Here is a 57,671-nt window from a genome sequence, read left to right on the forward strand (position 1 = left end):
CTACTGATGTTGCTTCAATTTTAACGCCTTCTTTAATGGTTAATTTAGCACCTGAATTCACGATTAATTTTCCAGTCAATTTGTAGGTTCCAGATTCTAAAACCACTTCTCCGCTGTTGATTTCTCCTTTTAGATCTTCACGGTTTAATACGAATGAGCTTCCACCATCGTCAATTGTAGCGTCATCATCACTTGAACATGACGTTGTAAATAGTAAGGAAAATAAAAATACTGTTCCTAAAACTTTTGAAATTGTTTTTTTCATAATGTTTACTTGTTAATTGTTTTTAATTACAAATTTTTAATTGATTGAGTTGATATATGTTGGGTCGTTGTTTTGGGATTTATAATTTGTAGCGCAATCCTAATTTGAAAAATGCACCTCGTTTGAATGATAATACAGTGATGTCCTCTGAAGCATTTTCTTGAATTCTTTCAATCGCAGGATTCAATATGTTTTTCACTGTCAAATCAATTCCGAAATGCTTGTTGATTTTAGTTTTAAGGATAAAATCTAAAGTGCCAACACCCTTGTCAACCAAGTTTCCTTTAGTTTCTACACCTAATGCATAAATTTTGTCAGAGGTGTACGAGTAAGCAAGAGTGGCCATCAAATTGCCATCATTATTGAAAGCTTTGATGTAAGACAGATCAGCATTTAATAACATATCTGAAGCGCCTGTAAATCCTGAGGTGTCATTTGTAAGATTGGTGTTGTAATTGGTTTCCTGTCTTACTTTTTCAGAATCCAATTCCTGGTGCGTTTGCATGAAAGATGCATTAAGTCCTGCAGAAAGCTTGTTAGATTCTTCTTCATCAAAGTTGAATAGGTTTTTTCTGATTTCTATTTCAGCACCATAAACATAACCTGAATCTCCTGTGTTTATAAAGGAAATGTCATTGGTAGAAGACGCTAAAGTGATTTCATTTATAGGATCTAGAATGTATTTTCCAAAAGCAGTTACAGAGAATAATTCTGAGTTTTTAGGAAACACCTCCCACTTTAAATCTACATTGTAGTTTTGGGAAGGATACAAATCTGGGTTACCAACTTTTACTTCGGTTACGTCTTCATAAATAAAGAGTGCACGTTCTTTAAATTGTGGTAAAGTGTAAGTTTTGCTGGCACCGAAACGTAAATTTTGTTTTTCGTTCAGTTCATATTTTAAAATGACACTTGGCAAAAACTCATTTCTGTTAAACGTGTTGCTTCTTCCTGAGGCATCCAATTGTGTTCTCCAAGAAACGGTTTGTTCTACTCTTTCAAAACGTAAACCTGCAACAGCGCTTAGTTTCTCTGATAGATTGTATTCTAAACTCGCAAATCCTGCGTGAATGAGTTGTTCGCCATCATAAGTTTGAGGTGTTAATCCAGCGAAAGATTCGATGCCAAATAAGCCATTGTTATAGTTTTGCTTATTTAAAAATGCATCTAAGTTATCAGGATTTACTGCCGAATTTAATTCTGATCCTGAAATTCTGAAGTTAAATTGAATGGCCTCAAAATCACGGTTTTTAAATCGGCCGTTATAGCCCAAAGTAGCTTTTCCTTTTGATACGCCATCTTCATCTTCATTCAGCCTGTAGCTTACTGAAAGATTTGCTGCCAATTCATCTTCCACCAAGTTTTGATAGTATCTGTGGTTGTCTGTAATCGTATTTTGAGCAAAAACATACCCGTTAGCATCCTCTGAATATTTTAAGGTATTTTGCGTTCTGTCTGGCATATCACCTTCTACTTTATTATACGACGTTGCCCAATCGAAGTCCAATCTGTCAGATAGTTTATGGTTTCCTAATAATTGGTGAATCATTAATGTGTTTTGCACGTAAGTACTACGCTGAATAAGTCCGTTATTGTCCTCCGCAATGTCACGAATAAACCCTTTGTATCCATCTTTAGTTTGGTTGGAAGAGTTAACCGTTAAAAAGTTATAGGCAATTTTATGGTTGGAATTAAGGCGGTAGTTCGCATTAAACATTCCTGTGGTATTCGTGTTGTACGAAAAGCGTTCCTGATTGAAAGATTTCAATTTGGCACCTTGAGCACTTACACTTTGGTTGATGCCATCTCTATATTCAAAGCCGTTGTCAAAACTAGCCGTAGCGAATAAATTAAGGCTGCCTTCTTCGCCAATGCTGAAAGATTTACCTGCCTTTAAACCTAATGCGCTGCCTATTGGTTTCTCTTTTACAGGTGCTAATTTGTTTTCAAAATTGTAACCGTTAAGCGGGTTATTTGGAACACCATAATTAGAGAATCCAAATCTATTTGGACCATCTTGAAGTTGGAAATCATTGTATTTGTCAAGGGCATTGGTTCCCATTGTAGAGCCCAAATTAACCTCTAACATGCCTTTTCCTTTATAGTTTATAGAGGTAATATCTACGTTTCCACCTGCGAAGTCACCAGAAATTTTAGGGCCATAAACCTTATCAATAGAAATGAATTCAACAATATCTGTTGAAAAAAGGTCCAGGGAGATGTTTTTCTTTTCAGGATCATTCGAAGTTATTGGAAGTCCGTTTAACGATGTGGAATTGTAACGATCTCCAAGTCCGCGTACATAAATAGTGTTGGAGCCTTCCTGCTTGGAAACGCCCGTTGTTTTAACCACAGCACTAGCAACATCGCTGATGCCTTTGCGTGATAATTCTTCTGAACCAATACTTTGCTTGATTTCAATTGCATTTTTTTGGTCTAACAAAAGTGCAGTTTCACTTTCTTTTCGTGTAGTGGTTGTAATAACCACTTCGTCTAAGGAAGCTGAACTTGCAAACATTTCTACATCCACGTTAACTACTTTTCCAGCTTCAAGGACTACTTCTAATTCTTTGGTTTCATAACCAACAAAACTGTAAACTAAGGTGTAGCGACCTTCATCCAAGTTGTCAAAATGATAAACCCCATCCATGTCAGATGTGGTTCCAATAGTTGTTCCCTTAATAAGGACATTTCCGAATGCCAAGGGTTCGTTGTTATATTCTTTATCAATCAATTTTCCAGCAATTGTCGCTGTCGATTGTGCACTCAAAATTGAGGTGAATACAAGGGTTAATAGTGTAAATAAATGCTTCATCAGTCGTTCTAAATTGTTTGCTGCAAAGAAACTGATGATGTGTAAAAAGAAGGTTAACTAAGGATTAAGGCTAAGTCATATAAAAGTTACGTTTGTGTTAGTTTTACGTGAATTATTGCCAATAGGTGATATAAATTTAACATTGAAAAATGTATCTTGCGTGCGCTTAAAGCATTACTATGAACTGGGAACAATTATTATCATTAAAACGATTTGGAGATACGCACAAACGTATCAGAAAAGAACAGGATGAAACTCGTTTAGGCTTTGAAGTAGATTATGATCGTGTCATTTTCTCTTCAGAATTCAGAAGCTTACAAGATAAAACCCAGGTCATTCCGATGTCTCAAACCGACTTTGTACACACCCGATTGACGCATAGTTTGGAAGTAAGTGTTGTAGGAAGAAGTTTAGGAAGACGCGTTGGTCAAAAAGTATTGGCCAAGTATCCGCACCTTCAAAATATACATGGGTATCAGGCTAACGACTTTGGAGCGATTGTCGCTGCAGCAGCTTTGGCTCATGATATCGGGAATCCGCCGTTTGGGCATTCTGGTGAGAAAGCAATTGGCGAATTTTTTAAAAACGGTAAAGGCAAAAAGTTTAAATCGCAGTTAACGGATAAGGAATATCAAGATTTATGCGATTTTGAAGGAAACGCCAACGGATTTAAAATTTTGACTGAAAGTCGTGTCGGACGATTGGGCGGCTTACGTTTGAGCTATGCTACACTTGGTGCGTTTACAAAATACCCTAAAGAATCGTTGCCTAAAAAGCCAACTTCGCATATTGCGGATAAGAAATACGGATTTTTCCAAAGTGAGAAAGAGGCCTTTGATGATATTGCTCAGGAACTTGGATTGATTAGCCGTGGAAATGACGAAGATTTAAGTTATTCCCGTCACCCTTTAGCATTTTTGGTGGAAGCTGCCGATGATATTTGTTATACCATTATCGACTTTGAAGATGGTATTAATTTAGGATTGATTAATGAGGAATATGCTCTGGAATATCTTATCAAATTGGTAAGAGACACCATTAATACAAACAATTACCATGCGTTGTCCAATACTGAAGATCGCATTAGTTATTTGCGTGCGTTAGCAATTAGTACATTAATAAATGAAGCGGTTGAGCTGTTTATGACCCATGAAGAAGAAATTCTTAACGGCACATTTGATAAAGCCTTGATGGATGTTTCTAAATATCAAGCGCAGATAAAGGATATCATTAAAGTGAGTGTTGAAAAAGTCTATCAATCTGCGGAAGTGGTAGATAAGGAAATTGCTGGATTCAAGATTATTGATGGTATTTTGGACGTGTTTACGGATACGATCTTAAATCATCACCAAGGAACTTTGGGCAGTTATAACAAATCGATTCTTAAGATTTTTCCAAAAACACTCGATTTGAATCAGGAAAATATCTATCACAGCTTGTTAGGCATTTGTAATTATGTGGCTAAATTTTCAGATAGTAAAGCCATTATGACGCATAAAAAGCTTCAAGGCACACATTTTTAATCGATTTTTTAAAACGTACTTTTCTAGCTGTTTTTGATGTGAAGTAAGGCCGTTTCTAAAGTCTTAGAAATAGAATTTGCATCTACGTGCGACAATTCCTGTAATTGTTTTACGGTGCCTTGTTCTATAAAGGCATCAGGAATACCGAGTACTTTTATTGGTAAATGGTAATTGTGCTCTGCTGCAAATTCTAGAACTGCAGATCCAAATCCACCTTTTACCGTGCCATCTTCAATAGTGATAATGTATTTGAAAGTTTTGAAAATGTCATGTAACAACGCTTCATCCAATGGTTTTATAAAACGCATGTCATAGTGTGCAATTTCTTGTGAGTTGCTCACTTTTTGTATGGCTTCTTTGGCATTTTCTGCAATGAAACCTACCGTTAAAATTGCAATGTCTTTTCCTTCTTTAAGGACTTCTCCTTTGCCGATTGTTAACTTTTGAAAAGGCTGTTTCCAATCTGCAACTGATCCATAACCACGCGGATATCTGATTGCGATGGGATGTTCAAGTCCTAATTGTGCGGTGTACATGATGTTGCGTAATTCGCATTCATTCCGCGGAGCCATGATGATGAGGTTTGGAATGCATCGGAGATAAGCTAAGTCAAAAACCCCATGGTGTGTGGCGCCATCTTCTCCTACCAAGCCTGCACGATCCAAGCAAAAAATTACTGGTAAATTCTGTAAAGCCACATCATGTATAACCTGATCGTAGGCGCGCTGTAAAAATGTTGAATAAATATTACAAAACACCATCATGCCTTGTGTCGCCATTCCAGCGGAAAGCGTTACTGCATGTTGTTCAGCAATGCCCACATCAAAAGCACGATCGGGCATTTGATCCATCATGTATTTAAGCGAGCTTCCGGTGGGCATTGCAGGCGTAATGCCTACAATCTTCGGATTTTGCTCTGCCAATTCCACTAAAGTCAATCCGAAAACATCCTGAAACTTTGTAAGCGACGATGCTGATTTTGCTATCAATTCCCCGGTAAGCGAATCGAATTTTCCTGGTGCATGATACGTCACTTGGTTTTCTTCCGCTTGTTTTAAGCCTTTCCCTTTGGTGGTAATCACATGGAGAAACTTAGGGCCTTTAACCGATTTTAATCGGTTTAATTCTGAAATTATCGCATCCAAATCATGACCATCAATAGGTCCGGTATAATCAAAATTGAGCGCTTCAAATATATTGTCTTGCTTTTCTGTACCTTTTTTGACGTTGGTCAGATATTGTTTCAAAGCGCCCACACTTGGGTCAATTCCAATCGCATTATCATTTAGGATGACCAACAAATTAGCATCGGTAACACCGGCGTGATTTAAGCCTTCAAAAGCCATCCCGCTGGCAATGGAGGCGTCACCAATAATGGCCACATGATGCTTGTCTTCACCTTTTAATTGGGAAGCAATCGCCATTCCTAACGCTGCAGATATGGAAGTAGAAGAGTGGCCAACACCAAACGTATCATAATCGCTTTCATCACGTTTTGGGAATCCGCTGATGCCTCCAAGTTGTCTGTTGGTATGGAAATTTGAGCGTCTTCCGGTTAAAATTTTATGTCCGTAAGCTTGATGTCCCACATCCCAAACCAATAAATCGTCCGGCGTATTAAATACATAATGCAAAGCAATGGTCAGTTCCACAACACCAAGACTCGCGCCTAAATGTCCTTCCTTTGTTGCTACAATATCAATAATGAAAGATCGTAGGGCTTTGGCAAGTTGAGGTAGGTCTTCCTGTTTTAAAGCTCTTAAATCTGACGGCGAATGGATATGGTCCAATATATTTTTCATCTGGATACAAATGTAGCATTTGAAATTGTATTTTTGATTTTTAACCTTTGAAGATTGCCTTGTGGAAAATCCTTTTGACGATGTCTATTTTATGAGAAAAGCTTTGCAGGAAGCTGAAATTGCCTTTGATAAGGGCGAAATCCCTGTGGGTGCCTTAATTGTGATTGACAATAGGATTATTGCAAGAGCGCATAACCTTACGGAGTTGCTTAATGATGTCACGGCCCATGCCGAAATGCAGGCTATAACAGCTGCGGCCAATTTTTTAGGTGGAAAATACCTGCTTAACTGTACCCTTTACGTGACTTTAGAGCCTTGTCAGATGTGTGCGGGAGCTTTGTATTGGAGTCAGATTAGCAGAATTGTATACGGCGCTAGAGATTTTGAGCGCGGTTGCCTTTCTTTAAATACGAAGTTACATCCTAAAACGGTAATGATTGGTGGTGTTTTAGAGGAAGAATCGGCAGAATTGCTAAAACGATTCTTTATTGAAAAGCGAAATTTAAATTAAAATTTGCGTTTTTCTTTTTCACGCATCTTATCTAAATTCTCCTTAGTTAGCATATAATCTTTGAAGTTTCTATCCTTCCAACGGTGGTAAGTGAATAATGGAAACACTACCAAAAACAGTCCAACGGTGCCAAAACCGATCATCTTTTGGGAATATTCGGTCTCAAAGATAAATCCGGCAGCAATACTGCCTAACGTTAAGATTACCAATACGATTATTAAATATTTCATTATTGTGTGATGTTTATTAGTTTGCGACGGTACATGGTGAGCAGTTTGGATTTGGATATAAATCCAACATAAATTCCGTTATCTACCACAGGCAAATTCCAAGCATTGCTATCTTGGAATTTTTTCATGATTTCAGTCATCTTGTCTTTATTAATGTCGATGGTGTCCGGTGGCGCTTGCATCACATCGCGAGCAAATACTTCAGAATACAGTGTTGGGTCAAACATAATTGGGCGAATGTCGTCCAATAAGATAATCCCTTTCAAAGTATTGGTTTTAGCATCGACCACGGGAAATATATTCCGATTTGATTTTATTACTGCCTCGTGTACAATATCGCCCAAAGTCATCGTGGTAGTAATCTTAATAAAATTTGTTTCAATAACTTTATTAATGTCCATCAAGGTTAACACCGCATGATCTTTGTCGTGGGTAATGAGTTCTCCTTTACGCCCCAATTCCATAGTATAAACGGAATGTGGGTGAAAATATTTCGTAATCCCGAATGATATGGCGGCCGTAAGCATAAGCGGTATAAATAACTCATAGCCACCGGTGACTTCGGCAATTAAGAAAATTGCAGTTAGAGGTGCATGAAGTACCCCGGCCATTAAACCCGCCATGCCAACTAGCGTAAAATTACTTTCAGAGACAGGATAATTTGTGAATCCACTGTGATTGATAAGTTTGGCAACACAATTGCCCATAATGCTGCCCATAAATAACGTTGGGGCAAAAATACCACCAACACCACCAGCTCCAAAAGTGAGCGCACTGGCAATAATTTTAAAAAACACCAAGCCTGCTAAAAGCAAAATGACCACCCAAATGTTTTCTACATTGAGATTTAAAAAATTATTCTGAATGGCTTTTTGATGATTCCCAGCAATTAAATTATTAATCACTTCAAAGCCTTCACCGTATAAGGGAGGAATAAAATAAATTAAGACGCCCAAAAGCGAACCTCCAATCAGCAGCCTTTTTATGGGTGAGTTCACCCGATCAAAGAGCCGTTGTATGCGATCATACACTTCAGTGAAATAAATAGACGTAAATGCGGCAACAACTCCTAAGATCAGGTAAAATGGTGCGTCCGATAATTTAAATCCGTCCTCCAAACTGAAGGGTAGAAGCACATCATTGCCAAGAAAAAAATAAGAGGTCAAAATTGCCGATAATGATGCCGTTAGTAGCGGTAACATGGAGGCAATGGTCAAATCTAAACTGAATACTTCTATAGCAAAAATAATGGCAGCAACAGGTGCTTTAAAAATGGAGGACATGGCTCCCGCTGCGGCACAACCTATCAATAAATTGCGCGTGGATTGATTGACGTGAAATAGCCGTGCAATGTTTGAACTTATGGCCGCTCCCGTAGCTACTGTAGGGCCTTCCAATCCCACAGAGCCACCAAACCCGACCGTGAGCGGTGCAGTAATAACAGAGCCGAACATTTGATAGCGTTTCATGAGGCCTTTACGCTTTGAGATTGAATAAAGCGTTGAAGGGATCCCGTGACTTACCTTATGCCTGATGACATATTTCATAAGGAAGTACACTAAGGTCAGACCAACAATGGGAAACAGGAAATAGAACGCCTCTTGGTAATACTTCACCAATTGCCCTTCCATGATACTCTGGATAAAATGCGTGAGGTTTTTTAGAACAACCGCACCCAAGCCAGAAGTAAAACCAACCAAAATACTTAGAATAATCACAAACTGATTGTGAGAAATGTATTTAGCTCTCCAGATGAGGAGTTGCTTAAAAAGTGGTCGTTTAGGCATTTTTAAATCTACTAAAAAATATGTCCCGATGGTTATCGGGACACGGTTTAAATTTTATTAAGATTTGAGATTCAGTTTTAAACTGAGTTCCTCTAGTTGTTTGTCATCAATTGGAGCAGGAGCGTCAATCATTACATCACGACCGTTGTTGTTTTTTGGGAATGCAATAAAATCGCGAATGGTTTCTTGTCCACCTAAAATGGCAACCAATCTGTCCAATCCAAATGCTAATCCACCATGTGGCGGTGCACCATATTGGAACGCATCCATTAAGAACCCAAATTGAGCTTTTGCTTCTTCAGGAGTGAATCCTAAATAATCAAACATTAGAGATTGGGTCTTTTTATCGTGAATTCTGATCGATCCACCACCAATTTCATTACCATTTAATACCAAATCATAGGCGTTGGCTTTCACTGCTCCCGGATCAGTATCTAACAATTCCAATTGTCCTGGTTTTGGAGATGTAAACGGATGGTGCATCGCGTGGTAACGGTTGGTTTCTTCATCCCATTCCAATAATGGAAAATCTACAACCCATAACGGTGCAAATTCTTTAGGATTACGTAAACCTAAACGCGTTGCCAATTCCATACGTAAGGCGCTTAACTGCGTTCTTACTTTATGTGTAGGTCCTGAAAGCACACAAATCAGGTCTCCAGGTTTTGCGCCTGTTATTTCGGCCCATTTTGCTAAATCTTCTTGATCATAGAATTTATCAACAGACGATTTGAAAGTCCCATCCTCATTGTAACGTGCGTAAACCATGCCTAACGCACCAATTTGCGGACGTTTTACCCAATCAATCAATTGGTCAATTTCCTTACGGGTATAAGCGTTTCCGCCAGGTACAGCGATTCCAACTACCAATTCAGCAGTGTTGAAAACACCAAAATCTTTATGTTGTGTCACTTCGTTTAACTCGCCAAATTCCATTCCGAATCGGATGTCTGGCTTGTCATTACCATACTTTTGCATCGCTTCATCATACGTCATGCGTGGGAATTTTTCAATTTCCACTCCATTCACTTCTTTAAGTAAATGACGGGTTAAGCCTTCAAAAGCATTTAAGATATCTTCTTGTTCAACAAAGGCCATTTCGCAGTCAATTTGCGTAAATTCTGGCTGTCTGTCAGCACGTAAATCTTCATCCCTAAAACATTTCACAATTTGGAAATACTTATCCATGCCACCAACCATCAACAATTGTTTAAAGGTTTGCGGACTCTGCGGAAGCGCATAAAACTGCCCTTCATTCATGCGGCTAGGTACCACAAAATCGCGTGCACCTTCTGGTGTAGACTTGATTAAGTATGGCGTTTCAACCTCTATAAAACCTTCGTTTGATAAGTAGTTGCGAACTTCTTGCGCTACTTTCGCTCTAAAGATTAAACTGTTTTTAACAGGATTTCTACGGATGTCCAAGTAACGGTATTTCATACGTAACTCTTCACCCCCGTCAGTGTCATCTTCAATAGTAAATGGAGGAAGAAGTGCTGAATTCAATACTGTTAATTCTGAAACCAAAATCTCGATATCTCCCGTAACCATGTTCGGGTTTTTTGAGGTACGCTCAATGACGGTTCCTTTTACTTGAATAACAAACTCACGACCTAAGTTTTGCGCTTGTTCCATCAATGCTTTTGGCGTGCGTTCCGCATCAAAAACAAGTTGCGTAATGCCGTAACGATCGCGTAAATCTACCCAAAGAACAAACCCTTTGTCGCGACTCTTTTGAACCCATCCTGATAAAGTAACTTCGTTATTGATATGTGATGCTCTTAACTCACCACAGTTGTGACTTCTGTACATAGTATGAAAAATTGAAATGCAAATTTAATGAAGTTCTATGAGTATCAAATAAAAAGGTTTAACAATTATGGGCTTTTATATTTTGATGATTTAAGCGGGTTGAAATGAAAAAAACACCCCTTCCAAGTGTAGGAAGAGATGCTTTTAATTAACACTTATCTTAATGATTATGAGCCGCACATCAAGCAGTCATCACCTTCAGCTGCTTTGGCTTGGGCGATTAATGCTTTCATTTCTTCTGCGGACATTGGTTCTACTTCTGTAGTTTCTTGAGCAAAGGTTACCGCTGCTTTTGCGGCCTGTTGTTTTTGTTGCGCGATTAAGTTGTTGTCAATGGCGCTAACATCAGCAATTGCTGCTACAGGCTCTTGTTTTTTTGCATTATCTAAAGTGAATTTAATCGCATCTACAGCGCTCTTCGTTCTTAAATAATACATTCCTGTTTTTAAGCCGCTTTTCCAAGCATAGAAGTGCATAGACGTTAATTTGGCCATTGTTGCACCTTCCATAAACAAGTTTAAAGATTGCGATTGGTCAATGAAATAACCTCTATGACGAGACATGTCGATAATGTCTTTCATGCTCATTTCCCAGACTGTTTTGTAAAGTTCTTTAATGTCTTGAGGAATGTTTTCAATATGTTGGATGGAACCGTTGGCTCTCATGATTTCCTGTTTCAAACCTTCGTTCCAAAGACCTAATTCCACTAAATCTTCCAACAAATGTTTGTTAACGATGATGAATTCGCCAGAAAGCACACGACGTGTATAAATATTAGACGTGTAAGGTTCAAAACACTCGTTGTTGCCTAAAATTTGAGAGGTACTTGCGGTTGGCATTGGTGCCACTAATAAGGAGTTGCGAACACCGTGCTTTTTAACTTCAGTGCGAAGTTTTTCCCAATCCCAGTTGCCACTCAATTCGTCATCATTGATGCCCCAAAGGTTGTGTTGAAACTCGCCATTGCTTATTGGAGACCCTTCGTAAGTAGAATATGGACCTTCCACTTGCGCCAATTCCATACTAGCTGTAACTGCAGCATAGTACAAAGTTTCAAAAATATCTTGGTTCAGTTTTTTAGCTTCATCACTCGTAAATGGCATACGCAACAAAATGAAGGTGTCCGCCAATCCTTGAACGCCCAAACCTACTGGACGGTGACGTAAATTGGAGTTTTCAGCTTCTTTAACTGGATAGTAATTACGGTCAATAACCTTATTTAAGTTTTTTGTGACGCGTTTCGTGATTCTAAACAGTTCTTTGTGATCAAAAGTTCCGTTTTTCACAAACATTGGTAACGCGATAGACGCCAAGTTACATACTGCAATTTCATCTGGAGAAGTGTACTCCATAATTTCAGTACATAAGTTTGAAGAGCGAATTGTACCTAGATTTTTCTGGTTAGATTTTCTATTGGCCGCATCTTTATAAAGCATGTATGGTGTGCCCGTTTCAATTTGCGATTCTAATATTTTCTCCCAAAGCTCACGTGCTTTTACTGTTTTTCTGCCTTTTCCTTCAGATTCATATTTGGTGTAAAGAGCTTCAAATTCTTCACTGTGTACATCACATAAACCTGGACATTCATTAGGACACATTAACGTCCATGGACCGTCTTCTTGTACACGTTTCATGAATAAATCAGAAATCCACATCGCATAGAACAAGTCTCTAGCACGCATTTCCTCTTTTCCGTGGTTCTTTTTTAAGTCTAAGAAATCGAAGATGTCTGCATGCCAAGTTTCCATGTAAATTGCGAAACTTCCTTTGCGTTTTCCACCACCTTGATCCACATAACGTGCCGTGTCGTTAAACACTTGAAGCATTGGGACAATACCATTGCTCGTGCCGTTTGTGCCTGCAATATAACTACCTGTTGCTCTCACATTATGGATAGACAATCCAATACCACCGGCAGATTGCGAGATTTTTGCTGTTTGTTTTAAGGTGTCATAAATACCATCAATACTATCATCCTTCATGGTTAAAAGGAAGCAAGACGACATTTGTGGTTTTGGTGTGCCTGAATTAAAAAGAGTTGGGGTAGCGTGTGTAAAGTATTTTTTAGACATGAGCTCGTAAGTCTCAATAGCCGATTCAATATCATTGCCATGAATACCTACAGCCACACGCATCAACATGTGTTGTGGACGTTCCGCAATCTTACCGTTTAATTTAAGTAAGTACGAACGTTCTAAAGTTTTAAAACCAAAATAATCATAACCAAAATCGCGATTATAAATAATTGTGGAATCTAATTTCTCTTTGTTTTCCATGATGACTTCATACACATCATCGGCTAGTAAAGGCGCTTTTTTACCAGTTCTTGGGTTGATGTAAACATACAAGTCATGCATGACCTCACTAAAGGTCTTTTTTGTGTTTTTATGAAGGTTGGAAACTGAAATACGTGCTGCCAATCGTGCGTAATCAGGATGGGCGGTGGTCATTGTAGCTGCTACTTCAGCTGCAAGATTGTCCAACTCACTAGTAGTTACGCCATCATAAAGACCTTCAATAACTCTCATTGCAACCTTAATCGGGTCCACAAGCTCATTAAGTCCATAACATAATTTTCGAACTCTAGCAGTGATTTTATCGAACATCATTGGTTCTTTCCTGCCATCTCTTTTTACTACATACATACAATTACACGTTTTAGTTTTTCAGTAGCACCTATACTGAAAAGTTAATAATAGTTGGTTAATATATTAAGATACTCATTTAATTTGACATCAAACGGTCTTGATTTTAAAAGTAAAACAGCCCTATTCTGAAAAGCTTCAGAATCTTAAGTAGCACTTAGGATGAAATTGGGTTGTGGTTAGAAATCAGCGTCAAAGTTGAATTTATCTTTCTCCTCTTCTTTATTCATGACACCAGCTTTTTGATATTCAGACACGCGTTTTTCAAAGAAATTTGTTTTTCCTTGAAGCGATATCATATCCATAAAATCAAAAGGATTTGAGGTGTTATATTCTTTTTCACAATCTAATTCAGATAGCAATCTGTCAGTAACAAATTCAAGATATTGTGTCATCAAATTAGAATTCATACCAATCAAACTCGCTGGTAATGATTCTGTGATGAATTCACGTTCAATATCTAAAGCCTCCACAAGAATTTCTCTAATACGTTCTTTAGACACTTTATTGACAAGGTGATGGTTGTGTAAGTGCACTGCAAAGTCACAGTGTACGCCTTCATCACGGGAGATTAATTCGTTTGAAAAAGTCAGTCCTGGCATTAATCCGCGTTTTTTCAACCAGAAGATTGAACAGAACGCACCTGAGAAGAAAATGCCTTCTACCGCTGCAAACGCAATAAGGCGCTCAGCAAAACTAGGAGATTCAATCCATTTTAATGCCCAATCTGCTTTTTTCTTAATAGCAGGGAAATTATCAATAGCATTGAATAACTGTCCTTTTTCTTTTTCGTCTTTAACGTACGTGTCAATCAATAGCGAATAGGTTTCACTATGGATGTTTTCCATCATAATTTGGAACCCATAGAAAAACTTGGCTTCACTATACTGCACTTCATTGACGAAGTTTTCAGCTAAATTTTCATTAACAATACCATCACTAGCAGCAAAGAATGCTAAAATGTGTTTGATGAAATAACGCTCGTCGTCATTTAATTTATTGTTCCAATCTGTAAGGTCTTGGTGAAGATCAATTTCTTCGGCCGTCCAAAAACTTGCTTCAGATTTTTTATACCAATCCCAAATATCATGATGTTGAATAGGAAATATTACAAATCGATCTTTATTTTCTTGCAGAATTGGTTCAATAGCTTGAGACATTTTTGTTGAGTGTTTTTTTTTGTAAAAATTAGACGAAATTTTTCGCGTGATTTGGAATCAATCAAAGATTCAAAATTACGGTTGAAAATGAAAGGTATATTTATAAACATTGTCAACAAGTTTTTAACAAAGCCTGTTTTTTAGTTTTCCACAATGCAATTTTATGAAGAATTTGCTTTACTGATAATCAGTTATTTGCGATGTAAAAATGCTTGTAAGCCTTGTAAACACAAGGAAAAGAAATTGGATTTTTGAGAATTTTATAAGCAAGTGATCCGTTGGTTTCTGCCTATAAAAAAAGGAGCTCAAAAAGTGCTCCTTCAGTCCCTTAAAAATTAATTAGACAACTCCTACTGTTACAAGATAAAAATTGCAGTAAAAAGTGTTTTTTTTAAAAAAGTCAGGGGTTTTCTCTCTGACTTTTCAATGATTAATAGCATTTAATCTGAAAGTGAATCCCCACGATCACTTTTGTTTAGGTAAAATAAATTCCTATATCAAATATCATAAATTTATAGTTCTATTTGGAGGACGTTTGTATGGTTGGTATAAAATAATGTATAGTTGGCGGTTCATAGTGGCGTTAATTTATGGTCATTAAGCGTTTTTATATTAAATTGAGGCTAGAGTATGCGCATTATACATTAAACGGAACTAATCATACATATTTGTATCAATCACATTCATAATAGTATTATATTTAATTTATGGTTAAAGCTGTAATTGTTGATGACGAACCTAAAGCGATCCAGAGCCTCTCGTGGGAGCTTTCTAATTTTAGTGATGATATTGAGGTAATCAGGACATTCACTAATCCGGAAGATGCTATTGACTATATTGACAATAGTGTGCTGGACTGTCTGTTTTTGGATATTCAGATGCCTACGATGGACGGTTTTCAGTTTTTAGGCAAACTCACTAATAAAGATTTCGCGGTGGTAATTACGACGGCTTATAATGATTTTGCTATCAAAGCCTTAAAACACGAAGCTATCGATTATCTACTAAAACCGATAGATTCTGATGACCTTGAGGAAACTATCAAAAAGATTAAAAAGTACACTTACAAATTGGCGAATTCCACCAAAATTGAGGAAGTACTTCTTAATTTTAACGCAAAGTTTGATCAAAAGAAGATTACAATCAATACCGATGGCAAGCTTATTTTTTTAGATGCTGAAGAAATCCTGTTTGTAGAATCTGACGGTAATTATTGTACCATTATCATGGAAAATTCCCATAAAATTGTAATTACGAAGAAGTTGAAGGAAATGAACAGCATTTTGCCGGAGAACCAATTCTTCAGAATACATAATTCCTTTATCATCAACTTAAAGAAAATCAAAGAATACATTAAGAGCGAAGGCTACGTAGTTATGGAGTCAAACCATAGAATTCCAGTGGCGCGCCAACGAAAATCTGATTTTTTAGAGAAGTTATAATCCAATGCAATCTAATCTCCTTAAACAAATAACTCGTTTTCAGTGGCCCTTAAGGGCTTTGGTAATTGCACTCTTATTTTGCATGTGCCACACCTTGCATGCGCAGAAAGACCCGTCCTTAACTTTTGAAAACACTTTAAAAGATTTAAAAGGTTCTTGGCCAAATAATTATGAAGCCATACATGCTATGTTCTCACGATTTCAGAATGACAGTGTGGTCTTGCGGACTTTGGCTTTAAAGGCCGAAGAGAAGAACTCGTTGGAAGTTGAGAGTTATGCGCTCAATAAATTAGGGGAAATTTATAGAAATATCTCTTCTTATGATGCGGCTTTGGAAATGCATTTTAAAGCTCGGAAACTTGCAATGCAAGCCAATAACATCCAATTGGAAGTCATCAGTCTCAATATGATTGGTGTTGTTTATAGGCGGATGGATTTCATAAAACCGGCACTCGATTATCATAAGAAAGCCCTCGATATTGCAAATGGGGTTAAAAATCCGTCGAAAGAATTGCGAGCTAGTATTGCTGTTTCCCAAAACAGTATGGGTAATATTTATTTGACTTTAAAACAGTATGATTTGGCTATCACTCAGTTTGAGAAATCCCTGGTTATCGAGAAGCAATTGGGCAATAAGCTCGGATTGGCTATTAATTATCATAATTTGGGGTATGCTGATGAGGCTAAAGGACTTTTAGATGTTGCACTGGAAAACTATGAACGGAGTCTAGAGTATAACGAGCAAATAGATTCTGAAGTTGGCCGGGTTATTTGCTATAACAGTATTGGTCAGATTTATATCAAACAAGAAAAATATCAGGAGGCTAAGCTTATTATTGAAGACGGTCTGAAAAAAGCGGTCCAATTGGGAGATCAGTTTTACATTTCCTATGCTTATATTAATCTGGGATGGGTGCAAAGTGAATTATATCAGGACGAAGAGGCAGAGGCGAATCTTAAAAAAGGTTTAGAAATTGCTGAAACCTACGGATTAAAAACTTCCAACGTTGATGCGAATATGCAACTTGCAGATTTTTATAAGAGGAAAAACGATTTTAAAACGGCGCTCAGCCATTATGAAAAAGCGGTAGAACTTGAAAAAACGATTTTCACTGACCGTAATATGCAGTATGTGAGTGATATTATTATCCAATACGAAAATGAAGCAAAAAACGACCAAATTATTCAGCTTGCGAATGAAAATGAGTTGGTAAAATCGAGAATGCAACGTAATCAGACCATATTTTGGTTTGCAATTTTAGTCTTGGCGATCACGGCAGGAGCTATGATTGCGGTTAATAGAACCCGACAGTTAAAGCACGAAAAGCAAATTGTGACTTTAGAGCAAGACATGTTGAGAAGTCAGATGAATCCTCATTTTATCTTCAATTCATTAAATTCTATTAAGCTTTATATCATCAATAACGAGAAGGAAAATGCAGTGTATTATCTGAATAAATTTTCAAAGTTTATCAGAAAAATATTGATTGCTTCAACGGAGAAAGAAATTCTACTGGAAGATGAATTGGATACCATGCAATTGTATATGAACATTGAAAACATTCGTTTTTCAAATGAAATTAACTTTACGATTGATGTGGCTCCGGGAATCAATACTGCAGGCATACGTGTACCATCGCTAATTTTACAACCTTTTCTGGAAAATGCACTGTGGCACGGTCTTTCTTCCAAAAATGATGATAAGCGAATTGAAATGAGAGTTTATAAGGACACTGAAGAGTATATCACTATTGCCATTACAGATAATGGAATTGGACGGAAGGCATCTCAAATCATCAATCATAATAGGGTTCTTAAGGGAAAATCGGTGGGATTGGCCATTACCAAAGCGCGATTGACCAATTTCTCCAAAAGGTTTACGTCGGATTATAAAATGGATATTCAAGACTTGTATGACGACCAACGCCAACCGGCAGGAACACGAGTTGTGGTCAAAATACCAATCCGTAAAAACACTTAATTGATTGTTTTATTTTAGGTCGTCACTATAAAATTATTGCTTTAGTCCAAAAGGTTGTGCCGGAAGTTTCTTTTCCCAATCCTTCCCAAACAATGACGTGAGATATGCAGCTATTTTAGTATTGTTGTCTTGAGATGTTTTATAAGTTATTGGGTCTACAATGCAATTTTTGCTTATAAATCCAATGCCGTATTCATTTTTAAAAGCTTCAAAAGTTTCAGGACTAATTGCCGCCAATCCATGCACGATAAAGTTGACAGTTCCCTTAGAAATCTCCGATTTCAAGTCTTCCGTTGAAAGATTGCTAATGTCCTTAGTTGTTACCGTAATAGGAGCGATAGTTCCTTTGTTGAGCTGAGCTTTCTTTTCTAATCTGATGGTTATGGTGTTGTTGCGTTCTGTAATTCTTACTGGATAAGAGGTGAGAGCGGTAGCGTCTTCTGTGTGAAACCTAAACTCATATTTCCCTTTTTCTGGAAGTTCAACAGTAAAACTTGACAATGTATTGATCTCGAATTTTTCATTGGTTTCAGTAATGAAAAACACCCCATTAACCGTGGTTTGTTCTGTTAGATTTTCAAAAACTACAGTGGCGGTAATAGGCGTTGCATAACTCGTATAAACCGATAATAGTGCAATCAGTAGGGTGGAGAATAGTTTCATAATCTATCGTGTTAGGTGGCTCTAAAATAAGTAAAATATCTTGATCAATCAATTTGATACAACTCAAAAAAGGCATAACGGTCAATGTTATGCCTTTTCTGAGTTGTGTAAATTATTGACCAGTTCTAATTTCCTAAAGCGCCTAACATAGAACCATATTCCGAGGTTTTGATTGTTAAATTAGTTTCTTCAACACCTATACATTGCATGGTCATACTGTTTTTGTCTTTCTTTTTGTCGACAAACTGCATCTCCATCATTAGTGCATTTTTGCTGTATTTTTCCATCCATGCAGGATTGAATCCTTTTGGTGACTTTGTTTTTCCATTCTCCCACATTTTGTTGAAACTAATAGGAGCTTCATTGGTAACGTAAAAGATGATTTTGCTATCTGCATTTTCGCCCTCAAATCCGTCGCAATTGTAGCCTAAAATGGTTTTGGACCCTATTTTTTTGAAGGTGTAATCGGAATCATTCTCGTCAGAAGTAAAATCGCTCAGTTTTATTTTAGATGTTTTCACGATTTTTTTGCCCATCATCTCCATAAACATTCCGGTAACAGCGTTTGCGTTATCCATCACAGTAAACATTTTCATGCCTTCTTGGCCTTGCGACATGGCAGCGATGTCAAATCCGAAATAGTCAGCGTCTTTTTTTAGATAATAATCAAATTGGATATCATCTTTCTTGTTGGTCATTTTGAGTTTGTAGATGTAATCAAAATCGTAAGTGCTTCTAAGTCCTTGTGAATCGTTTTGTGCAACCATCATCATTGAAGAAAGTAGAAAACTGATGCCTACAGCTAATCTGAAAATTATTGAATATCTCATTTGTTTTTGAAATTAAAGAAGTTAACATATTGCTAATCTGTAATTTACAAAAATAAATGCTAAGGTGATAAAAGAATGTATGCTATGTATGAAATGGTGTGTACTTGGAACTGTAAGTAGATTGTTATCGGTTTTCGGCAACTTTTTCAAGTTCCATATACCAGTCTTCTCCAAATTTTCGGATGAGTGCTTGCTTCACAAATTTATAAACCGGCACTTGAAGTTCCTTACCTAAGGTGCAGGCATCATCGCAAATTTCCCACTTATGGTAATTAACGGCAGAAAACTCAGAATAATCCTTTACACGAACAGGGTATAAGTGACAGGAAACAGGTTTTTTCCAATCAATTTCACCTTGATTGTGAGCTTCCTCAATAGCGCAAAGGGCGGTACCTTTATTGTCGAACATTACATAAGCACAGTCAGCACCGTCTATAAGAGGTGTTTCAAATTCGCCATCTTCAGTAGTGATAAAAGTGCCTTGAGCTTCCACTGCGTCAATTCCTGCCTGACGCATAAACGGTTTTACCTTCGGATAAATATCCTGCATAATTTTTGTTTCCTCCAAATCTAAGGGTGCGCCCGCGTCTCCATCAATGCAACAAGCGCCTTTACATGCCGATAAATTGCATACAAAATCCTTCTCGATGATGTCTTCTGAAACGATGGTTTTTCCTAATTGAAACATAATGTATTAGCTTAAAAATGAGGTGTGTTTTGATCAAAAATTGCGGGACAAAAGTAACCAAAATTTAGAGTTATTTAGTATAATAAATCGATATTAAACTTCTACTTTTGCAAAAAATTAAAGCTTAAGCATATGCAACTTGATTTTAAAGAGATTTTTACAGCATTTATGATTCTTTTCGCGGTGATTGATATTATTGGAAATATTCCGATTGTCATTGATTTGCGTAAGAAATTTGGACATATTGAAAGTGGTAAGGCCTCTATAATTGCTGGTATCATTTTGATTATCTTTCTTTTTATAGGTCAGAATATTTTGTCATTAATTGGGATTGATATCAACTCGTTCGCGGTAGCTGGTGCATTTATCCTGTTTTTTATCGCCATAGAAATGACATTGGGCATTACCCTGTATAAAAATGATGAAAGTAGTAGTATGACCGCAACGGTCTTTCCACTGGCATTTCCGTTAATTGCCGGTCCTGGTAGTTTGACCACATTATTATCTTTACGAGCCGAATATGCGGTAGAAAACATCATTGTTGCGGTTTTAATGAATGTTGTTGTTATCTTTATCGTGTTAAAAACATCATCAAGAATTGAACGATTTCTTGGTCCGAGTGGTATCAATATTATCCGAAAAATCTTTGGAGTTATTTTATTGGCCATTGCCGTAAAATTATTTGCCGCCAATATTAAGACTTTGTTTGAACTTGTATAATACCTAAATTATGAAAATAGCAACCATTATCTTATCTATAATTGCATTGGGACTTATTGTTTTCAATGTGACCAAACTTAATTTTGACAACCTTTTTCAGGGAGAAAGTGCAGTTGCACTGATCACAATATTAACTGCGCTGTGTGCAATTGTATTGCTACAAATCCTTAGAGTTTCAAAACGAATTGACAAGCTTTCTAAGGAAAAGCGTAATGTTTGATGTATTGATAGTTGGAGCTGGAGCCGCTGGCATGTCTTGTGCCTTGGTTTTAGGATCAGCTAAATCGAAGCCCTTTGCTGAGGATAAACGCATAGGATTAATTGCGCACCAAAGAACTTCGCATTTACAAAATGCCCTATTCAATAATGTTTTAGGATTGCCGGCAGGGACTTTAGGTTCCGATATTCTAACGGCCGGTAAAGCGCAGCTTGCCTCGCTTTATCCACATGTGGAGCAGATTGAAAAGGAAAAAGTAAAATCTGTTGTTAAATCTTCTGAAGGATTTACTGTTATAACCAATAAGGGAACTTATGCTGCTAAGTTGGTAGTGATTGCTGTGGGCTATACTAATTTGATAACTATAAAAGGTTTAGAATCATATATAGAAGCGCATCCAAAAGCGGCACCTGCAAAGGAACGTATTTGGTTGAAAAATGAAAATCATGTCGTAGAGCCTGGTTTGTTTGTTGCGGGAACTTTGGCCGGATTAAGAAGTCAATATGCTATTGCTTGTGGAACTGGAGCTCAAGTAGCTACTGATATTTTGACGCTTTGGAATGATGGAAAAGACACTCACGTGCATGATAAAATTTGAATACGTGGCGTAAAACAATTTTAAATTATTGTTTTTTAGGCTTAGCCTTCACCAGTTTCAAAACCTCCTCAATCATAGCATCACTAGCATTTAAAATTTCTTCTGCAGCGTTAGAGCCATATAATTGATCAGCCAAAGCAGCTTTAATCAGCGTTTTCATTTCTTGATGATACGCTACAAACGTAACGTTGCCCTGTTGTTTGTTGTTCAAATATTTTTGAAAACGAAGTACAATATCATCACTTACTTCAAAATTGTTGATGAAATCCTTCTTAGAAATTTCTAAATAGCTTTTGCGATCTTTATCCAATTCTTCAAACACAAAATAATTGATGAGACCACTGTATTTGATATAATTTAGGGTTTCATTTTGCAAACTTGGATCCAAAGGCACAAAAATATCAGGAATTATACCACCGCCACCGTAAACGACTTTGCCTTTAGGCGTTGTGAATTTCAGTGAATCGTCTATTTTGATGTTAATTTCATCATTGAACTCACCATTGCTACGACGCTTGTAATAATCGTTATAATATTCTTGATTATGGCCATTGTCATAAGGACGTTGGATGGAACGACCGGTTGGAGTGTAATAACGCGATACGGTTAAGCGTACGGCGCTACCATCGCCTAAAGACATTTCACGCTGTACCAACCCTTTGCCATAACTACGACGGCCAATAATGGTGCCTTTATCATTATCTTGTAAAGCGCCTGCAACAATTTCGCTGGCAGATGCTGAGTTTTCATTGATTAAAATAAAGACTTCACCTTCTTCAAAATCGCCTTTTTTTGTGGCGAAACTTTTATCGATACGTCCAGATTTGTTTTTGGTAAACAGGATGAGTTTATCGTCTTCCAAAAATTCGTCTGCAATCTGTTCTGCTATGGCCAAGAAACCACCTGGATTGTCTCGTAAATCCAATACCAATTTTGTGGCGCCTTCATCTTGCAATTGGTCTAAAGCTCTTTTGAATTCTTTATAGGTAGATTCAGCAAATCGGTTGATTTTAATGTAAGCCAATTCCGGAGTCAGCATATAAGCGGCGTCCACACTGGTAATAGGAATGCTTGAGCGTTTCACACTGAAATTGATGAATCGGTTTTCGCTTTTGCGATAAATTTTCAGTTCGATTTTGCTGTTCTTGTCGCCTTTTAGCTTCTGAATAATTTGATCATTCGTCCACTGACGACCAAAAATCGAATCGCCATCAGCCATAATTATCCGATCCCCGCTTTTGATGCCTGCTTTTTCACTAGGTCCTCCTGCAATGGGTCTGATGACGGTAATTGTGTCTTTATAAGTGTAAAAACTGACGCCAATACCCACAAAATCACCTTTCATATTCTCGGTAACACGTTGTAAATCGGCTTTAGGGATGTAAGTAGAATGTGGGTCGAGCTTGTCTAAAATACCATTAACGGTAACGTCTACAATACTATCGGTGTTGACATTATCAACATATTCATAATCGATATAATCAATAAGACGGTTGAGTTTGTCTTTCTTACTGTTGGAGGTGAATAAACGGTCAGAATTGTCTGTGAAATTGAGTTTTCCACCAATAAAGACGCCGGCTGCAACTGCAACGCCAATAATCAATGGAATATATTTCTTTTTAAAAGACATTATGAGTTTAAATCTTCAATATGTTGTAGTTCTATGCCCGCTTTGGACAAAAATTGGAGGCCAGAATCATCTTTATAGCCTTCATGATATACAACACGAATGATGCCAGCCTGGTGAATTAATTTACTACATTCTTTGCAAGGTGATAAGGTGATGTATAAGGTGGCGCCTTTACAGGATTGTGTGGAGGACGCTACCTTTAGTATGGCGTTGGCTTCAGCATGGAGGACGTACCATTTTGTGTAGCCTTCATCATCTTCGCAATAATTTTCAAAACCTGTTGGAGTGCCATTATAACCGTCAGAAATGATCATTCGGTCTTTAACGATGAGCGCGCCAACTTGTTTGCGTTGGCAATGTGATAATTTGCCCCATTCTTTTGCTATCCTTAAATACGCCTTATCATAGCGCAACTGTTTTTTATTTGGCATTGATGTAATTTACGATTTTGAAAGTACGGTTTTTTAATAGGTGTTATTTGAATTATCTAAAACCTTGTACGAATATAAAATCTTCGTGTTTTAATTTATCTAATTTAGAGTTAAACTTTGGCGAATCTGTCAGATTTATGCAAATAACTCACTGTTTATCAACATAGGGATAACTAATCCTACAACTATAGCAGAAAGAATCATGATCCAATCGCGTTTTGAAATTCTGAAAATAGTTTGGCATAAAAACCCTAAAAACAGGACTGCAAATACGATAATGAGCTGTGCTAATTCGATGCCCAGAGCAAACTCTACCAAAGGCAATAATTTGTTTTCCTCCCTGCCTACAAACATTCTAAATTCGCCAGCAAAACCGAGTCCGTGTATCAATCCGAAAAACAAGGTCGAAAAAAACAGGATCCCAATTTTTTCACTTGGAGCTTTCTTACCCGCTGTAAAAACGTTGTATAAGGCAACAACCAAGATGGTAATAGGAATTAAAAATTCTACCAACTTAGAGCTGACACTAATAACACCGTAAACAGCCAGTACCAAACTGACCGTATGGCCTAGCGTAAACATGGTAACCAATAACAATACGCGTTTCCAATCCTTGAACATATAGGGCACCGTAAGTACCAACAAAAACAGGACATGGTCATAGGCATTGATGTCCAATACATGGTTCATGCCGTATTGCACGTTAAACCAAAAGTTGTCTAGCATAATTGTGTTGTTTGGGTAGCTTCAAAGGTACGAGGAATGCTATGAGTTGCAAAATATATTTTGTTAAACGGGGAGAGGGGAAGTAGGTGGAAATGTGGAGGTTTTGGATTGGAGAGAAGAGAATAGAGAATAGAGAATTAAGAATAAAGAATTTAAGAATAGAGAATAAAGAATAGAGAATAGAGAATAGAGAGAGACTTGTTATTATTTGTGATTCCAGTAATGTAAAAATACCTAATGCTGTGACGAAAGAGCGTCAAATTTAAAATGAACCAACCTCCAGTCTAACAGCGTAGCGGTCTCTATTCTCTATTCTAACAGCGAAGCGGTCTACTCCAAAGCAGCGCAGCGGTTTTAATTTTCCCGGAACACTAAGTGAATCGCAGACAGGAATAAGATGAGAAGAGAAAAGAGAATAGAGAGAAGAGACTTGTAAGGAGTTATGCTCGAGGTTTGGTATTTATAAATGATTCCATTAATGTAAAAATCCTTAATGCTCACATGAAAGAGCGTCAATTCTCAAAAAGAACCAGCTCAAGTCTAACAGCGAAGCGGTCTCTATTCTCTATTCTAATAGCGAAGCGGTCTACTCCAAAGTAGCGCAGCGGTCTTAATTTTCCCGGAACACTAAGTGAATCGCAGACAGTAATAAGATGAGAAGAGAGAAGAGAATATAGAGAAGAGACTTGTAAGGAGTTATGCTCGAGGTTTGGTATTTATAAATGATTCCAGTAATGTAATAATCCTTAATGCTCACATGAAAGATAGTCAAAATCTCAAAAAGAACCAGCATCAAGTCTAACAGCGCAGCGGTCTCTATTCTCTATTCTAACAGCGCAGCGGTCTATCTTAGAAGTGACGTGACTATGCTTTTCGATGGGGCAATAGCGGTGGCGGTTCTCCATTAAACGGATTCCATCTGCCAATGGTTCGTGCTTCCATACCTGCCGCACTAATGACGGCCCTGTCGCCATAACGTTCACGCATTTTGTCAATGGCTTCGCTTAAGTGTAGGAATTTGGTATCGTCATCAAACAAATTGACTTGATGTCCGCCTTCTACCAAATGGCTGAATTTTACCCCAATCAACCGCACTAAGAGCCGTCGGTTATAAAGCTTTGCAAATAAATCCAACACTATGGGAATGATGTTGTGGTCCATCGCGCTATATGGAATGCGTTGTTGTTGGGTATAAGTTTGAAAATCAGAATAGCGGATTTTAAAAGTGATACACGCAGTTAATTTATTGCCACGGCGTAATTGATAGGCCAAATTCTCGGCCATGGCAATAATAATACCTTTCAATTTGGTGACATCTGTAGTGTCTTTGTTGAAGGTGCGTTCCGTAGAAATAGATTTACGCTCATGGTATTGAATCACCGGCGAATTGTCAATACCATTGGCTTTGTTCCAAATGCTCAAGCCGTTTTTGCCGAGCACTTTGTACATGAGTTCCATAGGCATTTCCTGTACGGTCCTGATTTGTTTGATGCCCAAATCGCAGAGTGATTTATAGGTGACTTCACCCACCATAGGGATTTTTTTAACGGATAAGGGTGCGAGAAATGGTTTTTCAGTCCCGGAAACAATTCTTATCTCATTATTGGGTTTTGCCTCGCCGGTTGCAATTTTGGAAACGGTTTTGTTGAGCGACAATCCGAAGGAAATGGGCAATCCTGTTTCGCGGATGATGCGCTGGCGTAATTCTGAGGCCAGTTTATGGCAGCCAAAAAACTTGTCCATTCCGGTCAAATCAATATAAAATTCGTCGATTGAAGATTTTTCGTATAAGGGCACAGAGTCTTTAATAACGTCAGTCACGTTTTGGGAGAATTTGGTGTACGTGCCTGCATCGCCACGAAGAATGATGGCTTCGGGACACAATTGTTTGGCCATCCGCATGGGCATGGCAGAATGCACGCCAAATTTCCGCGCTTCATAACTGCAGGATGCCACCACACCTCTATCGCTAGTACCACCAATAAGCACGGGTTTTCCGTTGAGGCGACTGTCGAGCAGGCGTTCACAGGACACGAAAAAAGTGTCCAAATCCATGTGTACTATAGAGCGTTGGTAGGTCATTTTTAATAAGATGAATTAAGAGTTGAGAACGTTAATTGGTTTTCAAAGCCTTAAAAAATAAAGTGATTATGGGGTTTGTGTGATTTGACTTTCGTTAACTAACCGTCGGAACAGGTCTGACTTCTGGTTTTGGTTTTCCTTTTGCTAACATTTGACTGTAAATATTTCTTGCTGTAGAAGCTTGAGGTGGCGGATTGGTACTATACCTCGGGTCTTCAATCACGGCCAAGCGTTCCATATGGGTGACTTCAATAGAAACGCAATCAAATTCAATCATCACTTTGCCTGTAATGCTATAAATGCCTTTGCCTCTAAAAGGAAATTTTGCTGCCACAGGAGGAAAGTGGACCGTGTCTATAAAATCGCCATCCCGATCTAAAAAATTTCCAAAATGCATGATTTTACCACTAGTCGTTTTAGTGTTTTTTGTGGTGATGAGGTAACCTTCAATCGTAACGGTTTGCTCTTTCATGGTTTCCAAATGCTTCGCACGTAACGGGTTTATAGAAGGGTTTTCTAGCAGATGAAACGGATTGCAGAGCGGAAAGCCTAACAATTCAATCTCATCAAAAGCATTTTCCAATGCGGTACTTGGCAATTCTGGGGTTTTATAGTGGACGCGTTCGGTTTTAAATAAGGTGACTGCAGGTTCTTGCGCTACGTGTTTGCTGATTTTTAAATGGGCTTCCCATAGCAATTCGCGTTTATTGTTTCCCGTGAATCGGAATGCATTGATTTTTATCAAAATAGACACTTGTTCTATAGAAATGGGAACACGTTCAATAAAGTCGTCCAAACTTAAAAAAGCCCCGTTTTCATTACGTTCTTTAACGATGCGTTTGATGGTTTTTGATTCAAACGATTGTAAAAACATAAAACCGAGATAAATGGTTTTTCCATGAATAACTGTTTGCGTAAAACTATGATTGATGCAGGGTGCTTCAATAATCCCGCCGTTCATTCGGGCTTCATGAACATAGAGTTCCGTGCTGTAAAATCCGCCAAAATTATTAATGGTAGCCACCATATATTCCAATGGGAAATAGGCTTTCATAAACAAACTTTGGTAGCTTTCTACGGCATAGGAAGCGGAATGTCCTTTTGCAAAAGCATAGCCCGCAAAACTTTCAATTTGTCGCCAAATATCTTCTACGAGTTCATCCGGTTTTCCCGAGTTTTTGCAATTGTCAAAAAACTGTTGTTTCACTTTCATAAACTCTTCACGCGATCGGAATTTACCCGACATACCGCGCCGCAGCATATCTGCCTCTCCCAATGTGAGTCCGCCAAAATAATGCGCCACTTTTATCACATCTTCCTGATATACCATCACGCCATAAGTTTCGGGCATAATATCGAGTAAAATTTTTGGTGCATCTTTACGACGCTCCGGGTCGCGGTAGCGTAGAATATATTCGCGCATCATGCCACTTTTGGCCACACCGGGGCGAATGACGGAACTTGCGGCTACCAAACCTAAATAATTATCGACGCGTAATTTCCGCATCAGCATGCGCATGGCGGGTGATTCTACGTAAAAGCAACCAATAGCTTTGGCGTTTTTAAGCAAGTATTTGATGCGGGCATCTTGTTTAAAACGTTTGATGTCGTGAATGTCAATCGGTGGTTTTTCAGGATGGTTATAGGCCACAATTTCTGTAGCTTCCTTTATTTTGCCGAGTCCACGTTGGCTTAAAATATCAAATTTATACAACCCGATATCCTCTGCAACCACCATGTCAAATTGCGTGGTGGCGTAACCTTTGGGCGGTAAAAAAGTAGCGCCGTAATAATGGATTGGTTTTTCTGAAATCAGAATACCACCAGCATGAATGCCCAAATAATTAGGAAATCCTTGAATGTATTTGCTATATTTAATGACCAGTTGCGACAATTGATCCAGTTGTTTAAGATCGTATTTGCCTCGGGTCAGCATATCCATTTCTGATTTTGGTAAACCAAAGACTTTACCCAATTCGCGCACGGAGGCTTTAAATTTAAAGGTGTTATAAACCGCGATAAGCGCGGTATTCTTAAATCTTTTAAAAATAAAATCGGTAATATCATCGCGATCCCGCCAGGAGAAATCGAGGTCAAAATCGGGTGGATTTTGTCTAAAAACGTTAATGAATCGCTCAAAATACAAATCGAGTTCCACAGGATCGACATCCGTAATGCGTAGCAAATAGGCCACAATGCTATTGGCGCCACTACCGCGGCCTATATAGAAATAATTTTTACTGCGCGCGTATTTTAAAATCTTCCAATTGATCAGGAAATAAGAAACAAAGCCTTTTTGCTCAATAATAGTGAGTTCTTTTTCAATCCGCGTAAAAATCCGCTCTCCCGGTTTTTTATAGCGGTAATGCAAACCGTCATAGGTCAGTTTTCTCAGTAACCTAAAATCTAAAGCCTCATTGCGGGTGTAAGAGCGTTGGTTGTTTGGGTTTTCTTGAGAAAAGTCAAAATCCACACGGCATTTTTCGAGAATGGACGCTGTATTTTCAAGAAGTTCAGGAAACTCATTATAGGTGTCGCACAATTCCTGATACGGCAACATGGTGTCTGTTTCTTGGGCTTGTTCGCTTTTTGGAAGCTTGCTCAACAAAGTGTTATTATCGATGGCACGTAATAAACGGTGGGTATTAAAATCTTTTTTATTCTGAAATGATACGGTTTGTAAAACGACCAACTTGTTCCGCAATGCATTCCATTTTGAGAATTTAAGATGATTTAAATCCTGTGGCTTGATGCCTAAAAACTCATGGTCTTTAAGCTGATAGTTTTTTTTATGGATGTACGGATAAATCACAAAGACATCTTCTAATTCTGGAGCGATTTCAGGGATTTTTAATTCTGAATTGTGTAAAAACCCAGAGAGGTAGGTGTTGATATTTTGGAACCCTGTATTGTTTTTTGCAATCAGAATAAATTGCTGCTGAACGCCATTTCTGAAATCAATGCCCAACACGGGTTTAATCTTGTATTTTGAAGATAATCGCGCAAAATCCAAACAGGCCGAAGTACTATTAATGTCTGTCAACGCTAACGTCTGTAGTCCATTTTCTGAAGCAATGGCAAGCAGTTGTTCCGGCTTGATGGTGCCGTAGCGAAGGCTGTAGTAAGTGTGACAATTGAGGTACATTTTTTTTCGGTTTGCTTATTTTTCAAAATTAACTATTATTTGTAGTGAGTCTTGCTTATATTTGTAGCAAGTTTTAAAATGCAGAATTAAGGTTTGAGAATCAAGTACTAAGAATCAAGATTCAGGACTTTGTCTCAATAGTGTATTTGTAGTAGAAAGAAGAAAATGAAAAACATTCAAGCAAACATAAAACACCTTCGCTCCTTAAAACAGTTGTCTCAAGAGCGTTTTGCCGATGAGTTGGGTTGGTCACGATCGGTAGTGGGATCATATGAGGAAGGGCGTTCAGAGCCACCCATTGACCGATTGATTGATTTGTCAAATTACTTTAAAATTCCCATTGACATTTTGGTCAAAAATGATTTGCGAAAAGCCAAAGACACCTCGTTTATTGATATTGGAAGTAAGCGCGTGCTGTTCCCGATAACCGTTAATGAAGACAATGAAGATCTTATTGAAATTGTGCCTGCAAAAGCCTCTGCGGGGTATTTGGCAGGTTATGATGATCCAGAATATATTGAACAGCTGCAAAAAATTAAGCTGCCTTTTCTTCCTACAGGAACCCACCGTGCCTTTCCAATTAAAGGCGATTCCATGCTGCCCGTAAAAGACGGGTCTTTTGTGGTGGCAAAATATGTTGAGGATATTCAGGATGTAAAAAATGGACGCACCTATATTGTGTTGACTAAAGATGATGGACTGGTTTATAAGCGCGTGTATAATTTAATTGAAGAGAAACAGACCTTGATGTTAAGCAGCGATAATAAAGCCTATCAACCTTATGAAGTTCCTATTGAAAATGTGTTGGAACTGTGGGAATTTACCTGCTGTATCAACACTCAGGAATACGATGAAAAGGAATTGAAAATGAGCAGTATTATGGCAATGTTCCAAGAATTAAAAGTAGAGCTGGAAGCGGTTCAAAAAATGGCCTAATGGGAAAAACCAAAGCAACATATACCATTATTGACGTCGAAACCACCGGACGTGGTAACAAAATCACTGAAATTTCCATTTTTAAATATGATGGTGACAAGGTGGTTGATGAATTCACGTCGCTGGTCAATCCGGAGTCTTTAATTCCTGACTATATTACCGCATTAACTGGTATTGATAATGCGATGGTAGCGGATGCGCCAACCTTTGCAGAAATTTCAGAAGCGATTCTTGCCATTACTGAAGACACTATTTTTGTGGCCCATAATGTCAATTTTGATTATAACGTGATTCGTAATGAATTCAAAGCTATTGGCGGCGATTTCAGACGACGTAAACTGTGTACGGTGCGGTTGTCGCGTACGCTGTTCCCTGGGTTCCGATCGTATAGTTTGGGAAAATTGTGTGCTACTATGGAGATTGATTTGGTAGACAGGCACCGCGCACGCGGTGATGCAGAAGCCACCGTGACCTTGTTTCAAAAACTATTGGCCCATAAACATTCGGAAACCGTTTTTGCTGATTTTTTGAAAAAAGGTTCGAAAGAAGCCACCTTGCCGTCGCACTTGCCAAGCGCCATTTTTGAAAGCATTCCTAATGGTCCGGGTATTTATTATTTCAAAAACAAGAAAGGAAAAATCATTTATGTTGGGAAGGCTATCAATTTAAAAAAGCGTGTTTTAGGGCATTTCTATGATAAGAAAGAAAAGGAACTGAACCTTTGTAGAGAAACGGCCCATATTGATTATGAACTGTCGGGCAGTGATTTGGTGGCGCGATTGATGGAAGATGCGGCCATTAAGCATCATTTTCCGCTCTATAATCAAGCTGCCAAACGTGTGCCAAAGCCCTATGCGGTTTTTAGTTATGAAGACCGTCGCGGTATCCAACATCTGGCATTTAATACGCTTAAAGCGACACCATTTCCGCTACAAATCTTTCATAGTATTCGCGATTGCCGATTGTATTTAGAGCAGGTATGCGAGAAATTTGAATTGTGCCCTAAATACTGCCATTTGCAAGAGAGTGTTTGGACCTGTTCGCATTACAAATTGACCACTTGTAAAGGTGTTTGTAAGGATGAAGAATCGGTGGTCGATTATAACGAACGGGCGAATTTGGCCATTGAATATATGGCAACGTCCAATCAGAACATCGTCTTAAAGGAAAAGGGACGGCATCAGGAAGAGGAAGCTTTTATATTGATAAAAAACGGACTCTATCTCGGCTATGGATTTGTAGAAAAATCGGAGCAGATTGTACATATGGACGATTTGGAAGCCTTCCTTATTCCGCAAAAGGAAACGATGGAAGTTCAGGGTATTTTGAGAAAACTAGTGTTGCAGTCTTCAACTATTGAAACTCTAGAATTGCACTAATTTTAAAATTTTTCATAAAAAAAGCACTTAAGAAATTAAGTGCTTTATGTTTTTTAGATTGAAATGTTTAGTCTGTCACACGATACCATTTTTGGGTTCTGTAGAAAAAGGCCACATAACCACGAACGTTTAAGGTGTTTGGACTGTCTTTATCAATCCACATTTTGCATTTGTATTCTTTGCCTTTCTGCGGATCGAAAATCGTACCGCCTTCATACTCATTATCACCATTTTTAGTCAAACCTTTCACTATAACCAAGCCTTCAATGGGCTGATTATAATCTTTTCCTTCACATTTAATGCAAGGTTTGCCTTGATCTTCAGGTAGCAATAATTTTGAAACCTTTCCGTAAATTTTTCCGTTAGCACTATAAAGTTCAACGATGGATTTGGTCTTGCCTGTTTCATCATCAACCGTTTTCCATTTGCCCGTAATTTGCTGTGCTTGGGATGATGGAATGCTCAAGAGTAATCCGAGGCATACTAAATAGGTTTTTATCGATTTCATAACTGAATATTAAAGAATAAATCGAATTCCCACATTAATTCCTGTGCCACTTGCATTCACGTATTGCGTCGGGATGAGACGTGGTTTGGTTTGGTCAGGTTGAGTGGTGGTACTTTGATTATAATCATCAGAGAATTCAAATTCTTTTTCATAAACAGGTAAATCTGCTAATTGTTGTCCCGGTACCAATTGCGATTGTCCGCCAGAAATAGCGGTTGTAGAATATTCCGTGATTTTTGCCGATTTACTTTTGATGCTTAAGTTTTTGATCTCTACTTCACCAAAAATACTCAAGTTGTCGCTGATTGGGTAAGTGATTCCTAATGCTCCAAAATAGCCCACGCTAAATTTAGCTTGCACTTCACTCAATGCCTCTACCAAAATATCCGTGCCTTCGCCACCGCCATTTTTTTGTCTTGCAACAGTTTCAATCGTCAGGTCGCCTGCTACAGGAACAATCAATCCGATACGTGCGTAAGGGTTAACCGCCTTAAAATTTGGAGTGATGAAGATTCCTGGAGCCACATCAAAACCTCTTAAATAGGTGTTGGCTTCAGAATTGACCTGCGGACTTCTCAAACGCCCAATCATTGTTTTATCACCATGGAAATACGTGATGCCGAATTCAGCACCAAAATAAGGATTGAACATATAGCCACCAGTAACATTAAATTTCATTCCAGCACCAGCCGTCCCATTTAAGGATTTTACATTAATTGAAGACCCGTCTGCATTCACGGTAATATCAGTAGATTGCTTGATGCCGGTAAGTTCATTTGGGTCGGAATTATTAAATTCTGTTTTTCCAGATTGAAAACTGTAACCGCCAGTAACACGGATGTAATAGTTTGAATCCTCAATAGGAGTCATGTCATTTTGAGCTTGCGAAACATAAGTTGTCGCCATTAGTATACAAGCTAACAAAGCGTTGCGTGTCATTTTCATAATTGTAATTTTTTAGTTGTATAATTTTTTGATGTGGATATGGTTGAGGTACTATTTTTCAAAACCATAATGGGAGGTAAAGTTACGAAGAATAAAATGCTTCAATGCATTAAATCCTAACCCATATAGGCGTTTGTGGGCACTTGGGTTACCATCATACGACTTATTTTTGACGATTTAAACGGTATAAAGAGTGGTTTTTAATCACATTATAATTGGATTTTCAGACTGAAATTGAATCGATTACAACACATTTAATATCAAAATTATCTACTAGTACCTACCAGTTTGTATATGTGGAAAAATATTCTACATTTGTTACATGGGCATTGTCAATATTAAAGAGAAATCCAGCATTCCTAAGTACAAACAAATTGTGGCTTCCATTGAAGCTGCCATTGTTGCCGGTACTTTAAAAAAAGGGGATAAGTTGCCCTCCTTAAATTCAATTAAAAATCAGCATTCCTTATCCCGAGATACCGTTCTTACTGCGTTTAATGAGTTGAAAACCCGAGGAATTATTCAATCTATCGTTGGAAAAGGCTATTATGTAAATAGTGTTGATGTTGAGGTCAACCATAAAATATTCTTACTTTTTGACGAATTTAATTCGTTTAAGGAAGATTTATACAATTCGTTTCTATTCAGTTTAGGCGATAATATTCAAGTGGATATTTTCTTTCATCACTTTAATCAGGATATGTTCGCCAAGTTGATTAATGATAATGCTGGAGATTATAGCGCGTATGTCATCATGCCTGCAAATCTGAAGAATACCGGACAAGTTATAGAACGATTGCCACAGGATAAGGTTTATATTTTAGATCAAACACATGCCGATCTCAAGCAATACCCTTCAGTTTTTCAAAATTTCAAGAAAGATATATATCAGGGACTTGAAGTAGCTTTAGATAAAATTAAATCGTATCAAAAACTCGTTTTATTATATCCTGCATCGCGACAACCTCAAGGGATTAAAGATGGCTTTCAGGCATTTTGCGAACATCACAATCTGACTAATGAAATCATTGATAGTTTTTCAAATAGGACAATAACTGCCGGTGAACTTTATATTGTATTGGACGATAAAAACCTAATTCGAATTATAAAGCATATTAAAGAACAAGAGTTGCTACTGGCAAAAGACGTCGGTATTATCTCTTATAATGACACTTTATTAAAAGAAATTGTTGAAGGCGGCATTACGACCATTTCAACCGATTTTAATCTAATGGGGCAACGATTGGCAGAGATGATTCTGAATAAGGAATTTGCCCAAGTTGAAAACCTGAACCGTTTAATAATTAGAAAATCTATATAAACCTTGTATACACTTACAAAAAAAGAAGCGCATGGGTTGCAGTTTGTTGAACTGACTAATGCTGACCAAACCACTAAAGCTACATTATGTCTTAACCAAGGTGGCCGATTGAGTGACCTTGTGTTTAATGGTATTGCGGTGCTTGCCGACTATGCTCCGTCAACGTATAAAGACAATTACGCCTCTTCTATTTTGTTTCCTTTTGCGAACAGAATTAAGGATGGCACCTATTCTTTTGAAAATCGTAAATACACGTTAGATTGTAATGAAGTGGATAAAAACAATGCACTTCATGGGTTGGTTTATGATAAAACCTTCGAATGTAGTGGTGAAGATCTTCAAGCAAATTATGGAGCTATCACGCTAAATTATAATTACGATGGTTCTTGCAAAGGATTTCCATTTAAGTTTGAAATGAGATTGACCTATAAATTATCTGGTGATGATTTAAGTCTGTCGGTTGAAATAAAAAATAACGATACGAAGGCACTTCCATTCACCTTAGGCTGGCACCCGTATTTCGTGAGTAAAAACATAGATGAAAGCAGTCTGCATTTTGATAGTGAAACTCAATTTTTATGCGACACTCAGCAAATTGTTTCCGGCACATGTCCTTTTGATATTGAAATGCCGTACCATCTTAAAGGTGTCACTTTAGATGATGGATATGAGCTACAATCTAATACCGTCCAATTTCATACGCCAGAATATCTTTTAAAAATTGGCAGTACTTCTGAAAAAAAATATTTACAATTGTACACACCTAAAACTCCAAATGTTATTGCGATTGAGCCAATGACGGGTGCGGCAGACAGTTTTAATAATGCTATAGGCTTGCAAACATTACAGCCAAATGCAGAGTATGACGTTACATGGACTATCGCATTTAAAGATCTTAGAGACTAATGAACACTAACAAACTAATCAGATAATTATGCAATTTTTAACTTTTATTGGGTTTACGGTACTCGTGGCGGTAATCTCCTATTTAAAAACCAGAAGAACAGATGAAGGCACTTCAGATGGGTATTTCTTAGGCGGACGTAGTTTAACTGCCGGCGTCGTTGCAGGATCATTATTACTTACCAATTTATCTACGGAGCAATTGGTGGGACTTAATGGATCAGCTTATCAGAGCGGGTTGTCCGTAATGGTGTGGGAAACTGTTGCTGCCGTTGCGATGGTATTAACCGCTATTTTCTTATTACCACGCTATTTAAAGGGCGGATTGACAACTATACCGGGGTTTTTGGCGGAGCGTTTTGACGTCACAACCAAGACCTTAACCTCTGTGTTATTCCTTTCGGGCTATGTAGTTGTGTTACTTCCGGTTATTTTATATTCTGGCTCTTTGGCTATTAGTGGGATGTTTGATGTGCCTGAACTATTAGGTGTTACCCAAACCCAGTCTATTTGGATCTGTGTGTGGGGCATTGGGATCATCGGATCTATTTATGCCGTATTTGGTGGACTTAAAGCCGTTGCGGTATCTGATTCTATTAATGCGATTGGCTTGTTGATTGGTGGTGTGTTAATCCCGATTTTTGGGTTGTTGATGATTGGTGATGGAAATATGTTAGATGGCTTATCCATCCTTACTACTGAACATCCTGACAAATTTAAATCGATGGGAGGACCGACAGATCCGGTGCCATTCTATACCATATTTACAGGGATGATGTTGGTGAATTTGTTTTATTGGGGAACCAACCAACAGATCATCCAAAGAGCACTTGGGGCTAAAAATTTAAAAGAAGGCCAAAAAGGATTGTTGTTGGCCGGGTTTATTAAAATATTAGGGCCAATCATTGTGGTTTTACCAGGATTGATCGCTTATCATATGTTTCAAGGAACATTAGAAAATGCAGATAGTGCCTACCCTATGTTGGTTAAAAAAGTATTACCTACAGCTTTTGTCGGCTTTTTTGCAGCGGTAGTTTTTGGTGCTATTTTGAGTTCCTTTAATAGTGTACTAAACAGTTCCGTTACTTTGTTTGGTATCGATGTCTATAAACAACACATCAATAAGGATGCTGACGAAAAAACGGTAGTTAAATACGGTAAAACTTTTGGAATTGTCTTAGCAATTGCGGCTATGTTTATTGCGCCACTGATTGCTAACGCAGGTAGTTTGTTTGCGTATTTACAAGAAATCAACGGTATTTATAGTATTCCAATCTTGACCATTATTGTAGTTGGCTATACCACTAAACGCGTGCCTGCTATCGCCGCAAAAATTGGATTAATCTCAGGATGTTTATTATACATTATCAGCCAATTCTTCATGAAGGACTATTTTATTGGGAAGGCCCTTGCTGAAGCATCGGCTTCAGGAGTTACTGATACAGCTGCGTTAGCACTAGTTGAAGCGCAAGCTTATCCTCACTTTTTAGATATCATGGCCATTCTATTCGTGTTGAATATTGTGATCATGTTAATCATCGGGAAACTAAGACCAAGAGAAACACCTTTCGTTCAAGAATACACCAAACAGGTAGATATCACCCCTTATAAGCATGTGAAGTCTGTTGGCTTGGTCATCTGTTTATTGGTTATTGCAGTGTATGTTTATTTTGCTTAATTATGAAGAATAAGAAATTAATTAAAGACGTTAAACAGCGTTTTAAATCACATTTTAATACAGAACCTTTACTTGTCTATTCGCCAGGAAGAATCAATTTGATAGGAGAACACACTGATTATAATGAAGGTTTTGTGTTTCCTGCCGCCATCAATAAAGGCATCGCACTTGCTATTCAAAAAAGTGATGCTTCTACAAGTAAAGTTATTGCCTTAAACATGGAAGAAGCGCATGAATTTGGCTTGGATGCTTTAAAACCTTTGAGTGATGGTGGATGGCGAAATTATATCTTAGGGGTTATTGCTGAAGTTCAAAAGTTGGGTAAAAACCCAGGCAACTTTAATAGTGTGTTTACAGGAAATATTCCTGGAGGTGCAGGCATGTCTTCATCAGCAGCCTTAGAAAATAGTTTTGTCTATGGGTTGAATGAACTTTTTGATCTAGGCTTGACCAAAGAGGAGATGATTTTAGTCTCCCAAAAAGCAGAGCATAACTTTGTAGGTGTTAATTGTGGGATTATGGATCAGTATGCCAGTATGTTTGGCATCACGGACAGCGCTTTACTTTTAGATTGTAGAACGGTCGAGTCCAAGGCTTATACTATCGATTTTAAAGATTATGAGTTGATGCTCATTAATACTAATGTAAAGCACGATTTATCAGAAAGTGCCTATAACGACCGACGCGCAGTATGTGAGAATATATCAAAACTTCTAAATGTTGATGCTTTAAGGGATGCAACAAAGGAGGATTTAGATGGTTTGAAGTCTGAGATTAGTGACGCTGATTATCAAAAAGCACTCTATGTCATTCAAGAAAATAACCGAGTACAGTGTTTTGCTGAATCGATAGAAGAAAATGATGTTGACACTTTGGGAGACTTGCTTTTTCAATCGCATAACGGTTTGAGCAAACAATATCAAGTGAGTTGCGCTGAGCTGGATTTTTTGGTGGAGCGCGCCAAAGAAAGTCCCGATGTTGCTGGTGCCCGCATGATGGGTGGCGGTTTTGGTGGCTGTACAATCAACTTGGTGTTGAAAACTGCCTTTAAAACCTTCAAAAAAGAAGTTTCTGAACAGTATAAAAACGAATTCGGAACAACGTGTTCTGTTTATAAAGTGAAGTTGTCACAGGGAACACACGTTATCAAGTCTTAATTATACATTAAAGTACAATGAATACAAATTTACAAGATTACTCGCATAAACGATTCAATATATTAACTGGCGAATGGGTATTGGTGTCGCCACATAGAGCGAAACGCCCGTGGCAAGGACAGAATGAAACGGTGGCAAATGAAAACCGTCCAGCACATGATCCAGAATGTTATTTGTGTGCGGGAAATACACGGATTAATGGCGAAAAAAATCCAGATTATAAAGATGCCTTTGTCTTTACCAATGACTTTGCGGCTTTGCAAACCACATCACCAGTGTTTTCTGTAAATGAAGGCTTGTTTAAAGCGGAGAGCGAACAAGGTATTTGTAAAGTGATTTGCTTTAGCCCTGACCATTCCAAAAGTTTGGCGGATATGGCAGTTGAAGATATTACGAAAGTGGTTAAGACCTGGCAAGCTGAATATGACTTATTAGGTGCTAATGAAGCGATTAACTACGTGCAGATTTTTGAAAATAAAGGTGCCGTAATGGGCTGTAGCAATCCACATCCGCACGGGCAAATTTGGAGTCAATCAACCTTACCAAACGAGGTAGAGAAAAAAGATTTACATCAAAAAACCTATTATGATACGCATAAAAGCAGTCTTTTAGGCGATTATTTAAAGCAGGAACTTGAAGCGCATGAACGTATTATTTATCAGAATGACCACTTTGTAGTACTGACGCCATTTTGGGCGGTTTGGCCGTTTGAAACCATGATTGTTCCGAAGTACAACTACACCAATATTTCAGAATTATCAGATGCTGAAAGCATTGCTTTTGCAGATGCTATTTCTAAAATCACCAAAGCTTATGATGCACTGTTTCAAGTGTCATTTCCATATTCTAGCGGAATTCATCAAGCACCAACCAACGGACAAGATAATAGCCATTGGCATTGGCATATGAGTTTTTATCCACCATTATTGAGAAGTGCGACGGTTAAGAAATTTATGGTAGGCTATGAGATGTTTGGCTCACCACAACGTGATATTACTGCGGAGCAAGCAGCGGATAGGCTTAGAGCGTTGGTTGTATAATAAAATATTTATGACGATAAAAAAGGCTTCAATAATTCTATTGAGGCCTTTTTTGAAGGTATCGCACGCTAATCAGTATTTTAACCCCTTTACTAACTCTGCAAATCCTGCCGCAGGTTTCCAGTCCGATTCTGGTTCAAAATAATTCCATAAATATGCGGAAATTGCTCTCTGTAATTCCCATGCTTTATTGTCAAATCCCCAAGATTCATCGGCATTGTTTTTAGTAGCAATGTAAAACACATAATCTCCACTTGGCGCATTCACCATCACTAATTCTGAACGGGATTTATTAACCATCCCTTGTTTAGCAGCGGTTTGAACGTATGGCGGAATTTGAGAAAGTGAATAATCGGTATAAAAGGAGTTGCTCATAATTCTGTACATCTCATCACTCGCAGCTTCATCAACTAAGGCTCTGTTTCTCATTTTTATAAGCAAAGACGCCATTTCCCGAGGTGTAGTTTGTCCCCAGCCATAGGTTTCCCAATCTAAAGTTCTGCCTTCGGTTCGGCTATTCACTCGCGTATGCTTCAAGCCTAAGTCGGCCATGGTTTTGTTGATGGCCAGTCCGCCACCTACAAGTTCTTGACACCACAATGACGTGGTATTATCACTCATCGTAATCATCAACGACACCAAAGTACGAAGGTCCGTAACGGTACTGTCTTTATAAAACTGCATTAATCCTGATCCGCCATACACACGTTTTGCATCATACACCATGGTGTCATTAAGATGCAATTTCCCGGCTTTTATCTGATTAAACACTTCAATTAAAATTGGCACCTTAACAATGCTCGCCGTTGGGAAAATAGTATCGGCATTGATGGCCGCTTCTTTTTGGGTTTTAAGATTGTAAACATAAATGCCAACATCGCCTTCAAAGTTTTTGACGAGTTCTGTAAGTCCGGATTCCAAAGTTTTATCAGTTTGTTGTGCCGACATAAAATGACATAAAAAAATTAGCACTAAGGAACAATATAGTTTTGTTTTCATAAATAAGACGTGTGAATTGTATTCTTGGGATAATTTACGAAATTTATGATTATTGTGCCTTTTTTTGATAAAAACAGTAGGATGTTGCGCAACGAGATTAACGTTAGGAACGTAAAACCAGGATTGTTGAGAAATCTGCTAAGCCTCCAAATCCAGCTCCATAATTGTTTGGGACGTATAATAGCCCAGTAAGCTCAACTCACGCACCGTAGTCAGAAAGGTGTATAAATGGTAGTCTGGTTTGATAGCATTTGAAAGCCCATTATAATCGGAGTCCAGCATTTCAAATACGGCTTTTTCTTGATCCTTCGAAATATTAAAATAAGTGCTGAGCATCAATTCATAATTTTGTCGAGTACCTTCAGTGGTTGAATTGCCCGTGATTTTTAAAAATCGTTTGGAAAATTCAGTAACACCCAATCTCATTTCCTTTTGCTGTTGATCATCTAGCACATGCTGGCACATCTTGTCAACAAAATGTGCAGTGTTGAGGTCTTTCGCGCCAACAGTGGCTGTTTTAGGTAGTATGAGATCTACTAACTGTGCGATGTTATACATTTCAGAAGCCTTAAAAAACTCTGAAGTTACCGTCGTTTTTTCATCGCTGCAGGAATTAAACAAACTGATGATGGTTGAGCCTGAAACCGCAAAACCAAAGGACAATGCCATGTTTTTAAGAGCCGTTCTTCTATCCATCATTACAACAGGTTTTGTTTTAATTGTTTTACCGCATGATCTACCGCTCTCGCCGTAAGTGCCATATAGGTTAGCGACGGATTTTGGTTTCCGGAAGAAGTCATACACGCCCCATCTGTGACATAAACGTTGGGAACGGCGTGAATTTGATTGTATTTATTTACTACAGAAGTTTTTGGATCGTGGCCCATTCGCGCAGTGCCCATTTCATGGATGGCATGCCCCAAATAGAGTGCGGTATCAAAACCTTTAACATCTTCAAAACCGGCAAGCTCTAACATTTTTATGGCTTCCTGCTGCATGTCTTTACGCATCTCTAGCTCATTTTCTTTAAATTCTGCATCAAAAGTTACTGTTGGAAGTCCCCATTGGTCTTTTTTAGTGTAATCGAGCGTCATTTTATTCTCATGATAAGGTAGACATTCGCCAAAACCCGTCATGCCGATGCGCCAAGGCCCAGGTTTTAAAAGCTCGTCCTTAAGCGCTTCTCCGTAGCTCAATTCTTTAATGGCGCGGCGCCAATCGGTTCGGCTGGCACTGCCTTGAAAGGAATACCCTCTTAAAAAATTAGGCTGAGGTTCCGTGTCTTTTAAATTTCTAAAACGTGGAATGTGGAAACTTGCAGGACGATTATTAGTGTAAGGCACCTGTTTAAATTTGGTTGTGGTACCTGTAGCGCCAACTCTAAAGTGGTGGTCCATTAAGTTGTGGCCCAATTCGCCACTGTCGTTTCCTAATCCGTTTGGAAAGCGTTCAGATTTGGATTGTAATAAAATGCTCGTTGTGCCTACGGTAGAGGCGCAGCAGAAGATTATTTTAGCGGAAAATTTAAGAGTTTCATGCGTTTGGGCATCTATAATTTTGACCCCTGTTGCTCTCTTGCTCGTGTCGTCATAAACAATTTCAGAAACGATGGAATGCGGTCTTAAGGTCATATTGCCTGTGCGTTCTGCGGCAGGTAAAGTGGACGAATTACTACTAAAGTAAGCACCTAGTGGACAGCCACGCATGCATCTGTTTCTGTACGCGCAATTTGCTCTTCCTGTATGATGGGTATCGCCCGTAAGATTGGCGAAGCGACCCATAGTCAAATAACGGTTTTTATAATGCTTGGAAATTTGATCTCTAAAATCTTTCTCCACTTCATTTAAGGGCATTGCAGGCGATAGATGGCTGTCGGGCAAGTGTGGTAATCCTAAGTTTTCACCACACACGCCAATAAACTGTTCCACCTTTGTATACCAAGGTTCAATGTCTTTATAACGAATTGGCCAATCTACTGCTATACCTTCGAGTTTGTTTGCTTCAAAATCGAGGTCGCTCATTCTTAAAGCTTGTCGCCCCCAAGTAAGTGAGCGTCCACCAACATGGTATCCTCTGATCCAATCAAAACGTTTGGTTTCATTATAAGGGTGTTCTAAATCGTTGACAAACCAATGGGCAGTAGTTTCTTGGGTTACAAAACCGGTGCGACTTTGTATAGGTTGCTTCGCATTCGCATCGGCGCTTGGCTTCCCGCGGAATTCGAAGTCCCAGCTATCTTTAGTAGCTGTAGGATACTCGCCGTGGTTAACCATTCGGCCTCGCTCGAGGACTAAGGTTTTGAGTCCGTGTTCACATAATTCTTTTGCCGCCCAGCCCCCCGAAACTCCGGTGCCAATTACGATGGCATCATACGCCTTATTCAATGTTTTATGCTTTTAATTTGAATCCGTGCAAATTTAATCTTTACATCAGCTACTCACAAAGAAAACAATTTTATAGAAGTTGGAATGGGTGTTTTTTAGGCTAAAAGGAGGAGTATTTTGTGGTATGGCAGGGGTGAGCGGATGGATTGCATTTGAAAGAAGCGGATCTCTTAATATGTAACTATAAATAGGGTGAGTTATTGGTTGTTCTTTTTGATTTCTTAGTTAAGATATCAGGGTCGAACAAGAACAGATTTAAGTTTAGTAATAGTATGGACTATTTTAATCGTTGTAAATTAATTCAATAGTCATAGTGTCGATTCTTTTGCCTGGTGAATTATCAATATTAATAGTTGTTGCTCTAACCGTTTCAATTTTATGTGGAACTCCAGGATAGTAATAATAGTCGTACGTATTGTTGTCTTGTATTTCAAACACAGCATTTTTTAACATCTCTTCAGTTTCTGTGCTGCCTTCATTCATTTTGAGAACAACCTGTCTTAATAACGCTTTAGTGTCTTCCGGATTTAAATTCAATTCTTGTTTTATGGTGCAAAAGCCTTCATCAAAATCCACATTTTCAAAAGTCAGCGCCGCTTTTGCTTTTATCGGATCTCCACCAAACATATTTGGCAACTCGTCATCGTAATAAAAAGGATGCGTAATATCAAACTCAACGCCCATTGGAAAATGAAAATACTGTAATTCCTTTAAGACCAACTCTTCAATGCCTTGCCTTGTGCCATATATAGCTGATAAAGGTTCTAATGAGTTTTTTAATTTTTTAGCCAGGTTCTCATCATTTTTACTTAAAACATTAACAATGTCACTTATCATGCTAGTCATGGTTTCACTGACTTCCTCCCAATTTATTATTTCTATCAAATCGCCAAGTTCAGACGTTGTATATATGATTTCTATCAAATCATACTTTGAAAATTTATCCGATAATTCTTGAGGAATATTATAGGTGTTTCCTAAATTGTTTTTGTAGCTCCATTTTATGGTATACGAAGTTTCTGTGGAATCAATTACGGTGAAATTTGCAATATATTCCTGCTTTTGATCTTTAACGAGTTTGTCTTCTTTCCATTGCTGATTTGTTTTTGAGACTTTAAAATCATAACTATCACCAATTGACCAATAGGCCACGAAAGCGACTTTGGTACTATCAGTCTGTGAATAAAATTGAAATGAGTTTAATGTAATAATTGCAATTAGAAGGGTTTTTTTCATTTTTTATCAGTTCAGTAATGTATCATTCACGTAAATACATATACCGTAACATGTCTATAATTATGAGACAGGAATTTTATATGTGGCGAATTGTAACAGCAAGTAACTTAATATTTATGGTTATTCCTATTGGTAGTTTTGCTTTGTTAACAGATTGGAAAATTTATTAAATGTTTCAAGTATTAACATGACTAAAAATGTTTTTGCATTTCTTTATGTGTCAAGACGGAGATAAAAAATAGACTCCGAAGAATTTGATATGGTAACCAAGTGATTTTTATTCTTTTAGAAAAAATACAATTTAGAAATAAAAGGAATGATTAAATTTACAAAACGTTGCAAGTCATTTATGATTAGTAACGGTTAAAGAACATTAGTATAATAGGAGAATTGTAAGACATTTTTATTTTTGAAAATATAAATAGGATACTAAAATTTTAAACAATGAAAACAGAATATATTGACATTCCATTAGTTAAAAACGAAGAGAAAAAACGCTTTGAAATTGAAATTGATGAGCACTTTGCCTTCATCGATTATAAAGAACCTGGCGATAAAATAGCGTTGATACATACCGAAACAGATCCGGAATTAGCGGGGAAAGGTGCTGCAGCTGCCGTGGTGGAGAAAACATTACATTATTTGGATGATAACAATATCACTTTACTTCCATATTGTCCTTACGTATTTGCCTATATCAAGAAACATCCAGAGTGGAAACGTATCGTTAGTCCAACATTTGATGGTTATGACAAGCTTTAAATCAATGTATGGTAATTGACTACTGTGCTTTTGAGAATTGGGTCTGCGACCTAAATAAAATTTCTTAAGCGTTATAGGTCTAATAAAAAAAGGCTCCAACATTTCTGTTGAAGCCTTTTGTACTCAAGGCGGGAATCGAACCCGCACTCCGAAGAACTGGATTTTGAATCCAGCGCGTCTACCAATTCCGCCACTTGAGCAATTAGGACTGCAAAATTATAAAATAATTTATTATAAACAATCATTGTTGACGGATAAAATTTAAGTGGGATTAGAAAATTTTATAAAAAAATATTCTAAAACAGGGTTCTTAATCTTCTTCAAAATGATTTTCAATCTCATGGTTTTGCCGATTTATAATCCAACTAACTGAATGCTAAATCTTCCCATGAATTATCCCGATCAGAATTTAAAGTCTTGATTCTTGGCTCTTACAGCGAAGCGATCATGATTCTATTTTCAACCATTAATCAAAAACAACTAAAAATATCTATTATTTATCCATTTCTGTCCAAATAAATTCCTAAATTTGCAGCCTGTTAAACAGAACGAGCATTAATTCGTTATAAAACACTTCATTACAGATGCCTAACGTTGCTACAAAAGCCAAGATTTTTACGTGTTCTCAAAGTAGAGAACTTGCAGAAAAAATTGCAGCCACCTTTGGTGAGCCTCTTGGTAAGGTTATTACATCAACTTATAGCGATGGTGAATTTCAGCCATCTTATGAAGAATCTATTAGAGGGACACGATTGTTCATCATCGGATCAACACATCCTGGACCGGAAAACCTAATGGAAATGTTATTGATGATTGATGCTGCAAAGCGTGCTTCAGCAAGACATATTACAGCAGTTTTACCTTACTTCGGTTGGGCAAGACAAGACAGAAAAGACAAACCTAGAGTTCCAATTGCTGCTAAATTAGTAGCTAAAATGTTGGAAGCTGCAGGTGCAACCCGAATTATCACTATGGATTTACATGCTGATCAAATTCAGGGCTTTTTTGAAAAACCAGTAGATCATTTATTCGCATCGACAGTGTTTTTACCATATTTAAGAAGTTTAAATCTTCCTAATTTAACTATTGCTTCACCAGATATGGGTGGTTCTAAAAGAGCTTACGCGTATTCTAAAGCATTAGAAAGTGATGTGGTTATTTGTTACAAACAACGTGAGAAAGCAAACGTGATCTCGCATATGGAATTGATTGGTGATGTAACAGGTAAAAACGTCGTATTGGTAGATGATATGGTGGATACCGCCGGGACATTGACCAAAGCTGCAGATTTAATGATGGAGCGTGGTGCTTTAAGTGTAAGAGCAATTTGTACACATCCAATTTTATCTGGTAGTGCTTATGAGCGTTTGGAAAACTCAAAATTAGAGGAGTTAATTGTAACAGATTCTATTCCTTTAAAACAAAAAAGCGACAAGATTAGAGTAATCAGTTGCGCAAATTTATTTGCTGAGGTAATGCATAACGTACATTACAACAAATCAATCAGCTCTAAATTTTTAATGTAGTCTTTGAATATAAGCTGCATACCAAACATGTATTTTTAATTATTAACTATAAATTTTCAAAATGAAATCAATTACAATCAACGGATCTCAAAGAGAAAGCGTAGGCAAAAAGGCAACTAAAGCCTTACGTAATGCTGGTCAGGTTCCTTGCGTATTATACGGAGGAGACAAACCAGTGCATTTCTCAGCACCTGAATTGGCTTTCTCTAAACTGGTTTATACGCCAAGTGCGCATACAGTTGTGATTGCCATAGAAAACGGACCGTCTTTCAACGCAATTATGCAAGACATCCAATTTCACCCAGTAACAGACAGAATCTTACACATAGATTTCTATCAGTTATTTGATGATAAAGAAATTACAATGGAAATTCCTGTACATATCATAGGAACTTCTAGAGGTGTATTAAATGGTGGTGTTTTACGTAGAAATCAACGTAAACTTAGAGTTAAAGCTCTACCAGCTAACTTGCCAGATTTTATTGAAGCGGATATCACGCCATTAAAAATCGGTAGTAAATTGTACATCACTTCTTTAGAAAACCCTGATTACAAATTCTTACACCCAGTTAACACTGTAGTTTGTCAAGTTAGACGTTCTAGAGCAAGTGTTGCTGAGTTTGAAGATGATGAAGAAGAACTTGAAGAAGGAGCAGCAGCAGAAGGAGCAGAAGCAACTGAAGCAGCTGAAGGTCAAGAGTAAATCTTGCTTCACAACATATTTAAAGGCATCCTGTTTATTCAGGATGCTTTTTTTATTTTTGTCAACATTCAGAATGGTAAATTATTTGAACCCTTCTGATTTGTAAGAATATTTAAAAAGCAGCGCATAGCTCGAGAATGCTGAAGTTTTTAAAACATATTTTTAAACCCTCAAAGCGACCAAATCAGGTTGAAGAAAGCACTATGAAAAAATATCTCATTGTAGGTCTTGGTAATATTGGAAGTGATTATGTAAATACAAGACATAATATTGGTTTTAAGGTCTTAGATCATTTGGCCAAACAGGAAGATTTGAATTTTGAAACCCGAAAATTGGGAGATGTTGCTGAGTATAAGTTTAAAGGACGACAATTTATCTTGTTGAAACCTAATACTTATATGAATTTAAGCGGTAAGGCTATTGTGTATTGGATGGCTAAGGAAAACATCCCTTTAGAAAACGTATTGGTTATTACTGATGATTTGAACTTACCTTTTGGTACCATTCGCTTAAAGACAAAAGGGAGTGCCGGTGGTCATAATGGATTGAAAGATACGCAGGATAAATTACAGACTACTAATTACAACCGATTTAGATTTGGGATAAGTGATGCCTTTAGCAAAGGCAGACAGGTGGATTATGTGTTGGGTGAATGGACACCTGAAGAGAACGCAAAATTGGGAGAGCGCTTGGATAAATCGGTTGAACTGATCAAATCTTTCGCAATGGCAGGTGTTAATATTACGATGAATACCTTTAACGGACAGTAAACATTAGTGTCGGTTAAATTAGTCAATAAAAAAAGCATCCAAAGGGATGCTTTTCTGTTTTATGTACATTTTGTTTAATTCTTTATAAGACTCGGTGCTTTTTTAGGAGCGCTTACACTTACAATAGCATTCTGATTATAGTGTACTTCTTTTACAGTTTCCGCGTTAAAGTAAAGCCATTTCCCAACTTTTTTGCCATTATCATAGGTAGCGGCAACGGTTTTATTCCCCGCTCGGTCATATTCTGACCATTCACCTTGAAGCTTTCCATCTAACGTATAAGCACCTTTTTGGCTTACAGCACCATTGTCATGATAATAAACAACCTCAATAGTTTTCTCATTATCATTAAGCTTTAGGTCCCGTTTCTCCTGAGAGATTGTAGTTGCAGAACATAATATGGCAGCGATGAATAAAATGGATGTTTTCATATGTTTAGGTTTTGGCGATACACAAACATAAAGAATTGTTAACATAAAAGCAACATTAAGGTAACATTAAATTAACATTGGAGATGTAATTGTATTCTAATGAGAGCGTTGTGAATATTATTTTGTACCCCTTAAAGTTAATATTGTCTTGACATAACACAGCGAATAATATTTGATATTTGCAATTGTCTTAAGACATTCATCAGTAGTATTTCATTATATTTTATTAGTTTTTGTCGACTATAATATCATGAAGTCTAAAAACTGCCTTTGGCCAAGGCAGTTTTATTTATTTGAAAATTTAATGTTAAGGAAACATTAAATTCAGTTTTGTATTGGTTCTTTGCAGTGACAAAAACTAATACTGATTTTATGAAATTCTCTTCTGCACTCTTTGTGCTGCTTTTTGGTATAAGTACATTTCTTAATGCACAAACTACTGAAGGGCCTAGTTTAGGTAACGGTATCTTTAATATAGTTGGGAAAGACAGCACTTTTTCAATGAAAATGGGCTTACAGCTGCAATTTCAAGGTGCATCTGAATGGACAGAACGTAACAATTCTTTTACAGATGCTCAATCACAATTCATAATAAGAAGGGCACGTCTTAAATTTGACGGATTCGTCTACTCTCCAAAATTAACTTATAAAATAGCATTGGGACTTTCTAATAGAGATATGTCTGGGGCTTCTGTTTACACTAATAATGCGCCACGTTATATTTTGGATGCGGTTATGAAATGGAATTTTTATGAGAATTTTGAATTGTGGTTTGGACAGACAAAACTTCCAGGCGATATGGAAACCCTGACATCATCAGGCAATCTTCAACTGGTTGACCGTTCTCTAATGAATAAATCCTTCGGAATTGATCGCGATTTAGGATTACAATTACATCATGAGATCAAATTTTCTGATAAGATGCTCTTAAAAGAAGCATTTGCCATTTCTCAAGGTGAAGGCCGCAATGTGACTTCTGGCAACTTCGGTGGGTATCAATATACCTCGCGATTGGAATTTTATCCGTTTGGAGATTTTATTAAAGGCGGTGCGTTTATAGGAGGCGATATTTATAGAGAACCAACGCCAAAATTAGCGTTGGGTGTTGCTTATGATTTTAATGATAACGCTGTTAAAACAGGGAGTAACCAAGGACGGTATATGGTCACCGATATTGGATTTCACGAAACCGATATTTCAACATTATTTATTGATGCCTTGCTAAAGTATCAAGGATTTTCTTTAATGGCCGAATATGCTGATAGATCTGCGGATGATGCTGTTGCGAAAAATTCTGACGGTACAACCACTGGAGATGTTGTAGAAGTAGGTTCAGGGTTTAATGTGCAAATGGGCTATGTGTTTGAAAATAATTGGGAAGTGACCGGTAGATATTCCAATCTTAATCCTGAAAAACAAATCACTGGCGACGACGTAGAGAACCAATACACCTTTGGGGTTTCAAAATATATTTTGGGGCATAAATTGAAGGTTCAGACGGACCTAAGCTATTTAAATGCAAAGGCTTCTGAAGATCAATTAATGTTCCGTTTACAATTCGCTGTCCATTTTTAAAAACATAACATTTACGTAACACTACCTTTAAAAACACTAAGGATATTTGCAAACTATTTTAAATTAAATTATGGAGAATATTTATTTGTACATGATCATTGCTTTGGCCATTTTAGCGGTTGCTGATTTGGTGGTCGGAGTTAGTAATGACGCGGTTAACTTTTTAAACTCAGCAATTGGTTCTAAAGCGGTTTCTTTTAGAACGCTCATGATAGTTGCGAGTTTAGGTATTGCCATTGGTGCCATATTTTCTAGTGGGATGATGGAAATTGCAAGGAAAGGGATCTTCAATCCGGAGCAATTTATGTTTAGTGAGATCATGATTATTTTCATGGCGGTAATGATTACCGATATCTTGCTTCTAGATTTCTTTAATTCCATGGGATTGCCGACGTCTACTACGGTGTCCATCGTATTTGAATTACTTGGAGCTTCTGTAGCAATGACACTGATAAAAATCAGTCATGAAAGTGGGAATTATGCGGACGTGATTGACTATATCAACACGGCCAAGGTTTCAGAAATTATTTTCGGGATCCTGCTCTCCGTTGTTATTGCGTTTTCAGTTGGTGCCATTGTACAGTGGTTTGCACGATTGTTGCTTTCCTATGACTTTGAGAGAAAAGCGAATTGGGTAGGCGCTTTGTTTGGTGGGATTGCATTAACATCAATCACTTACTTTATTTTTCTTAAAGGTATTGGTGGTACTAACTTGGCTAAACAAAGTTATGATTTTACCGGTGGAGAAACCATCAAGGAATTCTTAGAACATCAAGCTTTTTATATTGTATCGCTAAGTTTCTTATTGTGGACTGCCTTATCCTATGCTGTTATTGCCTTCCTGAAGACCAATATTTATAAGTTGATCATTTTGGTTGGTACTTTTGCCTTGGCGTTAGCTTTTGCAGGGAACGATTTAGTAAACTTTATCGGACCTTCAATGGGGGCATTCCAAGCGTATTCTGATTTCACCAATCCAGCCGTTAACACGCTTGGACTTTCGGCTTCTGAATTTCCAATGGCGAGTTTGGGAGAAAAAGCTTCAACACCTACCTTCCTATTACTAGGTGCAGGATTGATTATGGTATTGACACTTTGGTTTTCTTCTAAAGCCAAAAATGTGGTTAAGACCTCAATAGATTTGTCAAGTCAAGGTGAAACTAAAGAACGTTTCCAACCTAACTTTTTGTCAAGAGGATTTGTAAGAATGGCCATGGGAATATCCTATGTAACATCATACGTATTGCCAAAATCTTGGGAAGAGAAAATAGACAAACAATTTCAAGCGCCAGTTATCAAACTGGCTAAAGATAAAGTGCATGAATTGCCTTCCTTTGACTTGGTAAGAGCTGCCGTTAACTTAATGGTTGCTGCGGTATTGATTGCCATTGCGACGTCTTACAAACTGCCCTTATCTACAACCTACGTAACGTTTATGGTTGCCATGGGTTCTTCACTTGCAGATAGAGCTTGGGGTGCAGAAAGTGCCGTATATAGAGTAGCTGGTGTTATTAATGTGATTGGTGGTTGGTTCTTTACGGCCATCAGTGCCTTTTTTGCGGCGGCCTTAGTTGCTTATTTATTGAACTTGAACGTTAAGGTCATGTTCCCAATTTTATTGTTGGTTGCCTTCGGATTGCTTATTAAGAGTTCCATTGCACATAGCAAGAAATTAAAGGAAACAAAAGCTGAAGACCGTTTGAATAAAACTGAAAGTAGCTCTGTACAAGGTGTCATCCATGAGAGTGCGAATAACATCGCAAATGTTATTAAGCGTGGAAATAAAATCTATACCAATGCTATTAACGGACTCGCATTACAGGATTTATCACTGTTGAAGAAAAACAAAAAGCAAGTTCGAAAATTGGCTGAAGAGGTTGAGGAGCTGCGTGATCATATTTTCTATTTCATCAAGAATTTAGATGATTCAAGTGTTGGCGCAAGTAATTTTTACATCAATATTTTAGGATACTTGCAGGATATGACGCAGTCTTTAGAATACATATCTAAAGTAAGTCACAAGCACATTCACAATAACCACAAGAAGCTAAAATTCAGTCAGATTAAAGAGCTTAAGGAAGTGGATGAACGATTTGAGCGCTTGTTCAACAACAGTAGAAATGCTTTTGAATCGCATTCTTTTGAGGAAATTGGAATTATCTTAGGTAGAAAGAAAGAGATTATCACTCTTGTTACCGATAAGATCCAAAAACAAGTAGAACGTACACGTACAGAAGAATCAAGTCCGAAAAACACAACCTTATACTTTAGTATTTTGTTGGAAACTAAAGATTTGTTAGTCGCTACTATGAATCTTTTAGAAGAGTATCATTTGGCCCACGATAGTTCTGTAAAACCAATTCCTTTTCCTGATAGAAACAAGAAATAGGAGAGCGACAATAGTCCTTTAAAGTAAACACCCTAAACAGATTTTATATGTGTTTAGGGTGTTTTTTGTTAGGCATAGTTCAGTTTTTAGCATTCATTTACTGTTTAAGGTTGTTTTGGCTGGCTTAGAACTGTTTTCTTTAAGGGTGATACTTATCTGTAGGTTACATTTCAATTTAATGAACAGATACGCTTTAAACTATCCAATTAATTTGCGTGAGGAGTTGTGGTTGGCTTTTGAAGTGTTTGACATCGCTTTAATAACCGATTTTAGTAGGTGTTGCTTATTGGATGGATAGTAATAAAAAAGGCTAAATGAACACTGTCATTTAGCCTTTTAAAAGTATGGGTTTAATGGATGTTAATTTACGAGTTCTTTGTCCATTTCTTCGTTAACAGATTTCATTTTTGAACGCAACCACATTTTGAATTTGGTTACTAAAAAGAATAAAATCGGTACTACGATTAATGTCAGGAATGTTGCAATCAATAATCCGTAGATTACCGTCCAAGCTAATGGACCCCAGAAAACCACGTTATCTCCACCCATATAAATATTGGCATCAAATTCTTTGAATAAGGTAAAGAAGTTGATGTTTAAACCTATCGCTAAAGGAATCAATCCTAAAATGGTTGTAATCGCTGTCAATAGAACTGGACGTAAACGTGCTTTCCCTGCTTTCACAATAGTTTCAAAAAGAACTTCAGTTTCTAAGTAATCTGTTGCTTCAAGATTGAGTTCATTTTTCTTCCGTGTGATTAGTAATTCGGCATAATCCAATAGCACCACGCCGTTATTCACCACGATTCCTGCCAAGGAGATGATTCCAACCATGGTCATCATAATGACAAACGAACTTCCGGTAATCACAATACCTCCAAACACACCAATAAGACTCAAAAAGATAGCCAACATGATAATCGCTGGTTTTGAAATGGAGTTGAATTGGAAAATCAAGATAAAGAAAATCAATCCGAGGCCTGTAAAAAAGGCGCCCATCAAGAATTTCATTTGTTTGTTTTGTTCTTCAATCTGTCCGGTGTAATCAATTTTAATGTTTTCAGGCAAGCCTTCAAAGCTCTTCATCTCATTTTGAATCTGAGCCACAATCGCACCTGCATCCGTATATCCAGGAGAAAGTGCAGAATAAACCGTCACCACGCGTTTCGTGCCTTTGTGTTTGATGGCGCTAAATCCTGAATTGTTTTCATATTTAATAAGGGTCGATAATGGAATGTTCTTTATCTGCCCTTTGTTATCCCTAAACGTGATATTTTGATTGAACAAAGCGCTGGTATTGTAGCGATTTTCTTCATTAAAACGGACGTTGATATCAAAATCATCGCCACTTTCTTTATAAATACCTGCTTTGGCGCCAAATATCGAGTTACGCAACTGCTGACCCACTTGAGAAGCGCTTACGCCAAGTTCTCCAGCTTTTTCGCGATCTACAGTAACGCGCATGGTTGGCTTATCCTTATTGACATCAATTTTAAGCTCGTCAATACCAGCCACATTTTTGGTGTTAATAAATTCACGCATTTTTTCGGCAGTCGCAATAAGCTCATTATAATCATCGCCTTCAATTTCAATATTGATAGGTGATCCTGCTGGCGGACCGTTGGCGTCTTTTTCAACTGAGATTAACACTCCCGGATAAATACCCACCAAGGCTTCCTGTACTTTTTGACGCAATAATTCACTATCGCCACCTTGTCTGAATTTGTATTCCCGCATAGACGCTGTAATCTTAGCTTTATGTGGCATTTCAGCGGCAGATCCCATATCCGTTTGTGGATTTCCAGCACCTTCACCAACTTGTGATACGGCACTTTCCACCATAAAGTTATAATCGCCGTCTTGATATTGCTTGTCGTTCAATACGTCATACACACGCTTTTCTATCTGACGGGTAATCGCATTGGTTTTTTCAATTGCTGTCCCTTGTGGGTATTCGATATAAACAATAATCTGATTCGGCTTATTGTCTGGGAAAAACTCCACTTTAGTACGTTTTGAATCCAATGACGCGCCAAACGCCACAAATGCCAAAATCAACAACGCGAAGGTTCCAATGCTTAATATATACGGCATTTTACCAGAAAGTGCACGGCGTAATTGACGTTCATACCAATTTTCTAATGTAACAAGGGTGTTATTTTGAAAGTTGTTGGCCCATTTTCTTAAGAAAAAACGATAAACCCATAGCATAATGGCTGTGAAAATCATGATCGTTCCGAGTGCTCGAAAATCGCCCGCCGTAAAAAATACAATCAACCCGATAACAGCCATGACGCTTGTAGTAATGATGATGCGTTTTAGAGGCATGTTTTTATCTTCAATACTCATGAATTGAGATACCAAAACGGAGTTGAAGAATATCGCTACAAATAATGAAGACCCTAAAACCACGGATAAGGTGATTGGTAAAATCATCATGAATTCGCCCATAATTCCTGGCCATAATCCCAGCGGAATAAAAGCGGCAACTGTTGTAGCTGTAGAGATGATGATTGGAAATGCAATTTCACCAATCCCTTCTTTAGCAGCTTCAATACGACTCATGCCTTCTTCGTCCATCAGACGATAGACGTTTTCCACTACCACAATACCATTATCCACCAACATTCCCAGACCCATAATAAGTCCGAAAAGTACCATCGTATTTAAACTTTGGCCCAACATGCTCAAAATCATTAAAGACATAAACATGGACATAGGGATGGCAAATCCGACAAAAATGGCGTTTTTAAACCCTAGGAAGAACATCAATACGGTCACCACCAAAATCACCCCAAAAATGATGTTATTCACCAAATCGTCCACCTGACCAATAGTTACGGAAGATTGGTCATTGGTAATGGTTACTTTAAGGTTTGGAGGAAAAACGTCAGCCTTGGCTTTTTCAACAACAGCTTTAATTTGTTCTACTGCCGCCACCATGTTTTTACCGGCACGTTTCTTAACGTCCAGCATCACCACAGGCTCACCAAACTCGCGCGCAAATGTAGTCTTGTCTTCTTCATGAAAAGTAACCGTTGCAACATCCTTAAGATAAATGGCGTTTCCGTCTTCAGCTTTTACCACAAAGTTTTCCAATTCTTTTGGCGAATTGATTTCACCTAAAATTCGGATAGTTCGACGTTGTCCGCTGGCAATTAAGTTGCCGGCAGACATTGTAACGTTACCGTTTTTGATGGCGCCAATGATGTCATTAAAAGTAACTTCTGAAGCCATCATTTTATAAATATCTACCGCTACTTCTACTTCTTTTTCCTGGGCTCCACGGATATCCGCCTTTTTGATTTCCTGGATGTCCTCAATTTCATCTTGAAGATATTCCGCAAACTCTTTAAGCTTTTCAACCGTGTAATCTCCAGAAATATTAATGTTAAGAATCGGCATTTCTTCAGAAAGGCTCAATTCAAAAACATCAGGCTCTACTTTGGCGTCGTTAAATGTTGGCCAATCTTCACTTGAAGTTTCACTTTCTATTTCGTCCTTTACCTTTTGCTTGGCCTGTTCGACTGTGATGTTTTCATCAAATTCAACCACCACCATAGAAAAATCTTCCTGGGATGTTGAGGTGATGTCCACCACATTACTGACCGTTTTTAATTTGTCCTCTAGCGGATCCGTAATCAGCTTTTCAATGTCTTCCGCTGTATTTCCGGGAAAAACCGAACTGATATAGATTTTCGTTTCATTGACCTCTGGAAAACTTTCCCTTGGCATGCTAAAAAACGCAGCAATACCGAGGTAAAAAATCACAGCAATAAGCACATACATCGTGGTCTTATTGTTGATGGCCCATGAAGACAAGCCAAATTTCTTTTCTTCTTGTTTTTTCTTCTTAGCCATTCTGTTTGTCATCAATAGTTAATACCTCTACAGTTTGTCCGTCTTTCACGCTTCTCGCGCCTTCTTGAATGAGTTCAGCATTGTTTTCAATACCTTCTAAAACTTCAATTTGATCGCCTTGTGTTCTTCCTGTTTTAATCACAACACGCATTGCGGTACCTTGATTCTTATCGTTTTTATCTTTAACAACATAGACATATTGTTCGCCTTCAGCATTTTCAGAAATAATACTTTGTGGAATTAATAACGCATTTTCATTGGTGTAATCATTGATTTTTAAACGTGCTGTAAGATTTGGTTTAATTGATTTGTCTTTATTTGGGATAGCGACTTCTGCTTTAAATGTTCTGTTGGCAGGATTGATGACATCGCTAGTCTGACGGACTTTAGCAGTAAGCGTTTTACCTAGTACAGGGAAATTCACTTCAACGTCCTTTCCTTTGGTGATCGCATTGACATAGCGTTCAGGAACTTCAGTCTCAATATACATATCGTCCAAATTAACAATCTGCATCAATTGCGTTTGTCCTGCTGCAACTACACTTCCTTGTTCTGTAATGATATTATCAATAGTACCTGAAAAAGGGGCTTTAACCACTGTTTTAGCAATTTGCTGTCTGATTTGATTCACCGCTTCTGCTTGGCCTTCATAATTAGATTTTGCTTGAAGAAACTGAATTTCACTACCAATTTTTTGGTCCCATAAACGTTTTTGGCGCTCAAAAGTAGTTTTAGCCAAATCAGTCTGAATTTGTTGTTGTGCCAATTGTTGGCTTAAGCCGCCATCATCAATTTTAGCCAATGTTTGTCCTTTGCTGACGCGTTGTCCTTCCTTCACATAGACATTGGTAAGAATGCCATTGTATTCTGGTTTAAGAACCATTAAGTTTTTGGTGGTGACGTTTCCTTGGAGTTCCAACACGTGGTTGAATTCTTCCGGTTTAGCTTTAAAAGTAGTGATCAGCGGTACGTTTTTAGTGGTATCCAATACTGAAATTTTCTCATCAAGCATCTTAATTTTATCGTGAAGCACTTGCTGCTCGTCAACCAATTCAGCGCGCTTTTTTCTGATAATTTCAAGATTATTGCTTTCTAAGGCTTTTTCAACCGTGTTTTTCTTGTCCTCGCCACAGGAGGTTAGGAGAAGGGTTAATGTTAAAAGAGTGATTATGTTTTTCATTTGTTTTGGTTTATGGGATGTTGTGTGTGTTATGGTTGGGTTATGGGTTTGATGAAAAGGGTTTATGGGTTTATAAGTTTAAAAGTTTATTAGTTTATGAAAAGGGTTTATGAGTTTATAAGTTTATTAGGTTTATGAGTTGTTTAGGTTTAATTGTTTCGATGATTTTAAGCTTTTAGTTGTGATTTGTATAGCGAATCTAGCATTGCTGTGATCTCGGAAATGTTCGTTCTTATTTGATTATGGTTTTCATCTGACAGAAATTTTAAGTCGTTTGATAAAATG

Annotated in this window: 46 protein-coding genes and 1 tRNA gene (2 of these 47 only partly in view); 20 read left to right on the forward strand and 27 right to left on the reverse strand. The window is 37.8% G+C overall.

Annotated features, from left to right (window positions below; genetic code table 11):
- Window positions 1-265, reverse strand: the 5' end (the start) of a protein-coding gene (locus Q0947_RS07490) for a hypothetical protein (RefSeq protein ID WP_299394689.1). Its footprint begins 926 nt before the window's first position; 265 of the gene's 1,191 nt are visible here — the first part of the coding sequence; it begins with the start codon at window positions 263-265; the stop codon falls past the left edge of the window.
- A gap of 79 nt (window positions 266-344) precedes the next feature.
- On the reverse strand, window positions 345-3,080 hold the full coding sequence (locus Q0947_RS07495) for a TonB-dependent receptor (RefSeq protein WP_299394693.1): 2,736 nt from the start codon (window positions 3,078-3,080) through the stop codon (window positions 345-347).
- Window positions 3,081-3,259: 179 nt separating this feature from the next.
- On the opposite strand from Q0947_RS07495, the gene Q0947_RS07500 reads away from it, so the two are divergent.
- On the forward strand, window positions 3,260-4,603 hold the full coding sequence (locus Q0947_RS07500; protein WP_299394697.1) for a deoxyguanosinetriphosphate triphosphohydrolase: 1,344 nt from the start codon (window positions 3,260-3,262) through the stop codon (window positions 4,601-4,603).
- Between the two features lie 23 nt (window positions 4,604-4,626).
- On the opposite strand, the gene dxs is transcribed toward Q0947_RS07500, so the two are convergent.
- A complete protein-coding gene (gene dxs / locus Q0947_RS07505; RefSeq protein ID WP_299394700.1) occupies window positions 4,627-6,405 on the reverse strand; it encodes a 1-deoxy-D-xylulose-5-phosphate synthase in 1,779 nt (592 codons plus the stop codon).
- Window positions 6,406-6,466: 61 nt separating this feature from the next.
- Here dxs and Q0947_RS07510 point away from each other — a divergent pair, with 61 nt between their 5' ends.
- Window positions 6,467-6,916, forward strand: a complete 450-nt coding sequence (locus tag Q0947_RS07510; RefSeq protein ID WP_299394704.1) for a nucleoside deaminase — start codon at window positions 6,467-6,469, stop codon at window positions 6,914-6,916.
- Here the strand turns inward: Q0947_RS07510 and Q0947_RS07515 are convergent.
- The 5 genes from Q0947_RS07515 to Q0947_RS07535 all read right to left on the reverse strand — a co-directional run bounded on the left by Q0947_RS07515 (window position 6,913) and on the right by Q0947_RS07535 (window position 14,550).
- Complete coding sequence (locus tag Q0947_RS07515; RefSeq protein WP_299394706.1) at window positions 6,913-7,146, reverse strand: hypothetical protein; 234 nt, start codon at window positions 7,144-7,146, stop codon at window positions 6,913-6,915. The two genes, Q0947_RS07510 and Q0947_RS07515, sit on opposite strands and share 4 nt — an antisense overlap.
- Window positions 7,146-8,933: a chloride channel protein gene (locus Q0947_RS07520; RefSeq protein WP_133756752.1), complete on the reverse strand. Its 1,788-nt coding sequence runs from the start codon at window positions 8,931-8,933 to the stop codon at window positions 7,146-7,148. The genes Q0947_RS07515 and Q0947_RS07520 overlap by 1 nt, the downstream gene beginning before the upstream one ends.
- Before the next feature lie 57 nt (window positions 8,934-8,990).
- Entirely contained in the window at window positions 8,991-10,745 is a 1,755-nt protein-coding gene (gene aspS / locus Q0947_RS07525) for an aspartate--tRNA ligase (protein ID WP_299394712.1), read from the reverse strand.
- Window positions 10,746-10,912: 167 nt separating this feature from the next.
- Window positions 10,913-13,390, reverse strand: a complete 2,478-nt coding sequence (locus Q0947_RS07530; RefSeq protein ID WP_299394717.1) for a ribonucleoside-diphosphate reductase subunit alpha — start codon at window positions 13,388-13,390, stop codon at window positions 10,913-10,915.
- 179 nt (window positions 13,391-13,569) lie between these two features.
- Complete coding sequence (locus Q0947_RS07535; RefSeq protein ID WP_299394722.1) at window positions 13,570-14,550, reverse strand: ribonucleotide-diphosphate reductase subunit beta; 981 nt, start codon at window positions 14,548-14,550, stop codon at window positions 13,570-13,572.
- Between the two features lie 707 nt (window positions 14,551-15,257).
- Here Q0947_RS07535 and Q0947_RS07540 point away from each other — a divergent pair.
- Both Q0947_RS07540 and Q0947_RS07545 read left to right on the forward strand, forming a co-directional pair.
- Entirely contained in the window at window positions 15,258-15,992 is a 735-nt protein-coding gene (locus Q0947_RS07540; RefSeq protein ID WP_299394727.1) for a LytTR family DNA-binding domain-containing protein, read from the forward strand.
- A gap of 4 nt (window positions 15,993-15,996) precedes the next feature.
- The gene (locus tag Q0947_RS07545; protein WP_299394732.1) at window positions 15,997-17,973 is read left to right on the forward strand and encodes a tetratricopeptide repeat protein; all 1,977 of its coding nucleotides are present in this window, start codon (window positions 15,997-15,999) and stop codon (window positions 17,971-17,973) included.
- A gap of 33 nt (window positions 17,974-18,006) precedes the next feature.
- Here Q0947_RS07545 and Q0947_RS07550 read toward each other — a convergent pair whose 3' ends face one another.
- From Q0947_RS07550 to Q0947_RS07560, 3 genes are all read right to left on the reverse strand, one after another.
- Window positions 18,007-18,636 carry a hypothetical protein gene (locus Q0947_RS07550; protein WP_299394738.1) on the reverse strand — a complete coding sequence of 210 codons (630 nt, stop codon included), beginning with the start codon at window positions 18,634-18,636 and terminating at the stop codon, window positions 18,007-18,009.
- Between the two features lie 125 nt (window positions 18,637-18,761).
- Window positions 18,762-19,466, reverse strand: coding sequence for a DUF4412 domain-containing protein (locus Q0947_RS07555; RefSeq protein ID WP_299394742.1), 705 nt, complete (start codon window positions 19,464-19,466; stop codon window positions 18,762-18,764).
- A gap of 124 nt (window positions 19,467-19,590) precedes the next feature.
- The gene (locus Q0947_RS07560) at window positions 19,591-20,154 is read right to left on the reverse strand and encodes a DUF3109 family protein (RefSeq protein WP_299394747.1); all 564 of its coding nucleotides are present in this window, start codon (window positions 20,152-20,154) and stop codon (window positions 19,591-19,593) included.
- A gap of 132 nt (window positions 20,155-20,286) precedes the next feature.
- On the opposite strand from Q0947_RS07560, the gene Q0947_RS07565 reads away from it, so the two are divergent.
- From Q0947_RS07565 to Q0947_RS07575, 3 genes are read left to right on the forward strand one after another with little or no spacing between them, the layout of a single operon-like run.
- Window positions 20,287-20,874 (forward strand): MarC family protein, encoded by a 588-nt coding sequence (locus Q0947_RS07565; protein ID WP_299394751.1) that lies wholly within the window; start codon window positions 20,287-20,289, stop codon window positions 20,872-20,874.
- 10 nt (window positions 20,875-20,884) lie between these two features.
- Window positions 20,885-21,094, forward strand: a complete 210-nt coding sequence (locus tag Q0947_RS07570) for a hypothetical protein (protein WP_299394755.1) — start codon at window positions 20,885-20,887, stop codon at window positions 21,092-21,094.
- Window positions 21,087-21,689, forward strand: a complete 603-nt coding sequence (locus Q0947_RS07575; RefSeq protein WP_299394759.1) for an NAD(P)/FAD-dependent oxidoreductase — start codon at window positions 21,087-21,089, stop codon at window positions 21,687-21,689. Before Q0947_RS07570 ends, Q0947_RS07575 begins: the two co-directional genes overlap by 8 nt.
- A gap of 25 nt (window positions 21,690-21,714) precedes the next feature.
- On the opposite strand, the gene Q0947_RS07580 is transcribed toward Q0947_RS07575, so the two are convergent.
- The 5 genes from Q0947_RS07580 to dnaE form a co-directional block, all read right to left on the reverse strand.
- The gene (locus Q0947_RS07580; RefSeq protein WP_299394763.1) at window positions 21,715-23,319 is read right to left on the reverse strand and encodes a S41 family peptidase; all 1,605 of its coding nucleotides are present in this window, start codon (window positions 23,317-23,319) and stop codon (window positions 21,715-21,717) included.
- Complete coding sequence (locus Q0947_RS07585; protein WP_299394765.1) at window positions 23,319-23,750, reverse strand: dCMP deaminase family protein; 432 nt, start codon at window positions 23,748-23,750, stop codon at window positions 23,319-23,321. Before Q0947_RS07585 ends, Q0947_RS07580 begins: the two co-directional genes overlap by 1 nt.
- Window positions 23,751-23,885: 135 nt before the next feature.
- Complete coding sequence (locus Q0947_RS07590; protein ID WP_299394767.1) at window positions 23,886-24,476, reverse strand: HupE/UreJ family protein; 591 nt, start codon at window positions 24,474-24,476, stop codon at window positions 23,886-23,888.
- A gap of 864 nt (window positions 24,477-25,340) precedes the next feature.
- Window positions 25,341-26,558 (reverse strand): DNA polymerase IV, encoded by a 1,218-nt coding sequence (gene dinB, locus Q0947_RS07595; protein WP_299394770.1) that lies wholly within the window; start codon window positions 26,556-26,558, stop codon window positions 25,341-25,343.
- Window positions 26,559-26,652: 94 nt separating this feature from the next.
- Window positions 26,653-29,703 (reverse strand): DNA polymerase III subunit alpha, encoded by a 3,051-nt coding sequence (gene dnaE, locus Q0947_RS07600; RefSeq protein WP_299394773.1) that lies wholly within the window; start codon window positions 29,701-29,703, stop codon window positions 26,653-26,655.
- A gap of 165 nt (window positions 29,704-29,868) precedes the next feature.
- Between dnaE and Q0947_RS07605 the strand changes: the two genes are divergently transcribed.
- A complete protein-coding gene (locus tag Q0947_RS07605) occupies window positions 29,869-30,639 on the forward strand; it encodes a LexA family transcriptional regulator (RefSeq protein WP_299394776.1) in 771 nt (256 codons plus the stop codon).
- Complete coding sequence (locus Q0947_RS07610; RefSeq protein ID WP_299394779.1) at window positions 30,639-32,018, forward strand: exonuclease domain-containing protein; 1,380 nt, start codon at window positions 30,639-30,641, stop codon at window positions 32,016-32,018. Before Q0947_RS07605 ends, Q0947_RS07610 begins: the two co-directional genes overlap by 1 nt.
- 67 nt (window positions 32,019-32,085) lie before the next feature.
- Here the strand turns inward: Q0947_RS07610 and Q0947_RS07615 are convergent, their stop codons facing one another.
- On the reverse strand, window positions 32,086-32,526 hold the full coding sequence (locus Q0947_RS07615) for a DUF2147 domain-containing protein (protein WP_299394782.1): 441 nt from the start codon (window positions 32,524-32,526) through the stop codon (window positions 32,086-32,088).
- A gap of 9 nt (window positions 32,527-32,535) precedes the next feature.
- The gene (locus Q0947_RS07620; protein ID WP_299394784.1) at window positions 32,536-33,471 is read right to left on the reverse strand and encodes an outer membrane beta-barrel protein; all 936 of its coding nucleotides are present in this window, start codon (window positions 33,469-33,471) and stop codon (window positions 32,536-32,538) included.
- Between the two features lie 322 nt (window positions 33,472-33,793).
- Between Q0947_RS07620 and Q0947_RS07625 the strand changes: the two genes are divergently transcribed.
- Genes Q0947_RS07625 through Q0947_RS07645 form a run of 5 tightly spaced genes read left to right on the forward strand, consistent with a single transcriptional unit; the run spans window position 33,794 to window position 39,570 of the window.
- A complete protein-coding gene (locus tag Q0947_RS07625) occupies window positions 33,794-34,792 on the forward strand; it encodes a GntR family transcriptional regulator (RefSeq protein ID WP_299394785.1) in 999 nt (332 codons plus the stop codon).
- Window positions 34,793-34,795: 3 nt separating this feature from the next.
- Window positions 34,796-35,698: an aldose 1-epimerase gene (locus Q0947_RS07630; RefSeq protein WP_299394788.1), complete on the forward strand. Its 903-nt coding sequence runs from the start codon at window positions 34,796-34,798 to the stop codon at window positions 35,696-35,698.
- Window positions 35,699-35,726: 28 nt separating this feature from the next.
- Window positions 35,727-37,373 carry a solute:sodium symporter family transporter gene (locus Q0947_RS07635; protein ID WP_299394791.1) on the forward strand — a complete coding sequence of 549 codons (1,647 nt, stop codon included), beginning with the start codon at window positions 35,727-35,729 and terminating at the stop codon, window positions 37,371-37,373.
- 2 nt (window positions 37,374-37,375) lie between these two features.
- Window positions 37,376-38,530: a galactokinase gene (gene galK, locus Q0947_RS07640; RefSeq protein WP_299394796.1), complete on the forward strand. Its 1,155-nt coding sequence runs from the start codon at window positions 37,376-37,378 to the stop codon at window positions 38,528-38,530.
- Window positions 38,531-38,547: 17 nt separating this feature from the next.
- A complete protein-coding gene (locus Q0947_RS07645) occupies window positions 38,548-39,570 on the forward strand; it encodes a UDP-glucose--hexose-1-phosphate uridylyltransferase (RefSeq protein WP_299394801.1) in 1,023 nt (340 codons plus the stop codon).
- Window positions 39,571-39,642: 72 nt separating this feature from the next.
- Here the strand turns inward: Q0947_RS07645 and Q0947_RS07650 are convergent, their stop codons facing one another.
- The 4 genes from Q0947_RS07650 to Q0947_RS07665 all read right to left on the reverse strand — a co-directional run bounded on the left by Q0947_RS07650 (window position 39,643) and on the right by Q0947_RS07665 (window position 44,189).
- On the reverse strand, window positions 39,643-40,569 hold the full coding sequence (locus Q0947_RS07650; protein ID WP_299394805.1) for a serine hydrolase: 927 nt from the start codon (window positions 40,567-40,569) through the stop codon (window positions 39,643-39,645).
- A gap of 138 nt (window positions 40,570-40,707) precedes the next feature.
- Window positions 40,708-41,268: a gluconate 2-dehydrogenase subunit 3 family protein gene (locus tag Q0947_RS07655; RefSeq protein ID WP_299394810.1), complete on the reverse strand. Its 561-nt coding sequence runs from the start codon at window positions 41,266-41,268 to the stop codon at window positions 40,708-40,710.
- On the reverse strand, window positions 41,268-42,953 hold the full coding sequence (locus Q0947_RS07660; RefSeq protein ID WP_299394814.1) for a GMC family oxidoreductase: 1,686 nt from the start codon (window positions 42,951-42,953) through the stop codon (window positions 41,268-41,270). Before Q0947_RS07660 ends, Q0947_RS07655 begins: the two co-directional genes overlap by 1 nt.
- 282 nt (window positions 42,954-43,235) lie before the next feature.
- Window positions 43,236-44,189 carry a hypothetical protein gene (locus tag Q0947_RS07665; protein ID WP_299394818.1) on the reverse strand — a complete coding sequence of 318 codons (954 nt, stop codon included), beginning with the start codon at window positions 44,187-44,189 and terminating at the stop codon, window positions 43,236-43,238.
- A gap of 444 nt (window positions 44,190-44,633) precedes the next feature.
- Between Q0947_RS07665 and Q0947_RS07670 the strand changes: the two genes are divergently transcribed.
- Complete coding sequence (locus Q0947_RS07670; RefSeq protein ID WP_299394821.1) at window positions 44,634-44,951, forward strand: GNAT family N-acetyltransferase; 318 nt, start codon at window positions 44,634-44,636, stop codon at window positions 44,949-44,951.
- 120 nt (window positions 44,952-45,071) lie between these two features.
- On the opposite strand, the gene Q0947_RS07675 is transcribed toward Q0947_RS07670, so the two are convergent.
- Window positions 45,072-45,151, reverse strand: a tRNA-Leu gene (locus Q0947_RS07675).
- A gap of 384 nt (window positions 45,152-45,535) precedes the next feature.
- On the opposite strand from Q0947_RS07675, the gene Q0947_RS07680 reads away from it, so the two are divergent.
- The 3 genes from Q0947_RS07680 to pth all read left to right on the forward strand — a co-directional run bounded on the left by Q0947_RS07680 (window position 45,536) and on the right by pth (window position 47,950).
- Window positions 45,536-46,477: a ribose-phosphate pyrophosphokinase gene (locus tag Q0947_RS07680; RefSeq protein WP_299394825.1), complete on the forward strand. Its 942-nt coding sequence runs from the start codon at window positions 45,536-45,538 to the stop codon at window positions 46,475-46,477.
- A gap of 61 nt (window positions 46,478-46,538) precedes the next feature.
- Window positions 46,539-47,180 carry a 50S ribosomal protein L25/general stress protein Ctc gene (locus tag Q0947_RS07685; RefSeq protein WP_299394829.1) on the forward strand — a complete coding sequence of 214 codons (642 nt, stop codon included), beginning with the start codon at window positions 46,539-46,541 and terminating at the stop codon, window positions 47,178-47,180.
- Window positions 47,181-47,317: 137 nt separating this feature from the next.
- Window positions 47,318-47,950, forward strand: a complete 633-nt coding sequence (gene pth, locus Q0947_RS07690; RefSeq protein WP_299394834.1) for an aminoacyl-tRNA hydrolase — start codon at window positions 47,318-47,320, stop codon at window positions 47,948-47,950.
- Window positions 47,951-48,024: 74 nt separating this feature from the next.
- Here pth and Q0947_RS07695 read toward each other — a convergent pair whose 3' ends face one another.
- Complete coding sequence (locus tag Q0947_RS07695) at window positions 48,025-48,381, reverse strand: nicotinic acid mononucleotide adenyltransferase (RefSeq protein WP_299394838.1); 357 nt, start codon at window positions 48,379-48,381, stop codon at window positions 48,025-48,027.
- Between the two features lie 372 nt (window positions 48,382-48,753).
- Here Q0947_RS07695 and Q0947_RS07700 point away from each other — a divergent pair, with 372 nt between their 5' ends.
- Window positions 48,754-49,956: a porin gene (locus Q0947_RS07700; RefSeq protein WP_299394841.1), complete on the forward strand. Its 1,203-nt coding sequence runs from the start codon at window positions 48,754-48,756 to the stop codon at window positions 49,954-49,956.
- Window positions 49,957-50,026: 70 nt separating this feature from the next.
- The gene (locus Q0947_RS07705; protein ID WP_299394844.1) at window positions 50,027-52,345 is read left to right on the forward strand and encodes an inorganic phosphate transporter; all 2,319 of its coding nucleotides are present in this window, start codon (window positions 50,027-50,029) and stop codon (window positions 52,343-52,345) included.
- Window positions 52,346-52,705: 360 nt separating this feature from the next.
- Here Q0947_RS07705 and Q0947_RS07710 read toward each other — a convergent pair whose 3' ends face one another.
- The 3 genes from Q0947_RS07710 to Q0947_RS07720 all read right to left on the reverse strand — a co-directional run.
- Window positions 52,706-56,206 (reverse strand): efflux RND transporter permease subunit, encoded by a 3,501-nt coding sequence (locus Q0947_RS07710; protein ID WP_299394849.1) that lies wholly within the window; start codon window positions 56,204-56,206, stop codon window positions 52,706-52,708.
- Entirely contained in the window at window positions 56,199-57,386 is a 1,188-nt protein-coding gene (locus tag Q0947_RS07715; protein ID WP_299394852.1) for an efflux RND transporter periplasmic adaptor subunit, read from the reverse strand. Before Q0947_RS07715 ends, Q0947_RS07710 begins: the two co-directional genes overlap by 8 nt.
- Before the next feature lie 167 nt (window positions 57,387-57,553).
- A protein-coding gene (locus tag Q0947_RS07720) for a four helix bundle protein (RefSeq protein WP_299394855.1) crosses the window boundary here: on the reverse strand, window positions 57,554-57,671 show its final stretch. 245 nt of this gene lie beyond the right edge of the window; only the last 118 of its 363 coding nucleotides appear in the window; its start codon lies beyond the right edge, outside the window — the gene reads right to left on this strand; it ends in the stop codon at window positions 57,554-57,556.

The sequence above is a fragment of the uncultured Gelidibacter sp. genome, from assembly GCF_947500795.1.
Taxonomy (GTDB): domain Bacteria; phylum Bacteroidota; class Bacteroidia; order Flavobacteriales; family Flavobacteriaceae; genus Gelidibacter.

What these genes read in the sequence shown, in the direction of transcription:
- Q0947_RS07495 (WP_299394693.1), bottom strand. Translation starts at nt 3,080, where the DNA reads ATGAAGCATTTATTTACACTATTAACCCTTGTATTCACCTCAATTTTG.
- Q0947_RS07500 (WP_299394697.1), top strand. Translation starts at nt 3,260, where the DNA reads ATGAACTGGGAACAATTATTATCATTAAAACGATTTGGAGATACGCAC.
- dxs (WP_299394700.1), bottom strand. Translation starts at nt 6,405, where the DNA reads ATGAAAAATATATTGGACCATATCCATTCGCCGTCAGATTTAAGAGCT.
- Q0947_RS07515 (WP_299394706.1), bottom strand. Translation starts at nt 7,146, where the DNA reads ATGAAATATTTAATAATCGTATTGGTAATCTTAACGTTAGGCAGTATT.
- Q0947_RS07520 (WP_133756752.1), bottom strand. Translation starts at nt 8,933, where the DNA reads ATGCCTAAACGACCACTTTTTAAGCAACTCCTCATCTGGAGAGCTAAA.
- aspS (WP_299394712.1), bottom strand. Translation starts at nt 10,745, where the DNA reads ATGTACAGAAGTCACAACTGTGGTGAGTTAAGAGCATCACATATCAAT.
- Q0947_RS07530 (WP_299394717.1), bottom strand. Translation starts at nt 13,390, where the DNA reads ATGTATGTAGTAAAAAGAGATGGCAGGAAAGAACCAATGATGTTCGAT.
- Q0947_RS07535 (WP_299394722.1), bottom strand. Translation starts at nt 14,550, where the DNA reads ATGTCTCAAGCTATTGAACCAATTCTGCAAGAAAATAAAGATCGATTT.
- Q0947_RS07540 (WP_299394727.1), top strand. Translation starts at nt 15,258, where the DNA reads ATGGTTAAAGCTGTAATTGTTGATGACGAACCTAAAGCGATCCAGAGC.
- Q0947_RS07545 (WP_299394732.1), top strand. Translation starts at nt 15,997, where the DNA reads ATGCAATCTAATCTCCTTAAACAAATAACTCGTTTTCAGTGGCCCTTA.
- Q0947_RS07550 (WP_299394738.1), bottom strand. Translation starts at nt 18,636, where the DNA reads ATGAAACTATTCTCCACCCTACTGATTGCACTATTATCGGTTTATACG.
- Q0947_RS07555 (WP_299394742.1), bottom strand. Translation starts at nt 19,466, where the DNA reads ATGAGATATTCAATAATTTTCAGATTAGCTGTAGGCATCAGTTTTCTA.
- Q0947_RS07560 (WP_299394747.1), bottom strand. Translation starts at nt 20,154, where the DNA reads ATGTTTCAATTAGGAAAAACCATCGTTTCAGAAGACATCATCGAGAAG.
- Q0947_RS07565 (WP_299394751.1), top strand. Translation starts at nt 20,287, where the DNA reads ATGCAACTTGATTTTAAAGAGATTTTTACAGCATTTATGATTCTTTTC.
- Q0947_RS07570 (WP_299394755.1), top strand. Translation starts at nt 20,885, where the DNA reads ATGAAAATAGCAACCATTATCTTATCTATAATTGCATTGGGACTTATT.
- Q0947_RS07575 (WP_299394759.1), top strand. Translation starts at nt 21,087, where the DNA reads ATGTTTGATGTATTGATAGTTGGAGCTGGAGCCGCTGGCATGTCTTGT.
- Q0947_RS07580 (WP_299394763.1), bottom strand. Translation starts at nt 23,319, where the DNA reads ATGTCTTTTAAAAAGAAATATATTCCATTGATTATTGGCGTTGCAGTT.
- Q0947_RS07585 (WP_299394765.1), bottom strand. Translation starts at nt 23,750, where the DNA reads ATGCCAAATAAAAAACAGTTGCGCTATGATAAGGCGTATTTAAGGATA.
- Q0947_RS07590 (WP_299394767.1), bottom strand. Translation starts at nt 24,476, where the DNA reads ATGCTAGACAACTTTTGGTTTAACGTGCAATACGGCATGAACCATGTA.
- dinB (WP_299394770.1), bottom strand. Translation starts at nt 26,558, where the DNA reads ATGACCTACCAACGCTCTATAGTACACATGGATTTGGACACTTTTTTC.
- dnaE (WP_299394773.1), bottom strand. Translation starts at nt 29,703, where the DNA reads ATGTACCTCAATTGTCACACTTACTACAGCCTTCGCTACGGCACCATC.
- Q0947_RS07605 (WP_299394776.1), top strand. Translation starts at nt 29,869, where the DNA reads ATGAAAAACATTCAAGCAAACATAAAACACCTTCGCTCCTTAAAACAG.
- Q0947_RS07610 (WP_299394779.1), top strand. Translation starts at nt 30,639, where the DNA reads ATGGGAAAAACCAAAGCAACATATACCATTATTGACGTCGAAACCACC.
- Q0947_RS07615 (WP_299394782.1), bottom strand. Translation starts at nt 32,526, where the DNA reads ATGAAATCGATAAAAACCTATTTAGTATGCCTCGGATTACTCTTGAGC.
- Q0947_RS07620 (WP_299394784.1), bottom strand. Translation starts at nt 33,471, where the DNA reads ATGAAAATGACACGCAACGCTTTGTTAGCTTGTATACTAATGGCGACA.
- Q0947_RS07625 (WP_299394785.1), top strand. Translation starts at nt 33,794, where the DNA reads ATGGGCATTGTCAATATTAAAGAGAAATCCAGCATTCCTAAGTACAAA.
- Q0947_RS07635 (WP_299394791.1), top strand. Translation starts at nt 35,727, where the DNA reads ATGCAATTTTTAACTTTTATTGGGTTTACGGTACTCGTGGCGGTAATC.
- galK (WP_299394796.1), top strand. Translation starts at nt 37,376, where the DNA reads ATGAAGAATAAGAAATTAATTAAAGACGTTAAACAGCGTTTTAAATCA.
- Q0947_RS07645 (WP_299394801.1), top strand. Translation starts at nt 38,548, where the DNA reads ATGAATACAAATTTACAAGATTACTCGCATAAACGATTCAATATATTA.
- Q0947_RS07650 (WP_299394805.1), bottom strand. Translation starts at nt 40,569, where the DNA reads ATGAAAACAAAACTATATTGTTCCTTAGTGCTAATTTTTTTATGTCAT.
- Q0947_RS07655 (WP_299394810.1), bottom strand. Translation starts at nt 41,268, where the DNA reads ATGATGGATAGAAGAACGGCTCTTAAAAACATGGCATTGTCCTTTGGT.
- Q0947_RS07665 (WP_299394818.1), bottom strand. Translation starts at nt 44,189, where the DNA reads ATGAAAAAAACCCTTCTAATTGCAATTATTACATTAAACTCATTTCAA.
- Q0947_RS07670 (WP_299394821.1), top strand. Translation starts at nt 44,634, where the DNA reads ATGAAAACAGAATATATTGACATTCCATTAGTTAAAAACGAAGAGAAA.
- Q0947_RS07680 (WP_299394825.1), top strand. Translation starts at nt 45,536, where the DNA reads ATGCCTAACGTTGCTACAAAAGCCAAGATTTTTACGTGTTCTCAAAGT.
- Q0947_RS07685 (WP_299394829.1), top strand. Translation starts at nt 46,539, where the DNA reads ATGAAATCAATTACAATCAACGGATCTCAAAGAGAAAGCGTAGGCAAA.
- pth (WP_299394834.1), top strand. Translation starts at nt 47,318, where the DNA reads ATGCTGAAGTTTTTAAAACATATTTTTAAACCCTCAAAGCGACCAAAT.
- Q0947_RS07695 (WP_299394838.1), bottom strand. Translation starts at nt 48,381, where the DNA reads ATGAAAACATCCATTTTATTCATCGCTGCCATATTATGTTCTGCAACT.
- Q0947_RS07700 (WP_299394841.1), top strand. Translation starts at nt 48,754, where the DNA reads ATGAAATTCTCTTCTGCACTCTTTGTGCTGCTTTTTGGTATAAGTACA.
- Q0947_RS07705 (WP_299394844.1), top strand. Translation starts at nt 50,027, where the DNA reads ATGGAGAATATTTATTTGTACATGATCATTGCTTTGGCCATTTTAGCG.
- Q0947_RS07710 (WP_299394849.1), bottom strand. Translation starts at nt 56,206, where the DNA reads ATGGCTAAGAAGAAAAAACAAGAAGAAAAGAAATTTGGCTTGTCTTCA.
- Q0947_RS07715 (WP_299394852.1), bottom strand. Translation starts at nt 57,386, where the DNA reads ATGAAAAACATAATCACTCTTTTAACATTAACCCTTCTCCTAACCTCC.